The organism is Halorubrum ezzemoulense DSM 17463 (genome assembly GCF_002114285.1).
Classification (GTDB): Archaea; Halobacteriota; Halobacteria; order Halobacteriales; family Haloferacaceae; genus Halorubrum; species Halorubrum ezzemoulense.
This window is the reverse complement of the sequence record NZ_NEDJ01000023.1, coordinates 1-49,063: the sequence shown is the minus strand read 5'-3', so window position 1 is coordinate 49,063 and position 49,063 is coordinate 1. Positions and strand designations below refer to the sequence as shown.

The window sequence follows — 49,063 nt, the reverse complement described above, 5'->3', positions numbered from 1 at the left end:
CTCGAAGGGGCGGTCGCGAGGCGGTGTTCGCGTGGATCAGTCGTTTATAAGTTCGACTCCTGGACGGTCGGGCGGCCGGGGCTTCGGCGGTGTTCGCCGCCGCTCTGCGGGCGCTCATTTATAAGCGAACCACTGGGACCTCGGTGACCTATCCGTCTCCGTGCGTGAAGCCGCGGTCGGGCAGGGGCTCGCCGTCGGCGAGGACGCGCGACCCTCCTTCTTCGGGCTCCTCGACCACCGTCCCGATCCGCGTGAGCCCGGCGGGACACGACTCTTCGACCGCATCAACCTCCGCTTCCGGTACCGCACAGACCAACTCGAAGTCCTCGCCGAAGTGCGCCGCGAGTTCGAACCGCTCCGTCGACCCCTCCGCAACCCCCTCGACCGCGGGGTGAACCGGAACCGCGTCCCGCTCGATCTCGATCCCGACCTCGCTCGCCTCGGCGAGCTGGTGACACGACCGCGCCAGCCCGTCCGAAGAGTCCATCATCGCGGTCGCGTGCGATGCCAGCGCCAGCCCGTCGGCCACGCGCGGCGTGAACCGGAACAGCTCGTTGGCGCGCTCGGTCTCGCCCTCGCCGTCGTTTTTGAAAATCCGCAGCGCCGCTGCGGCCCGGCCCCACTCGCCGGTGACGCAGAGCGCGTCGCCCGGTCGCGCCCCGTCACGCGTGACGGCCCCGGCGTCGGTGATCCCGCCGACCGCGGTGGTCGCGGTCGTGAACTCGACGTGTTCGTCGAGGTCGCCGCCGACGTACTCGGCGTCGACCGCCTCGCAGACGTCGACCGCGCCCGCGACGAACCGGGTCAGCTCGTCGCGGTCGAACGCCTCGTCGGCGTAGACGGCGACCGCGGCCCGGGCGGTCGCGCCCATCGCCGCCACGTCCGACAGCGACGCGCCGACTGCGCGCCAGCCGGCTGTGTACCGCGTTGTGCCGGCCGGGAAGTCGGTCCGCTCGTGGAGCATGTCCGTTGTGATGACCGTTCCGTCGACGACGGCGGCGTCGTCGCCCGCGTGCGGGAGGTCGGCCGCGAGAGCCCGGAGAGCGTCGCGCTCGTTCACTACCCTACGCTCCGCGCGGCGGGGTCAATAAGCGATCGGTCCGGCCCGGCTCGGTCTGGCCCGGTCCGACGCCGTCGATGTCGCTCGGCGGCGTCACCGACAGTGTTGTGGACGCTGTCACCGGCGGCGAGGGGCGCGCAGCCCCGGATGTCTTCGTTTGTATGGGCCGTGTTGTCATGGAACATTTAACCGAATAAAACAACATAACGAATATTATCATTATCAATCATTATGTTTATTGTCTTCCTCCGATTTGCTCCGGTCGCAATGGCAGTATCCGTACGCGGACACGCAGCGACCCGAGGCACCGACCCGATCACCAGACGACCGCCGCAACCCCCCACACGACCCGATGACGACACCTGACGACACGCCCGACGACACGACTCGACGCACCGATCGCACGACCGACCGCACGACCGGCTCGGAGCCCGCGGAGCGCTCCGACCGGACTGCTTCTCCGCAGCCGATCCCCGGCCGCATCCCGCCCACCGAGGAGGCCGGCGCGCCGCTGGTCCCGACGATCACGACGCGCCGGACCACGGGGACGCGCTCGCCCGGGTCGCCGCCGCGGGCCGACACCCGTCGCCCGACCCGTCCGCCGGCCGACGACGAGCGCGACGCGCCCATGGTCCCCGACCTGCGTCCCGCCTCGCGGACGCGGACCGACGGGGGTTCGCGATGACGGCGAACGCGACGCGCCGCTCCCGCGAGCGCTCGGCCCGGTCGACCGGCGAGGACGCGTCCCGCAGCACCGTCCCAATGGCGGGGACCGGCGACGGACCGCGCCCGGACCCGACGACGTTCGCGCCGACCGCTCGCCCCGCCGACAAACGCCGATCAGGCCGGCGCACCGCGCCGAACCACACCGCAGACGACGACACCACGCAGTAACCCGATGAATCCCAACGAACTCGACGACGACGTCTTCACCAGAGATATCGACAACCCGGCCGGCCGCCGGCTCCGCGAGCTGTTCGAGGAGCAGGAGTACACGTTCGCGCCGGGGATCTACCACGCCCTCGACGCCCGCCTCGCGGAGATGGCGGGTCTCGACGCGGCCTACATGAGCGGCTACTCGACCGTCCTCGGCCAGTTCGGCTTCCCCGACCTGGAGATGGTCACCATGTCCGAGATGGTCGAGAACGCGAAGCGCATGGTCGAGGCGACGAACCTCCCCGTCATCGCCGACTGCGACACCGGCTATGGCGGCGTCCACAACGTCCGGCGCGCGGTCCGCGAGTACGAGAAGGCCGGCGTCGCCGCCGTCCACATCGAGGACCAGACCTCGCCGAAGCGCTGTGGCCACATCGCCGGCAAGCAGATCGTCTCCCGCGAGCAGGCCCGCTCGCGCTTCGAGGCCGCCGTCGACGCCAAGCAGAGCGAGGACACCGTCATCATCGCCCGCACCGACGCGTACGGCTCCGCCAACGGCGACTGGGAGGAGCACCTCGAACGCGGCCGGATCTACGCCGACGCTGGCGTCGACCTCGTCTGGCCCGAGATGCCCGACCCGTCCCGCGAGGACACGGTCGAGTACGCCGAGACGATCCACGAGACCCACCCCGACCTCGATCTGGCCTTCAACTACTCCTCCTCGTTCGAGTGGGGCGCCGAGGAGGACCCGCTCACCTTCGAGGAGCTCGGCGACCTGGGCTACCAGTACATCTTCATCACGCTGTACGGTCTCCACTCGGGCGCCCACGCGGCCTACGAGGACTTCGAGAACATCGCGCAGAACGACGAGGAGGCGCAGTTCGACCTCGAAGAGCGGTACATCGGCCACGAGACGGAGAGTCACCCCGAGCTCTCCTTCGTCCCGCGGTATCAGGACATCGAGGCCGAGTTCGACCCCGAGGCCCGCGAGCGGCAGGAGGAGTCGGCGGGGTTCACCGAAGACGAGAGCGACCCGATCACGGCCGAAAACGACGACTGAGCGACCGCGAAAACCGGTGACCGAGCGCTCGGCGGCGACCGACGGCGGAGCGCTCGACGGAACCCGGCCACCGAGCGTCCCGTCGCCGTCAGTTGTCCGGAATCGCTCCCCGTTCTTTCAGCTCCGCGATGTCGCCGTCGCCGTAGCCGTACTCGTCGAGAACTGACTCCGTGTGTTCGCCGAGCGCCGGCGGGTGGCGCCGGACGGTCGTCGGCGTCCGGGAGAAGTGCATGGGCGAGCCGGGGAACGTGACGGTGCCCGCGGTCGGGTGTTCCGCCTCGGCGACCATCCCGCGCGCCTCGATTTGGGGGTCGGCGAACACCTCGCTCACGTCGCGGACGCGGCTCGCGGGCACGTCGTGTTCCTCCAGGACCGCGGTCGCCTCGGCGGTCGTCATGGACGCGAACGTCTCGCTCAGCTCGCGGTCGAGCTCCTCCCGGTGGCGGACGCGGCCCTCGTTGGTCTCGAACCGCTCGTCCGCGAGCAGGTCCGGGCGGTCGATCGCGCGGCACAGCGGCGGCCAGAACGGGTCCGACGAGCAGGCGACGACGACGTACCCGTCGCTCGTCTCGAACGCCTGATACGGGACGATGTTCGGGTGTTTGCTCCCCATCCGTCCCGGCGGCTCGCCGCTGGCGAAGTAGTTCGTCGCCATGTAGCTGGTCCAGGCGGCCTGCCCGTCCAGCAGGCTCACGTCGATCTTCTGGCCGCGGCCGTCGCCGAGTTCGCGCCCGAGGAGGGCCGCGAGGATCGCCTGCGTCGCGTACATCCCCGCGCCGACGTCGGCGAGCGCGACGCCGATCCGGACCGGCGGGCCGCCCTCGACGCCCGTGAACGACATGAACCCGCCCCGCGCCTGCATCATGATGTCGTAGGCGGGCTTGTCGCGGTCGGGGCCCCACTCGCCGTAGCCGGAAATGCCGCAGTAGATCAGCCCGGGGTTCTCGTCGACGAGGTCGCCGTAGTCGAGGCCCCACTCGGCGGTCTTACCGACCCGGAAGTTCTCGACGAGCACGTCGGCCTCGCGGGCGAGGTCCCGCGCGACCGCGCGCCCCGACTCGGTCGTCAGGTCCAACTGGATCGACCGCTTGTTCCGGTTAACGCTGACGTAGTAGGCGCTCTCTTCGCCCTCGCCCTCGCCGAACGCCGGCGGGACCCATGTCCGCGTCTGGTCGCCCTGTCCGGGCCGCTCGATCTTGAGCACTTCGGCGCCGAGGTCGCCGAGCTGCATGGTACAGAACGGGCCGACGAGCACGCGAGAGAGGTCCAGCACGGTGACGCCATCCAGCGGTCCGGTGTCGCCGTCGGGATCGCGCGCCTCACCGACCACGCGCGTTCACCCCCGCGGACCGTCGCCGAATTCGGTTCATGTGTCCCGGGTCAGTCCCGGGGGTACTGAGTGTTGCGGCGGCGTCGCGGACGGAAACCCGGGGCCGGCGAGGAGGCGGCGCCGGCGAACGGTTTCGTCAGGCCGGAAGCGTGTCGATGCCGTCGATCTCGACGTAGCCGTAGCCGCAGTCGGGACAGCGCCACTTCGTCTTCTCGCCGAGGTGAAGCGTCATCGCCGCGGTCCGGTAGAACGAACGAGACCCGCCGCAGTCGGGACAGTCCACGTCCTTTTCGAGCGCCATGTGCGCCGATCGATCCGGGCCGGGGTTGAACCTACGGATTCGGGCTCCGCCGGCCCTGTCACCACACCGGCGCGAGCAGTAGCGCGACCGTCGCCGAGATGAAGACGAGCTTGAGCGCGGTGTTGACGGCGATCACCGTCGTCCCGAACGAAGGCCCCCAGATCCCGTACTGGAACGGGATCGAGCGCCGGAACGTGGAGACGGCGAACGAGAGGATGCTCCCGATGAGCAGCGACGCGACCGCGGTCCGCGTCGTGAAGATCCCGGCCTCCGTCCCGGCGAGCGTCGCCGCGCCCGCGGTCGTGTCGAGCGTGAACACCGCGATGACCGGCACCGCGGCACCCGGCAGGCCCAGCACGCTCGTGATCGGCTCCGCCACGCTCGTCAGGGCCGCCACGTCGTAGGTCGTGACGAGCCAGATGACCAGCGTGTACACGACCGCGAGCCGCGGGACAATCCGCCGGAGGGTCCGCCACGACTTCCCGGCCGCGTCGCGCACGCGCTCCCGGTCGGTACGGTCGTCGTCCTCGGGCCCGGTCGCCTCGACGTCGGCGAGCGCGGCGCGGTCGACGTTCGACTCGGAGAGGAGGAACCCGCCCGCGACGACGCCGGTGACGGTGATCAAAAGCGCGATGCCGGCGCGCGCGCCGACGTAGACGGCGCCGGTGGTGACGCCGAGGATCGGGATCAACACCGGGACGTAGTAGGTAAACACGTGCTGGACGAAGCCGAAGAACGTGTTCATCGTCACCGCGACGAGCGTCGCGCGGTCGTCGAGCAGCCCCGACTCGCGGAACTCCGCGAGCGTCGCGTAGCCCGCGGTCGTCGACGCCGCGGTCGTGAGGATCGCCGTGCCGACCTCGTCCGGGAGGTTCGCCGGTCGGGTGAGCCACCCCGCGAGCCCGGCGACGTACCGGACCAGCCCGAACGCGACGGCGACGTTGGCGGCGAAGACGCCCCCCGCGATGAACGCCGTGATCCGGGCAAGTCGGGGGGCCACCTCCGCGAGCAGCGTCGAGAACTCGGCGGCGACCGATTGCACGAATCAGCGTACGCGAGGGGCGCTCAAATGGCCGTCGGAACGGGCGGGCGTTCCCGGAGGGTCGGAACGCGCGCCGCCGCGCGGGGCTTATGTCCCGCCGCGGAGAACGGCCCTCCGATGGCTCCCGCCGAGGATGACATCTCGATCGATGAAAAGCGCGTGTACGCGGGCAGCGCCGGCCGCACCGACGCCTACGTCGCGACGGGGACGGGGATCGTCCGCGTCTCGCTGTCGGCCGACAAGGTCGGCGCGTTCGACATGGTCGCCCGCGACCCCGCCCGCGATGTCACCGTCCTCGCTCGCGGCGGCGGCCCCGACCTCGCCGTCGCGGCCACGCCCGCCGGGCTCTCGGTCGCCGCGGTCGGCGACGACCCGGCGTTCGAGTCGGTCGACGACGAGCCGGCGGTCGCGGTCGGCGCGGCGAGGGACCGTGACGACGCGCTCCTTGTCGCCCGCGAGGACGGGGCGATCGAGCGCATCAACGTCGGGGAGGGCGACGAGGCGACGGTCTCGTCGACGACGCGGATCGGAACCGTCACGGACCCGCGCGCGGTCGACGGCGGTCTCGTCGCGGGCGGGAAGGCGGTGTACCGGGTCGGTGAGCGCGGCATCACCGACGTCGGCCTCGACGACGCGCGCGACGTGGCCGGCGCCGGGATGCCGCTTGCGGCGACCGGTACGGGGCTCTACTGGCTTGGCAACGGTTGGATGACGGCCCGGGAGGCGGTCGCGGAGGCGGTCGCGTCCGACGGCGACGGGCACGCGATGGCGGTCGTCGGCGGTGACCTGCTCGTTCACTCGGACGGGGCTGGCGAGTGGGGCGAGGAGACGTGGATGCCCGCGGACCTGCCCGTGGACGAGACGCCCGTCGCGCTCGGCTACGGCCCCGGCGTCTCGGTCGCGGTGACGGACGCGGGCACGCTCTGCGTCGACGCCGGCGACGGGTGGCGACACCAGGTGGTCGGCGTTCGCGACGTGGCGGGCGTGGCGCTCGCGGTCGTAGAATAGGCAGAGTACGTCGATGTTGACGGCTCGGTGGGAGCTCCCTCCAAATTCCCCGTCGGATTATAAACGGGATTCAGCAGGTCGGCGGTGAATACTCCCAAAGCCCCAGCCGCGAATCGGGCGCACGCTCGCTGTGGTCCTCAGTCGCTCGCTTCGCTCGCTCTCTGCGGTCCTTACTTCGCCTGCGCCCGATTCGCGGCTGCCCGTTTGAATCCCGCCCCGCACCGCACCTCACGCCTCCCCAGCCTCGTCGGTGGCTCTCCGCTTCGCTCCGACCCACCGACTCCCTCGCGCGGTGCTATCTCGCGGCCGCCGATGGCGGCCGCTCGTCGGCACGCGCCAGCGTCTCGATAGTTTGTAAGTGGGGAATATTTTCGCTCACGGACGTTTCACGCGCTCGGCAGGTCGATCTCGTCCCCGTCGGCGTAGACCGTCGGGTCCCGGATGATCCCGTCGAGGTGGAGCGGCGCATCCGTCTCGCCGCCGATCCCGACGTTGTCGCCGATCGCGATGTGGACGGTCCCGCCCGCCTTCTCGTCTAAGAGGACTGAACCGACGAGTTCCGCAACGCCGCCGTTGGTGCCGATGCCGAGCTCCGCGAGGTTGTACGCCGCGTCGCCGACCTCGTCGGCGGCGGCCTCGACGTCGGCGCGGATCGCGTCGTCGGCGATCTCGGTCACGAACCCGTCCTCCACCTCGAACGCCAGCTCCCGCCCGTCGTCGAGCAGTCCGTGGGGCATCATCGTCCCGTCGACGACGAAGGTCCCGGTCGCGCTCGCGGGCGCGACGAACACCTCGCCGGCGGGGAGGTTCGAGAAGTCGCCCGGGTCGCGGACCATGCCGGTGTCGGCGAGCCACTCGCGGTCGCCGACCTCGAAGGTGATGTCCGTGCCGGCGGGCGCGGTGACGCGGACCTCGCTGGCGTCGCCGATCTGCCCCAGCACGTCGTCGCAGGCGGCCTCGATGGCGGCGTAGTCGGCGTCGAGCCGCGTCGTGAACACGTCCTCGGTGATCCCGGGCAGCGTCGCGCCGCGCGCGCCGGCGTCGCAGGCCGCGCCGCGGGCGCGGGTGTGGCTCAGGCTCTTCGTCGTCGGGGCCAGGAGGGCGTCGGCCTCCGCCATCGCGGCCGCGACCGGTGCCGGCGGCTCCGTCCCGTGCTGTTCGGTCGGGGGGTACCGGAGGAGCGTCGCGTCGTCGGTGACGGCGCTCGCGGCCGCGTACAGCGCCTCGCCGATCGGCTCGCGCTCGTCGTCGGTGACGACCGCGACCGATTCGTCGGGAGCGACGTTCAGACACTGTTCGACCGCGGTCGTCGCGGCGTCGGAGAGGTCGGCTGCCATGCCAGCGTCTCCGTTCGGCCGGGCGTTAGGCCTTGTCATCGCTGAGTTTACTCTATTCCGTAATTGAATTATTTACGTCCGGTGCCGATCGGCGTCGAATTAACCGATCGATTACTCGTGGGGTAGTTAATTTCATTTCACCCACCTCGAAAAGATTATACCGATTCCCGAGCGGGGGGCAGATATGATACGCGTGGGCGTCAACGGCTACGGCACGATCGGGAAACGGGTCGCGGACGCCGTCGCGGCCCAGCCGGACATGACACTCGTCGGCGTGACGAAGGCGTCGCCCGACTACGGCGTCGAGGCCGCGGCGCGGCGCGGCTACGACCTGTACGCGGCGGTCGAGGACCGCGTCGAAGACTTCGCGGCCGCCGGCGTCGACCTGTCCGGGATCCTCGGCGACCTGCTCGACGCCGTCGACGTCGTCGTCGACTGCGCGCCCTCCGGCGTCGGCGAGCGCAACGCGCCCGTCTACGAGGCCCACGACACGCCGGCGATCTTCCAAGGCGGCGAGGACGCCGCCGTCGCCGAGGCCTCCTTCAACGCCCGCGGTCGGTTCGAGGCGGCCCGCGGCGCGGACGCGGTCCGCGTCGTCTCCTGTAACACGACCGCGCTCTCGCGGCTGCTCGCGCCGCTCGACGAGACCTACGGCGTCGAGAAGGCGCGCGTCACGCTCGTGCGCCGCGGCGGCGATCCGAGCGAGACGGACCGCGGCCCGATAAACGACATCGTCCCCGACCCCGCGGCGGTCCCCTCTCATCACGGTCCGGACGTGAACGAGATTCTTCCCGACCTGCCGGTCGACACCGCGGCGCTGAAGGCGCCGGTCACGGGGATGCACACCCACAGCGTCAACGTCACGCTGGAGAGCGACCCCGACTCGGGGGCCGTCCGCGACCTCCTCGCCGACGAGGACCGGATCTTCCTCGTGCCGGAGGCCGCGGGCATCGACGGCGCGGGCGCGCTGAAGGAGTACGCCGCCGACGCGGGGCGGCCCCGCGGCGACCTCTGGGAGAACTGCGTCTGGGAGGAGTCGATCAGCGTCACCGGGCGAGACCTGTACCTCTTCCAGAACGTCCACCAAGAGGCCGACGTGGTCCCGGAGAACGTCGACGCGATCCGCGCGATGACGACCGACGTCGACGCGGCCGAGTCGGTGGCGCGGACGAACGAGACGCTCGGCGTGGGTCTCGAAAGTCGGCTCGGGAACGACGGGCCGGCGCGCGCGGAACTGACGGCCGACGACTGACGCCGTAGTCGCGGTCTTTTCGGTCGCTACCGTCCGGAAGCCGCCGTCACTCGGTCGGTCGCGTGACGAGGAACGTCCGGCCGCCGCGGCGTTCGAGGTGGACCTCGCTCCCGTCGACGCGGTTCACGCGGACTCGGTCCGGGAGGCGGTCGGTTCGACAGTCGGTGATGTCCACGCGCGTGGGCGTCGCGTACCGGGGTCGGTCGGCGGTGACTGCGCTCATACACCTAGTTCGGCCCGGAACGCTCCTATAACCGAGCCATCCGCGGAGTGAAAGTGAAAGTGGACGATCCGCTGCCGCTCGCCGGTGATTCGGACAGTCGGGCTCGCCGCCGGCGGTCCGCTGTCGCCCTACCGCCGGAGGCCGGTCGCCTCGTCGTCCTCGACGAACCGCACCGTGAAGTAGTCGTAGCCGCCGTAGGCAGCATCGAGCGCGCCCATCCACCAGTTCCACCGCTCCACCAGCGAGGAGTCGTCCGGCGCGTCCTCCATGTGTCCGATCACCCCCGTCACGGTCAGGCCGTGGCCGCGGTCCTCGGAGGGCCGTCCGGAGTCGACGAGGTCGCGGGCCGCCCGCGAGACGGCCCGCCGCTCGGCCTCGGTCCCGCCGAACTCGTCTTCGAGCGCGCGTTCCAGACGCTGTCTGTCCATGAACGAGTTTGGGTGCGCAGGTATATGAGTCGCGTGGTAGGGGGTGTCAGGTCCGGTGTCGCGACGGGGTTGCGTCGACTCCGCGGGCGACTCACAACCGCGCCGCGAGCGCGAGGAACAGCAGCGAGAACGGGGCCGTGAGCAGCGCCAGCGCCAGTCCGCCCGCTCCCTCGCCGGCCGCAACGGCCATGAGGAGGCCGACTACGAGCGAGGACGATCCCAGCGTCGCGAGGGTGAGCCGCTCCGGGACGCTCGCCCGGTCCGGCCCGTCGCTCTCCGCCAGCACCGCGCCGAGCGCGGACTCGACCGCGTCCGCCCGGTCGCGGGGGACGAACAGCCACGGCGTCGACCGGAACCACGCGTTCCCCCGGTACGCGAGCAGGAACACCGTCGTCCACGGGAGGTCGATCCGGCGCGTCCTGACGACCGCCCCGAGGTCGTCGCTCCGAGTTCGGTCGCGCGCCGGATACGTCCGCGCGATCGCCCGCTCGGCCGGGTCGAGCCGAACGGCGACCCCCGACGACTCGGCGACCGCCGGCACGAACCAGACGACCCAGAACAGCGGCCAGAGGGCCGGCAGGAAGTCAGTCGGCAGCGCCAGCGCCGCCGCGACGACCGCGCCGGGCCCGGCCAGCGTCCAGCCGGGCCGAAGCGTCTCTGCGGCCTCGCGCAGTCGAGCGCCGGACGGCTCCCCGACCGAACTCTCGCGGTACACGGCGTACAGCACCGGCACGGTACCGAGCAGAAGCGCGAGCAAGAGCGCGACCCCGACGGCGATCGCCTCGGCCCCGACGCTCGGGACCGCGAGGTCGCCGGACGTGATACCCGCGATCCCCCCGGCGGCGATGGTGCCGAAGACGACGAGGACCGCGCCGGCGATTCCGACTGACACCCCGATCGCGAGCGAGCGCAGTCGCTCGTGGCGGACCGGCCCCCACTCGATCGGGTCGGGTTCGGCGACCGTCTCGGAGACGCTCCGGTCGCCGTGGGGGTCGGCCCGGACCTCCGCGGACTCCGTGCGGTCCATCGCCTCCTCGGAGGTGGAGGGCGTCCCGCGCTCGGAGGGCATACGAGCGCAGTTACCGCCGCGGTAATAAAAAGCGTGAGGCCGGCTTCCGGGTCGACTGACCGGCTACTGCTCCGACGCGGCGGCGTCCGCGTTCGGCTCGGCCGCGTCCGTCGCCGCCCCGGAGGGCTCCGCGGGCTCGACGTTGCCGAGCCGGAGCGCGTTCCCGGTGACGCCGAGGCCCATACCCATGTCGCCGACGACGACGGCCATCGCGACGCTCACGTAGCCGAGGGGAGCGCCCGCGGCGAGTAGCGCCTTCACGGCGAGGGAGGCCCCGATATTGGTTCGGATCGTCGAGCTCGCGCGCGAGGCGAGGTCGACGACGTACGGGAGCCTGGTCAGGTCGTCGGCCATCAGCGCCACGTCCGCGGTCTCGATGGCGGTGTCGGTGCCGGCGGCGCCCATCGCGACCCCCACGTCCGCCGCCGCGAGCGCCGGGGCGTCGTTGATCCCGTCCCCGACCATCGCGACGCCGCCGTCGGTCTCGGCGGCGAGCTCACGCACCGCCGCGACCTTCTCGTCGGGGAGCAGATCCGCGCGCACCTCGTCGATGCCGACGCGGTCGCCGGTTGCCCGCGCGGTCCGCTCGTTGTCGCCGGTGAGCATCGCGACCCGGTCGACGCCGAGTTCGTGGAGGCGGTCGACGACCCACGCCGCCTCCGGACGGACTGTGTCCGCGACCGCCACGACGCCCTCCAGTTCCGCCTCGGTCCCGACGAGGACGACCGTCTTCCCCTCGGCCTGAAGCCGCGGAATCGTCTCGCTCGCTAGGTCGAGGTACTGCCCGTGGTCGCAGGGCTCGGGCTCCGCGGCGGCGCTCGCCTCGCTCCCGCGCGCTCCGTCTCCGCCAGCGTCGTCGGCGTCGTCGCGCTCCCGAACCACCCCTCCGTCAGGGCGGACGTGGGCGTGGCTCAGGTCGAAACCGAGGTCCTCGAACAGCGAGGGCTTGCCGGCGTAGTGGGTCTCGCCGTCGATATCAGCGCGGACGCCTTCGCCCGTGAGCGTCTCGAAGTCGGTGACCTCGGTCTCGTCGCTGGACCCGGTACCGGCGGCCTCGGAACCGGCGGCGTCAGTGCCCCGCACCACTATCGCCTCCGCCACCGGGTGTTCGCTCCGTCGCTCGATGGCGGTCGCGCACGCGAGCACGTCGTCGGCCTCGCGGTCGCCGAGGGGGACCACGTCGGTCACCGACAGCTCGCCGCGCGTGAGCGTCCCGGTCTTGTCGAGCGCGACGACGTCGACGTCGCCGGCCGCCTCTAGGTGTTCGCCGCCCTTGATCAGGACGCCGTTCCGGGCGGCCGCGGTCACGCCGGAAACGACGCTGACGGGCGTCGAGATGACGAACGCGCAGGGGCACGCGACGACGAGCAGGGTGAGTCCGCGGACGAACCACGTCTCCGCGCCGCCGCCGACGAGGACGGGGCCGAGCGCGGCGGTCGCGACCGCGCCGACCACGACGATCGGGGTGTAGACGCCTGCGAAGCGGTCGACGAACCGCTCGGCGCGCGTCTCCTCGCCGTTGGCGGCCTCGACGAGGTCGACGACCCTCGCGATGGTCGACTCCTCGGCGGGCGCGGTGGCCTCAACCTCGAGGTAGCCGGCCTCGTTGATCGAGCCGGCGTACACCTCGTCGCCGGGCTCCTTCTCCGCCGGGACCGACTCGCCGGTGATCGGCGACTCGTCGACCGCGCCGGAGCCCTCGCGGACCACCCCGTCGAGCGGGACGCGCTCGCCGGGTCGCACCGCGAGCCGCTCGCCCGTCGCGACGGCCTCGGCGGGGACCGTCTCCTCCTCGCCGTCCCGGATCACGACCGCCTCGTCGGGGGACAGCTCCATCAGCTCGCGGAGGGAGGTGCGCGCCCGGTCGATCGAGTAGCGTTCGAGCAGCTCGGCGACCGAGAACAGCACCGCGAGCGTCGCCGCCTCGAACGGGAGGTCGACGAGCAGCGCGGCGACGACCCCGACGCTCATCAGCAGGTCGATGTCGAGGCTCACCCCCCGCAGCGAGTAGAACCCGCTCCGGAGGATCGGCGGCCCGGCGATCGCGACCGCCAGCAGGTACGCGACCGAGGCGCCCGTGACGGCCCACGGCCCGAGGAAGCCGACGCCGCCGATCGTCGCGAACGTCGGGTCGAGCCCGGGGAGCAGCCACTCGAGGGCGAGCCCGACCGCGAGGAAGGCCCCGCCGACCGCGGTGGCGATCGCGCGCGGGCTCGTGAACAGGCCGTCGGCGACGCCGTCGGACTCCGCATCCGCGACCGCGTACCCCGCGCCCTCGACGGCGGCCGTCAGCGCCTCCACGTCCGTCGCCTCCGGATCGTACGTGAGGACGACGACGCCCGTCGTGGGCCGAGTGTCGACCGAGCGGACGCCCTCCCGATCGAGCGCGCCCTCGACTTTCCCCGCGCACGACGAGCAGTCCATGTCCGGCACCGCGAGCCGGAGCTGCGCTCCCGTCGGCGCGCTCCCGTCCGACTCGTCGGGATCGGCTGTCGGGTTCGATTCGATCATTAGCTGAACGTCGCTCCCGGAGCGTTATTAATCTAGCTACCACATAGAGGCATTATTTTATAAGAGATTAATAAAAATAGATTCGAAGTAAACAAATTCGACGAGGAAGTATTTACCTCCGAGCCGGCTACCCGCGGGTATGACAGACTGGCGCGCCGTCGGCTACGGCTTCGTCGTGATGCTGATCGCCGGGCTGCTGGCCACGCTCGTCCCCGTCGTGGGCCACGTCGGCGCGGGACTCATCGGTGGGTTCGTCGCCGGCTACGTCGCCGCCGGCGGGCTGCTCTCCGGCTTCTGGCACGGCCTGCTCGCGGGCTCGGTGAGTGGCGTGGCCGTCACGCTCCTGCTCGCCGCGTTCGGCGGCCTCGTCGGACTGGCCGGTGGCCCACTCGGAAGCCTGCTCGGTGGCGCGGGGGTCCTCGTCGTCGGACTGTTCCTGACGCTGCTGTTCGCGGTCGACTCGGCGCTTGCGGGTGCTATCGGCGGCGTCCTCGGATAGCGGGATCGGCTCGAAGCGGTCCGTCGCTGCGGGGCTCCGGTATCTTATTACAATAGAACCGCCGACGCGACGGGACCGGCCGCCCCGCGACCGGAATTCACGCGCTCTCGACGGCGTCGAGGACCGCCTCGTAGTCCGGCTCGTTGGTTGGGTCGTCGGCGACCCAGTCGAAGACGACCTCGCCGTCGTCGTCGATCACGAACACGGCGCGGTTCGCGATGCCGTGGAGGCCGAGTTCGGCGATGTCGATCTCGAGGTCGTACACGCGGATCGCGTCGCCGGCCATGTCGCTCACGAGGTCGAACTCGATCCCGTGCTCCTCGCGGAACGCGCCCTGCGAGAACGGCGAGTCGGCGCTGATCCCGAAGAGGGTCGCGCCGGCCTCCGCGAAGGCGTCGGCGCGCTCTTGGAAGGCGATCATCTCGTTCGTACACGGCGGCGTGAACGCGCCGGGGAAGAACGCGAGCACGACCGGCCCGTCGCCGATCTCCTCGTCGAGGTCGAACGGCTCGTGATCGCTCGTGCCGACCGTCGCGGTGAACGCGGGTGCGTCGTCGCCTGTGGATACCATCGACTCTCGATACGGCTGATTCACGCAAAAGCCTTGTCGCGACCTCGTTCGGTGCCGGTATTGGCCCGCTACCGTCTCGGGCCGAACCCGCACCGAGTCACTCGCGGTCGAGGTACTCCTGTTGGATGTCGACGATCTCGCCGGAGTTCTCGCAGTCGGCGTACCGGCGGAGCGGCTCCGCGTTGAGTTCGAGGAACGTCTCGCCCCACGTGAACTTCGACAGGGCGCGCTCGGCGCGGTCGCGCTCGCCGAGAATCACCAGCGCCGCGGCGAACGCCTCGACAGTGGTGAGCCGCATCGGACGGCCGAAGTTCACGGGGTTGGCGGCGACGAGGTAGGGCAGCGCGCGGTGCTCGCCGGGGAGCGAGAACATCTTCTCGCCCGCCGACTCCCATGAGCAGTCGAGCGCGACGAGCGCGGTCTCGGTGGCCCGCTCGGCGTCGACGGGCGAGAGCGCGCGCTCGGCGTGGGGGTTGAGGACGACCCCGTACGGCGTGGCTCGGTCCGAGCGGTGGAGCTCGGCGAGGTCGAAGCGCGCGAGCTTCCGGGCCGTACACTTGTCGGGGTCGTCGTCGCCCTCGTACCGGACGTGGAGGTCCACACTCGGCGTTCGACGGAGTCGCGTATAAGCCGTACGGACGCCGTCGGCAGAAAAAATGCGGGTGGTCGACGCCCGCGCGCCGTCACGGGGCGCGGGTCTGCGTCACGATCGGTTCGCCGTCGTCGGCCTCTTCGGGGACGCGCGTCCGCGTCCCGATCGGAGCCGATTCGCCTTCGGTTGTCAGTTCCTTCATCGCGTTTTACAGTATTTACTCGGTGTGTAAAAAATTTTGGCTGAAATACCTATTATCCGCCCTTTGTCCTTATATAAACATGGTTTTTCGATATTTATACCAACGAATGTTTTAGCAAATGCTATTTTTGTGCCTGATTTAACGCGCCAGTTATTCGCCAGTCCGCCGCGAATCGGACTCCGCCGCTTCGTCCCGATACCGTCAAACCGGCCCGGTACCGGCGGGGTTTTTCCTCGTCGCCGCGCAGGTGATCGTATGGAGCTGTTCGCGGTTCCGGACCTCCCGGAGATCCGGGAGGGAGACGACCTCGCGGCCATGATCGGCGAGCGCGTCGACCTCCGCGAGGACGACGTGGTCGTCGTCGCCAGCACGGTCGTCTCGAAGGCCGAGGGACGCGTCTTCGACCTCGACGACTTCCCGGCCGGCCCCCGGGCCCGCGAGGTCGCCGACCGGCTCGCCGAGATAGCGGACGAGGAGAAGGATCCGCGCTTCGCGCAGGCGGTCATCGAGGAGTCGACGGAGCTGGTCATGGAGGCGCCGTTCCTCCTCACCGCGACGCGCTTCGGGCACGTCGGCGTCAACGCCGGCATCGACCGCTCGAACGTCCCGGACGGCGACCTGCTGCTGCTCCCGGAGCGCCCCACCGAGAGCGCGGAGCGCATCCGCGACGGACTCGCGGCCGACCGCGTCGTCGTCAGCGACACCTCCGGTCGTCCCTTCCGGCACGGCCAGCGCGGGGTCGCGATCGGCTGGGCCGGGCTACCCGCCAGCCGCGACTGGCGCGGCGAACGCGACCGCGACGGCCGCGAGATGGGCGTCACCGTCCAGAACGTGATCGACGAGCTCGCCGCCGCCGCCAACCTCGTCGCCGGCGAGGGCGCGGGCGGCACCCCGGTCGTCGTCGTCCGGGACTGGGAGTTCGGCGACCACGACGGCTCGGACAATCACTTCCGCGAGGTCGAGGGCGACTTCGTCCGGCAGGCCCTGCGGGAGTGGACCTTTCAGGAGTAACCATGCTCGGAATCGAACTCACCCCAGAACACGAGCTGTCTCGCCTCGTCGACCTCGGCGTCCGCGCCGAGGAGGCCGGCTACGACGCCGTCTACTCGACGTGTCACTACAACAACCGCGACCCGTGGGCGTTCCTCTCGCGGCTCGCGGCCGCCACCGACTCGGTCCGGCTCGGTCCGGGGGTCGCCAACCCCTACGAGACCCACCCGGTGACGCTCGCGTCGAAGGTCGCGACCCTCGACGAGGCCTCCGAGGGGCGCGCCGTCTTCGGGCTCGGCCCGGGCGACCCCTCGACGCTCGCCAACCTCGGCCTCGAAGACGAGCGCGGGCTCCGCTCGGTGCTGGAGGCGTTCAAGACCGCACAGCGGCTCTGGGCCGGAGAGCGCGTCGACCACGAGGGCACCTTCGACGCCGCGGACGCCGGGCTCAACTACGAGCCGCCGCAGGGCGCGGACATCCCGGTCCACGTCGGCGGCGAGGGGCCGCACATGTGTCGGATGGCCGCGAAGCACGCCGACGGCCTCCTGTACAACGGCTCGCATCCGAAAGACCTCGCGTGGGCCCGCGAGCAGGTCGACGACGGCCTCGACGACAGGCCCGATAGCCGGGGCGAGTTCGACCTGATCGCCTACGCCGCGGTGTCGGTCGCCGAGGACGAGGCCGCCGCCCGCGAGGCCGCCCGGCCGCCGGTCGCGTTCATTGCCGCGGGCGCGGCCCCGCCCGTCCTGAAGCGCCACGGGATCGACCCCGACGCCGCGAGCGAGATCGGTGACCGCGTCTCGGCCGGCGAGTTCTCCGCCGCCTTCGAGCGCGTGACCCCCGAGATGGTCGACGCCTTCTGTATGGCGGGCACCCCCGAGACCGTCCGCGAGCGCGCCGCCGCCGTCGCCGAGCACGCCGACGGCCTCGTCGTCGGCTCGCCGCTCGGCCCGGACCTCGAGGCCGCCGTCGACCTCGCGGCCGAGGCGGTCGACGGGCTGTTCTGAGGTCCGTCGACTGGGTTCCCGAGGCGCGTCGACGGGGGCTGTTCCGGGCCGCGTCGACGAGGGCTGTTCCGGGCCGCGTCGGCGGCGCCCGCACTGCTTTCACGCACGCTGGCGGCGGATTCTCGCCCGCTGACAATCGAGAATCGCTGCTGATAACGCCGGCGGGAGGTTCATAACCCGTTCTCGTCGAGGGCGAAGTATGTCCACGACACGACAGCGCCGCCCGGGTGTCCGCGGGCGGTACGAGGCCCTCCTGTGGCGGACGATGGACGCGCTCGGCGTCACCGAATCGATAGAGCGCAAGGTCGTCACGGCGGTCGGCATCCAGTTTCTCGTCACGGTCGGCATCTTTCTCACTCAGTTTTTGATCTCGGGGACCGCCGCGTACGTCGTCTCGGGGGCGCTGTTCCTCGGCGCGGTCGTCGCCATCTACAACACGCTGCTCATCGTTCGACAGGACTTCGTCGGCCCGATACGCGCGCTGGAGCGTCAGGCGGAGGCGATCGCCGCGGGGAATATCGACGACGCGCGTGAGCCCGACGCGACCGGGTCGTCGGGCGGCGACGCCGCGGGCGCCCTCGACCCGACCCAACCCGACGAGATCGGGAGCCTCGTCGGCGCCTTCGGCGAGGTCCACGGGTACCTCACGACCGTCTCCGCGCAGGCGGAGGCCCTCGCCGATCAAGAGTTCGACGACCCCGCGCTCGACGAGGAGGTCCCGGGCGCCTTCGGGGCGTCGCTCGACGAGATGGCCGAGAACCTCGCGGCCTACACCACCGAGCTGGAGGCGCTCGTCGACGCCTTCGGCGATGCCGCCGAGCGCGCGCAGGACGGCGACCTGACGGCGACCATCGACGGGGACGCGCTGGCGACCGACGAGGGCCGGTACGTCGAGATCGTCGACAACTACAACCGGCTCGTCGCGACGCTCGGCGAGACGGTCGGCGAGGTCGGCGGGTTCACCGCCGACGTGGCCGGGGCCGCGGACGAGGTGCGCGCGAGCATGGACGAGGTCGACGACGCGAGCGGCGAGGTCGCGCGCTCGGTCCAGGAGATCTCCGACGGCGCGGCCGAGCAGACGGACGAGCTGGAGGCGATCGCGAGCGAGATGAACACGCTGTCGGCGACCGTCGAGGAGATTGCGGCGAGCGCCGACGACGCGGCCGAGACCGCGCGCGACGCCGCCGAACGCGGTCGCTCCGGCCGCGAGGAGGCGGCCGAGGCGATCGCGGAGCTTGAGACGCTGGAGACGCGGATCGGCGAGACGGCGGCCGCGGTCACGGACCTCGCGGACCGGGTCGGCGAGATCGACGAGATCGCGGCCGTGATAGACGAAATCGCGGAGGAGACCAACCTGCTCGCGCTGAACGCCTCCATCGAGGCGGCGCGCGCCGACGGCTCCGGCGACGGGTTCGCGGTCGTCGCCGACGAGGTGAAGTCGCTCGCCGAGGAGACGCGCGAGTCGGCGGGGGAGATCTCCGGGCGGATCGAGGAGGTCCAGACCGCGTCGGCGGAGACCGCCGCCGACGCCGAGGCGATGGAGGCCCAGGTAGCCGAGGGGGTCGAGACGATCGAGGCGACGCTGCGGGAGTTCGAGGGCGTCGGCGAGGATGTGACGAGCGTCGACGAGACGGTCCAAGAGATCAGCGACGCGACCGACGACCAGGCGCGCACCACGCAGGAGGTCGTCGACATGGTCGACGGCGTCGCCTCCGTGAGCCGACAGACCGCGACCGAGGCGGAGACCGTCGCGGCCGCGGCCGAGGAGCAGACCGCGACCGTCTCCGAGGTGACCGGCCGGGTCCACACGCTCTCGGACCGGTCCGACGACCTGTTGGCGCGGCTGAACGAGTTCGAGGTTCCCGACGGGGGCGACGGTGCCGAAACCGTCGACGGTCCGGGGGCCGGCGCCGAGGTGCGGTCGGCGACGGGCGCCGACGACGACTGAGGACGCGGTCGGCGATCGGTGCTGACGACGACTGAGGACGGTCTGGGCGCGACGAGGTCGGCGACCGGCGCCGCCGACTACTCCGAGCGCCCGCGTCCGCCGAGCGAGGGCAGGTTCACGCCAATCTCACCGAGCAGCGCGCCGACGGCGGCGTAGCCCAGCGCGCCGACGGAAGCGATAATCAGGACCTGTCCGACGAGGACGAGCAGCGCCGACAGCGGGTCGCCGGCGCCGAGGATGAGGTCGTTCAGGAAGATGTCGACGAACCGCCCGACGTCGCCGACCAGCCGGGAGACGAAGTCGATGAGCGCCATCATGAGTCACGCTTGTACCGGGGGGCACTTGGGTGTTGAGTTCGCGGCGGGACCTCGATCGCTCCGGAACTACGCTTCCGAACACGGCTCCAACGGGTCGTCGTCGCGCGCGTACCGCAGCGCCCAGGCGATCAGGACGCCCTGAAACGGCAGGCGGACCAGCGCCGCGAGCCGCGCCGGAGCGACGAGTCGGTCCGGGAGGAGGTCGTCGAGGGTGTCGCGCCGGGCGAGGTGGACGTTCGCCGGAAACACGGCGAGGAGGAGGGCGACGATCCCCCACGCGGACGGGCGCCGCGTCCGCGGTATCGCGACGCCGACCCCGAGGAGTATCTCGGCGATCCCGGAGAGGTACACCAGCCCGACGGGCCGGGAGAACGACGGCGGGATCGCCTCCGCGAACCGATCCGGGATCAGGAAGTGGGCGACCCCGGCGGTAACGTACGCCGCGCCCATGAGGGGCGCGAGCGAGCGTTCGGCGGCGTCCGACTCGACGGGATCGGGCCGTCGGCGCGCGGGCTGTGCGTCTGCGGCGTGGGACCGGTCGGCGTCGGCCATCGGTCCGACGCACGCACCGGACGCGTATCAGTCCTCCCCGACGGCCGCGGCGGGCCGTATCGGTGCGCGCGGTGCGGCCGAGGGTTCCGGGAACCGAACCCCTTACGAGCGGGCGAGCCCAACGGTGTGGTAATGAACACGTTGTTCTGGGTGCTGACGGGGGTCCTCGCGTACTCCGCGGTCGCGAGGTGGCTGCGGAACGAGGGGATCCTCCCGGACGCGGTCAGGATCTCCGGACCGGTGTTGACGCTCCGGACCCTCCGCGGGCGCGCCTTCCTCGGCCGACTGGCGGCGCCGAAGCGGTTCTGGCGCGCGGTCGCCAACCTCGGCCTCGGCGGGGCCTTGGTGGCGATGGTGGCGTCGTTCGCGCTCATCCTCTCGTCGGCGATGTCGGCGTTCACGAACGCACAGCCCGCCGCGATCCAGCAGCCGCAGAACTTCCTCATCATCCCCGGCGTCAACGACTTCCTTCCCCTGTCGGTCGCGCCGGAGATCGTCGCCGGGCTCGGGGCTGCGATGGTGATCCACGAGGGGGCACACGGGCTCCTCTGCCGGGTCGAGGGCATCGACATCGACTCGATGGGACTCGTCTTCTTCGCGCTGCTCCCGGTGGGCGCGTTCGTCGAACCGGACGAGGAGGCGACGCAGGAGGCGTCTCGCGGCGCGCGCGCACGGATGTTCGCTGCCGGCGTCACCGCGAACACCGTCCTCACGATCGTCGTCTTCGCGCTCCTCTTCGGCCCCGTGGTCGGCGCCATCTCGCCCGCGGCGGGCTACGCGGTCGGCGAGGTCAACCCCGGCTCCCCGGCGGCCGCGGCCGACATCTCGCAGGGCGACCGGGTCGTCGAGGTCGCCGGAACGCCGATCGAGACGAGCGCCGAGTTCGAGTCGGCGATCGCCGACGCCGGCGACTCGGTTGCGCTCACGGTCGACGACGGCGACGCGCGGGAGACGGTGCGGGTCGACCGCGAGCTACAGGTGGTCGGGTCCGCCGGCGGCAACCCCCTCGGTGTGAGGATCGAGGGCGCACCGGTGACGATCGCGGCGGTGAACGGCGAGCCGGTCGCGACCGAGTCGGACCTCTTCGCCGCGGTCGGCGACGACGAGCGCGCCGCGCTGACGGTGACCGGCAACGCGACCGTCGTCGACCAGGTCCGCGACGCGCCCGGCGCCGAGGACGCCTCGGGCGTCGAAACGGCCGACGGCGAGGCCGCCGTCACCGTCCCGGACGTGCCGATCGGCGCGTACGTCGTCGGGGTTCAGGAGGACGGGCCGATCCACGACGCGGGCGCCGCCCTCGGCGAGCCGCTGACGATCGTCTCGGTCGACGGCGAGCGCGTCGTCGACAACGGGGCGCTCTCCGCGGTCCTCGGCGAGCGCGAGCCGGGGGAGACCGTCCCCGTCACCGTCTACGACGCTGACGGCGAACGCGACACGTACGAGGTCGAACTCGACGCCCACCCGAACCGCGACGGCGGCTTCGTCGGCGTCAGCGTCTTCCCCGGGACGAGCGGGCTCGCGCTCGACGACGTGGGCGTCACCGAGTACCCCGCCGGCGCGTACCTCGAACTGCTCGGCGGCGACGGGGGCGAGGGGACCGCCGGCGGCGTCCCGCTCGGCGGGGTCACCGACTCGCCGCTCGGCTTGGTGTTCGTCGCGCTCATCCTGCCGCTCGGCAGCCTGTTCGGGCTCCCGTTCAACTTCGCGGGGTTCACCGGCGACCTGACCAACTTTTTCGTTGTCGAGGGGCCGCTCGCGGTGCTCGGCGGCGGGACGTTCCTGCTCGCGAACCTCCTGTTCTGGTCGGGGTGGATCAACATCCAGCTGGCGCTGTTCAACTGCCTGCCGGCGTTCCCGCTCGACGGCGGCCGCATCCTCCGGATGGTCGCCGAGGCGGTGATCAGCCGGGTCCCGATCAGCGACCGGCACGCCGCGGTGCGGACGATCACGGTCTCGTCCGGCCTCGTCATGCTGACCGGACTGATCGCGATGATCTTCGGCAACCAGATCCTCACGGCGCTCGGGCTGATCTGAGGCCCGGCGCCACGTCTCGGCCGGTGGCGGAGCTGTTCGGCTGCGGCCGGCCGCGCGGCTCGGAAAGGCTCAACTCCCGGCCCGCCGAAAGCAGCGTATGCGCGCCCCGCTCGCGGCCGCCGCGCTCGTCGCGCTCGGCGTCCTCCTGATGGCGAACCCGCTGTTCCTCCCGGTCTCGGTCGGCGAGGCCGACCCGGCCTACACCCACACCGTTCGGTCGGTGACCGCCGGGTCGTCGGTGGGTCTCGACGCTCCGACCGACGAAGGTCTCGACGACTCGAACGCCGTCGTCGCGTACGCCGACCTTGACCCCGCCGCCCGCGCGGCGTTCGACCGCGCCCGCGACGCCCCCGAGGGCGCGTTCGGCGTCGAGAGCCCCGACGAGCGCGTCGACTCGCTGTCGTACCCGACCGACCCGACGCTCGGCGACGGACTGCTGATCGTCGAGCTCGACGGCGAGCGGTACGAGTTCTGGACCCGGACCGTCGAGCGCGAGCCGGGCGCCGTCGTCGCCCAGCGGGTCGTCCTCCAGCCGGTGGCGTTCCTCGGCGGCTTCCTCGCGGTTGTCGCCGGGGCCGCGGTCGGGCTACGGGAGCGGCTCGGCGAGGGGTGACGGGTCGGTGTCACGGCCACGACGGCGACGTACGAACCCAGAGCGCGACCCGTCGACCACAGAGGGCGACCTCACTTCCCGACCGTCGGCGTCGGTTGGCCGACGGGCTTCGGCGCGCTGCCGGCCTCGATCGCCCGACGGGTCGACTCACCGATCTCGACGAGGTGACACAGGGGGTTCCCGGGGTAGACGACCGGGTTCTCCAGCAGGCCGATCAGGAGCCCGGTGAACGGGGCCTCCACCGCGACCGCGTCCTCCTTGAACGGGTTGGTGATCGTCGCGATGCGCTCGCCCTCGCGGACGAGCGAGCCGCTCTCGAAGTGGGTGTCGACGATGCCGCCGGAGTCGGCGCGCAGCCACGTCTTCTCGCCCGCCCCGGCGACAACGGTGCGCCAGCCGGGCCAGCGAACCGTGTCGGTCTCCAGGAGTCCGTACTCCGCGAAGACGGATTTGACGCCGTCGAGCGCGTCGTCGATGAGCGGGCGCTGGAACCGGTGGGCCTCCCCCATCTCGATCGTGATCGTGGGGATGTCGGCGTCGGTCGCCTCGCCGCGGAGCGTGCCGCTCGGCCCGTCGCTGTCGATGATCACCTTCGAGCCGAACGCCATCGCGAGCCGGTACACCGACTCGTCGGTCATGTCTGCGCGGACGTGGAGCATGTTCGTCCGGCCGCGGGTGGAGGTGTGGAAGTCGAGCCCGAAGTCGCACGGCGCGATGAAGTTCTCGTAGATCCGGTGGGCCATCCGCTTCGAGCTGGTCGACCCGGGCTTCCCGGGGAACGACCGGTTCAGGTCGCGGTCGTAGACGGGGAGGTACCGCTGCTGGGCGAGGAAGCCGGGCACGTTGAGGACGGGGAGACAGACGAGCGTGCCCGAAAGCGCCGAGAGGTCCCACTCGTGGGCGACCTCGCGGACGACCTCGATTCCGTTGAGTTCGTCGCCGTGGGCGGCCGCGGTCAGGAAGGCGGTCGGCCCATCGCGCTCCCCGTTGACGATCGTGACCGGGATACGGACGGGGTCGCCGGGGTACGTCTCGCTGATGCCGTAGCGGATGTTCTGCGTTTCGCCGGGCGGCACCGCCCCGCCGTTGTACGTGAACGCCCGGTCCTCGCTCATGGCAGACCGGAGCGCGGCGTCGGGTATATATATGGCGACCCGGAGACTCCGGATCTCGTCCGGCCGAAACGATCGGGGCGTCTTTTATGTCGGCCCGCGCAGTGAGAGGTATGAGTTCGGACTCGGTTCGGGTGGGAGTGTTGTCGCTGCACAACAGCAAGGAGACGAAGGCGATCTGTAACGCCGTCGAGGACCTCGGCCACGAGCCGGTGTGGCTCCGCGAGGAGAACGCCGCGGTGAGCGTCGAGGACGGCGAGGTGGCGGTCGAGCCCGCGGTCGACGTGATCGCGAACCGCCTGCTCTTATCGAACACCGACCAGCCCGCGGAGCTGCTCGGGCTGGCGGCGACGTTCGAGCGCATCCGGCCGATGCTGAACGAGCCGAACGCGGTGCTGGCGTCGATCCACAAGTTCGCGACGGCGGCGACGCTCGCCGACTGGAACATCCGCGTGCCCGACGCGCTGCTCGCGTTGTCGAACGACCGCCTCAACGAGGGCCGCGAGCGGTTCGGCGACGTGGGCGTGTATAAGACCGCGATCGGCACCCACGGCGGCGGGACGTGGAAGGTCGACCTGACCGAGCGCGTGAACCCGAAGGTCGGCAACCGGCAGGCGTTCCTCCAGCGGCTCATCGACCGCGACGACGAGAAGCACCGCGACCTGCGGGTGTACGTCGTCGGCGACGAGATCGTCGGGTCGATGTACCGCTACGCGCCCGAGGGCGACTGGCGCACCAACGTCGCGCTGGGCGGCGCGGTGGAGGACGCCACCGACGACATGCCGCAGGAGGCCGCCGACACCGCCCTCTACGCGGCCGAGGTGATGGGGCTCGACTACGCCGGGGTCGACCTCGTCGAGGGGTACGACGGCTGGTACGTCCTCGAAGTGAACCCCACGGCCGGGTTCAAGGGGCTGTTCGAGGCGACCGGCACCAGCCCGGCCCCGCACATCGCGAAGCTGGCGATCGAGACGGTCGGCGGCGAGGTCGAGGACGAGGCGGTCGAGCGCGTCGCCGCGACCCTCGACGACTCGCGGCCGTCCTGCGCGCCCGCGCCGAAGCCGACCCCCTCCGAGCAGCCCGACATCGGCTACATCGAGGAGGTCGTCGTCACGGGCACCTCCGGCTCGACGCAGGCGCTCGCGAAGTCGGACACGGGCGCGACCCGGACGAGCATCGACACCCAGTTGGCCGCCGAGATCGGTGCGGGTCCGATCAAGAGCATGACCCGGGTCAAGTCGGGCAGCGTGAAGGGCGGGAAGGCCCGGCCGGTCGTCGACCTCGTCATCGGTATCGGCGGCAACCAGCACACCGTCACCGCGAGCGTCGAGGACCGCGAGCACATGGAGTACCCGCTGCTGCTCGGCCGCGACATCCTCACTGACTACCGAGTCGACGTGCGGCGGCGCGCCGACAGAGACGAGGCCGAGCGCGACGAGGCGGGCGAAATCCTCGAAGAGGAGGAGTAGACCCGTCCGGCGCCGCCGAAATCTGGCTCACGCGCGTCTGACAAAAGTATAAGACCGAGGCTGTCGAGGACACGACACATGGTGAAGAGCACGGTCCGGTTTCCCGAGTCGGTGGTCGAGGAGATCGAATCGCTCGTCGACGAGGGGCAGTTCGAGAGCAAGTCGGAGTTCTACCGCTTCTCGGCCGACTACGTGCTCTCCCGGACCCTCGACGAGTACGACCCGGAGACGATCGACTACGAGGCGATCGAGTCCGAGGTGATCCCGGACGCGGACCGGACGCTGGGCGCGGACGAGGAGACCGACGGCCCCCCGTTCTTCGAGTCCGTCGCGTTCGTGCGGAAGCTCGCGCTCCGGGAGAAGTTCAGCGACGCCGAGGACTTCATCGACCACCAGTACGTCCCCGGTGATCGGCACGCGGTCCTCTTAGAGGAGATCCTCCGGCTGTACCGCGAGGACGCGGCGAGCGGTGACCGAGCCCCGGCCGGCGACCCCGAGCCCGAACCGGAGCAGTCGACCCGGACCCGATAGCTCGGCCCGTCGTTCCTCCACGAGAGCGCGGTCAGGACTCGTACTCGGCCCAGATGTATCGCGTCCCGTAGCTCCGGTACGGGCGCCACGCCTCGGCGATCTCGCGCATCTCCGCGCGCGACAGCGATTCCCCACCGTTGTACACCAGCTCGATCCCTTTCCGAACCGCCAGGTCGCCGAGCGGGAGCACGTCCTCGCGCCCGAGCGCGAAGACGAGGTACATCCTCGCGGTCCACTCGCCGACGCCCGTGATCTCGGTGAGCCGGTCGACGACCGCCTCGTCGCTTACGCCCGCCAGCTCCTCGCGCGTGAGGTCGCGCTCGTCGTCGCGGAACGCAGCGGCGGCGTTGCGCAGGTAGTCGACCTTCGTGCCGCTGAGCCCGGCCTCGCGCAGGGCCGCCTCGTCGGCCGCGAGGACGCGCTCCGGGGTCGGGTCGCCGCCCACGACTTCCACGAACCGCTCGTGGATGGCCGCCGCAGAGGCGGTCGAGAGCTGCTGGTTCACGATCGAGGTACAGAGCCGCGCGAACTCGTCGTCCGCGGGCGCGACGTCGAGGGGCCCGTGTCGGTCGACGAGCGTCGCCATCGTCGGGTCCTCGCGGAGGACCTCGATCACCGGGTCGTCTACGTCCGCGGCCGGACCGCCACTCTTCGCCGCTGGCCCGTCAGCGTCCGCGGCCGGGTCGATCGTTCCGTCGACGCCGTCGTCCATACCGAAGCGAGGGACCGCACGGAGGAGTACGTTCGGTTCCGGACCGGTCCGCGCGGCCTCTCACACCCCGCGTCGAGCGCTCGTGCTCGTCTCAGTCCCTCGCACCCCGCGTCGACCGTTCGTGCTCGTCTCAGTCTCTCGAACCTCGCGTCGAGCCGCCGCCAACCCACCCGAATAAACTTACAGTTTGTTTTACGTTTGGAAGATGAAAACGTTCAACCATGACGGTTCCGACTCTCAGGTATGCAGCTCGAAGACGTCCAGCGCGTGACGGTGCTCGGCGCCGGGAACATGGGCCACGGTATCGCTGAAGTGGCCGCCCTCGCCGGCTACGACGTGTCGCTCCGCGACATCAACGATGAGCTCGTCCAGAACGGGTACGACCAGATCGAGTGGTCGCTCGGCAAGCTCGCGGAGAAGGACCGAATCGGCGACGACGAGGCGGACGCCGCGCTCGACCGCGTCGACGCGTTCGTCGACCTCGAGGACGCGCTCGACGGCGCCGACGTCGTCGTCGAGGTCGTCCCCGAGAAGATGGCCATCAAGAAGGACGTGTACGACGACGTGGTCAAGTACGCGCCCGACGAGGCCGTCTTCGTCACCAACACCTCCAGCCGCTCTATCACCGAGCTGTCGGAGGTGACGGACCGCCCCGAGCGCTTCTGCGGGATGCACTTCTTCAACCCGCCGGTGCGGATGGACTTGGTCGAGGTCATCTCCGGGGAGCACTCGAGCGAGGAGACGCTCGACCTGATCGAGGGGCTCGCCGAGTCGATGGGGAAGACGCCCGTCCGGGTCCGGAAGGACAGCCCCGGGTTCATCGTCAACCGCATCCTCGTCCCCCTGATGAACGAGGCGGCGTGGATCGTCGAGTCCGGCGACGCGACGATGGAGGCGGTCGACTCCACGACGAAGTTCGACATGGGCCTCCCGATGGGGTCGTTCGAGCTCGCCGACCAGGTCGGCATCGACGTGGGCTACCACGTGCTGGAGTACATGCACGAGGTCCTCGGCGACGCCTACCGCCCCTGCCCGCTGCTCGGCGAGAAGGTCGAGGCGGAGGACCTCGGCAAGAAGACCGGCAAGGGATTCTACGACTACGAGGACGGCGACGGCGCGCAGATCCCGAGCGACGCGCTCGACGACGACGTGCGCCGCCGCCTGCTCGCGGTGATGGCCAACGAGACGGCCGGCCTGATCGGCAACGACGTGGCCGACGCCGACGACATCGACGAGGCGGTCAAGCTCGGCGCGGGCTTCCCCGACGGCCCGGCAAAGCTCGCTGACGAAGAGGGGCTCGACGCGCTGGTCGAGACGCTCGACGCCCTCGCGGAGGAGACCGGCGAGGAGCGCTATGAGGCGACCGACTACCTGCGCGAGGCGGCCGAGTCGGGCGGCTTCCGCGGCGACGGAGCCGACGGCGACGCGGAGAGCGGCCCGGCGTTCGACGTGCTGAACGTCGACGTCGACGCCGACGCGCGGGTCGGGCACGTCGAGATCGACCGCCCGCACCGGATGAACACGATCAGCGGCGACGTGCTCGACGAGCTCGCCGACGCGATCGACCTGCTCGACGGCGACGACGACGTGCGGGCGATCCTCCTCTCCGGCGCGGGCGACCGCGCCTTCTCCGCCGGCGCGGACGTCCAAAGTATGGCCGCGGGCGGCGCGGACCCGATCCACGCCGTCGAGCTCTCTCGGCAGGGTCAACAGACGTTCGGCAAGCTCGAGGAGTCGGACAAGCCCGTCATCGCCGCCATCGACGGCTACTGCCTCGGCGGCGGGATGGAGCTCGCGACCGCGGCAGACATGCGGATCGCCTCCGAGCGCTCCGAGCTCGGCCAGCCCGAACTCGACCTCGGCCTGCTCCCGGGTTGGGGCGGCACGCAGCGGCTCGCGCGCGTCGTCGGCGAGGGGCGCGCGAAGGAGATCATCCTCACCGCCGACCGCTACGACGCCGAGACGATGGCCGACTACGGCTTCGTCAACGAGGTCGTGCCGGGCGACGAGCTCGACGACCGGGCGCGGGAGCTGGCAGCGCAGCTCGCGGGCGGCCCGCCGATCGCGCAGAAGTACACGAAGCGCGCGATCCACGCCGGACGCACCGACAACGAGGCCGGCCTCGAAGTCGAGGCGATGGGCTTCGGCCACGTCATGAACACCGACGACCTCATCGAGGGCGTCACGGCGTTCATGGGCGACGGCGAACCCGAGTTCGAAGGGAAGTAACGAGGGCTCGGCTGCGCACTCGGTGAGCCGCGCGGCGAAGAACGTCCAGCGCGCGTCGGCGCCGTCGGCGAGCGAGTCGTCGACGGTCGATTCCCGCTCGATTACGAAGCCGGCGTTCCGGAGCTGCCGCCGAGTCGCCTCCGCGCCCGCGATGTGCCACTGCATCTCGACGCCGGTGTCGAGCCAGTCCGGGTTCTCGCCGTTCCACGGCTCCGGTCCCTCGGAACAGAGGAGCCGTCCGCCGTCGCCGAGGACGCGGGCGAACTCGTCGACGACGGCCTGGTGACGCCCCTCCGGAACGTGGATTAGCGAGTGGTACGCCGTCACCGCGTCGAAGGCGCCGTCGCGGAACGGGAGCGCGACGAGGTCACCCTGCGCGAGCGGCGCTCCGGGGACGTTCTCGGCGGCCAGCGCCAGTTGGGTGCGCGAGATGTCCGCTCCGACGGCGGTCCCGGAGTCTTTCAGCGCTCGGAGCACGGGCGTGCCCTGCCCGCAGCCGGCGTCGAGGACCCGCGCGTCCGGCGGCAGCGACCCACGGAAGCGGTCGAGGACCGCTCGTCCGCGGCCGTCCTCGACGCGGTCGGCCGCGTACGCCGTCGCGAGTTCGTCGTACCCCCGGCGGACGACGTTCCTGTCGACCATGTGCGGGGACATTCGCGACGGGCTGTTGAACGCTTCGGTCGGCGCGGTCTCGTGGCCCCCCGGAGTATTCGGTGCCGTCCGGTGCCCGTCCGGGACCGATCACAGCGGCGTGTCGGCCGCCGCGGCCACCTGTCTACTGACGCTGCCGACGAGGTACGCGACCGCGGCGACGAAGAGGACGACACCGACCACACTCGACACGCCGGGGAGCGCGGCCTCGACGAACGCGGGGAGCGTCGTCGCCCCGGACACCGGGAGGAGGAGGACCGCGACGCCCCGGCGGACGGACCGTTTCGCGGATGGCTCTGCCATGGCGTCGGCCGACGGAACGCGGAGAATAAAGTGGTTATCGGTCGGCGGCCGGCGCGCTTAGACGTACCCTTCCTCGACGAGCAGCTCGCCGTTGAGCAGCGAGGCGCCCGCCGCGCCGCGGATCGTGTTGTGCGCGAGGCAGTTGTACTTCGCGCCGGCGTCGGTGGTCTGGACGCCGCCGGCGACGATGCCCATCCCGTCGGCGTACGTGCGGTCGAGGCGGGGCTGCGGACGCTCGCGCTCGTCGTCGCCGAACACCTTGATGAGCTGTTCGGGCGAGCTTGGGAGGTCGCCGACGCCCTCGAACGAGCGCATCGCCTCGCGGAGGTCCGCCGGCGCGGGGTCCTCGGCGAACTCGGCGAAGACGTTCTCCAGGTGGCCGTCGAGCGTGGGGATCCGGTTACACGAGGCGGCCACGTCGGCGTCGTGGAGGGAGACCTCGGCGCCGTCGAACTCGCCGAGCAGCTTGCGCGACTCCGTCTCCATCTTGTCCTCCTCGCCGCCGATGTGGGGGATGGCGTTGTCGAGGATCTCCATCGAAGTGACGCCGGAGTAGCCGGCGCCGGAGACCGCCTGAAGCGTCGAGACCCGGACGCTTTCGAGGCCGAACTCGTCGATCGCCGCGAGCGTCGGCACCATCGTGATCGTCGAGCAGTTCGGGTTCTTCACGAGGGCGCCGTCCCAGCCCCGCTCGTCGCGCTGGACCTCGATGAGCCCGAGGTGGTCGGGGTTGATCTCGGGGATCGTGAGCGGGACGTCCGCCGCCATGCGGTCGTTCGAGGAGTTCGAGGAGACGATGTATCCGGCATCGAGGAACTCGGGCTCGACCTCGGCCGCGACGCCCGACGGGAGCGAGGAAAAGAGGAGGTCGACGTCGTCGTCCGCGACCCCTGCGGGGCTCGTCTCGGCGACCTCCATCTCGGCGACGCCCTCCGGAATCGGGGTGTCGACGCGCCACTTGGCCGCCTCGCGATAGGTCTTGCCCGCGCTCTCCGCGCTCGCGGTGACCGCGGCGAGCTCGAAGGTCGGGTGGTCGTCGAGCAACTGGATGAACCGCTGGCCGACCGCGCCGGTGGCACCGAGGATGCCGACTCGTACTGACATTGCGCGTGGGTCCGTGACAGGGACGTAAGTGCGTTCGGATAGCCGTCGATACCGCCGAACGCGGCCGGCGATTCGGTCTGACGGTCGGTCCGACTACGATGCGTCGGCGACCGCGGCGCGTTCCCAACGAACCGTCGCCGACTGCCGCGGTCCGGGAGATATTCGCCGATCCGGCAGGAACGTTCCGTTCTGGGCGTCAGGTGCGTTCGAAGCACGCCCAAGTTCGACGGGTTCTCGCTCGTCCCGACCCTGTCCGCCGCCACGCTGGCGAGCGTCACCCACGAGACGGCCCGCTCGCTCTCCTTCGGCATCCGGCCGGAAGTCGTGAGCCTCTCACCCGACCGTTTAACCGCGTGCGACGGATATCCGAACGTGCGCGCCCCTAGTCCCCGCCCGAGTACTCCCCGATGGGAGCGATGACAGCGCGGAGAACCCAGGCGCGTGACACCGGTCGCGAACGCGACCCGCCCGTCGCCGCGCAGGCGACCGCCCGCCACGAGGGTTTCCCGGTCGACGCGGCACGCCGCCGGAGATGAGACCGGTCGTTAGTGTCGCGGGCGACATTCCGACGCTCGACAGCGGCGCCGCAACGCACAACCCCTCGCGCGCCGAAGGCCCGACATGTCGAACACCCGCGGCGCCGGCCCCGCCGTCACTCTCGTCCGCAACGCCACGGCGCTCGCGACCGTGGACGGGACGACGTTCCTCGTCGATCCGCTGTTCGCGTCCGAAGGCACGCTTCCGCCGACCGACAACACCCCGAACGACCGGCGCAACCCGCTCGTCCCGCTTCCCGACGTCGACCTGTCGCACGACGCGGTGATCGTCACCCACCGCCACCCGGATCACTTCGACGACGCGGCCGCGGAGCGACTCGACGCCGACGTGCCGCTGTTCTGTCAGCCCGCGGAGGCGGACGCGTTCGTCGAGGACGGCTTCACCGACGTGCGACCGGTCGAGGAGACGCTGGCGGAGTTCGACCCCGACGCCGTCGTGCTCAACGGCGGCGCGGCGCAGTTCAACCACGGCGAACCGATCACGATGGGCGTCGAGGACGTCGCGGCCGTGCGCGAGGCTACCGACGCCCCGGTCGCCGTGGTCCACATGGAGGCGATCAACCACTGCCTGCTCTCGCGCGAGGAACTCCGGGCGGAGACGGCGGACGTGCTGATCCCGGAAGACGGCGAGCGGATCGAGTTCTGACCGGCGCCTCGATCACCGCTTCAATTCGCTACGGAGCCTCGCAGCTCGCGATACTGCTCGCCGCGAGAAGGTCCGGGTGCGAGAATCGAACCCGGGCGAGACGCGCTCCGCTCGTCTCGCATGATTCAATCTCGCCTTCCGGACTTTTCGCTCCTCACTCTGTTCGTCGGAAAAGGTCCGGGTGCGAGAATCGAACCCGCGTCTCAGCCTCCACAAGGCTGACTAATGGACCTCACCAAATATGATACTCTACTTCGACTCGAATCCACACAAAACGCTCAAAGATACCAAATTCAAGGAACTAAGGCAAAATCAAAACCGAAGAGAAGCGAATCAAATATGGTGTGTGTTTCGGTCACTGTCGGGCAGCTTCGAGCGTTTCCTCATCAAAATCGAATATGAGTTTGGCTTTGGGCCCTGCCCGCCAGATACCAGATTGTGGACTGTCGCGCACAAGCCACCCATAGCCCTCCATTTCTCGTGCGACTCTTTTGACTGTAAATATCTCCGAATCTTCAAACCCGAGTTCACTAAGTTTGAACTTCCCTTCGGATGCTATAGTTGTCATTATAGTATCCCAAGCCTCGTCTCTTAGCGTCACTACCGACCACCTCGTGAATCTGGGTAATGTCTGTTGAACATGGTCTGCCTTTGGGGTTGGTCCGTTTTATTGGTTGTTGGACGGTTCAGCGGTTGGAGTAGTAGTTGTCAGATGCTTGGTGAGCGTTAGCGACGTATCGTTGTGCAGTCTCAACGCGGTTGATGCGTAGCATTTGCATGAGAGTAGTAATGTCTTCACCCTTATTTATGATATCTGTGCCCACACCTCTACGAATCATGTACCAGCCGTTTTCGCGGCTCTCAACGTCAATCCCTGCCTCTTTCTGTAATTGAATCATCAGATATCGGAGGGAACCTGCCCCATAAGGATTCTTTCGCCGCGTCAGCCAGACTGCGTCCGAACCTTCGTACTCGGGCAGTTGTTCTCGCTCATCTTTCCATTTATTGATGACGCGTGCAGATGTGGGGCTGATTTTACACTCTCTGTGTTTTTTCCCTGCCTTAGAGTCTTCTTCTTTGGGAATTCGAAGATAGGCATCATCTTCTCTTTTTGTATCAAGCCATTTCATTCGAGATGCATAGATTTCGCAGGGTCGGAGCCCAAGGTCCGTGCTCAAGTGAACGAGACTGGGAATTTTCCAGCTATTTGCATCCCAATCATCTCCGCTTAATGCGTATTTAGGTTTCTCTAAGCGTTGTGCGAGACGCGCAGCCCATTCATCGACTTCATCTTCACTGAGCTCGCTTCGGTCGGGAACAGTATACAGTCTTAGAGAGGCATACTTGATGGCCTTGAGCTCGTAGTCGCGACAATAATCGCGGAAGCCGGGGTCTCCTTCTTCCGTTTCTATCTGCTCATAGACTTCATCAGAATTCGGAATTTCCCAGTCAATCTCCTGCTGCTTGAGGACAAGAGAGGCGCTGTTGGCGGTCCGTCTACTGGTGCCGAGTAGATTGTCCTCTCGTTTGAGATAGTACCAGTATTGGTTGAGCTGCTCGGGGGTAAATTCAATCGTAAATTCTTCTCCAGTTCTTTCTGCGATGAATTCGTCAAGGTCGAAGTCATTGCTTTTGTTTTTATTGCGGATTTCCTCTCCAATGTAGAGCCATTCACAGAACCGCTCAACACGGTTGATGATGTCCCGCATCGAATTGTAGGCGTATCCAATCTGCTGGTCCGGTTTCTTGCCGCGGTCGTAGGCCCAGCGACAAAACTCAATTCTCCAGTCTTCAAACAGCTCAAGTTCTAGCTCGTTGAGCCTCCTCTGTAGACTTTCTCGAACCTCGGGGACGTTTATCTCGTCAAGAGAATATTCTGGTAGCCGCTTATTGTTATTTGGTTGTTCAACGCTTGCCATTCTATTTTACCTCACCACATCTAAGATACCACAGCATATATGGTTTACTTTCTAACCGCAAATAGCCCATTATGCCAAATTCAAGCATTATAAGGTCTCTATACGCTTTTTTGGACCACACCATTTTTGATGTAGTCTTACCATACAGTGAGCTGTTGGGCCGTTGATTACCATTGCTGAATCACTATATATGGAGTAGAGAAAGCATTCAATTGGATGGCCGAAGTAAATCCGGAATCTGGGTCTTAAATTGAGCAAGTGCTGTAGAGCATCGTAGTGTGTTGGGCTATGGGTACCACCAGTAATGACAGAAAATTTTATTCGTAGAACAAAGGGACGCGCTTGATAAAATGAGTGATATACACATACAACAGAAAACCTATTCACCCTCCTTTTGAAAAACCACTCAATGAGCTTAGATTTTCCGAAGTGGATAGCCCAGTACAGACAGGTGAACCCTAAGGAATCAATAGAGTATAGAGATAGTTCGGGGGCATGGAAAGAAGACAAATATCACAGATTCTACTCTATATCGTCGGAATTCCAACAGCGGGGATACATCTACCGAGATGAGCTCAGAAAGATTGGTAAGTGGAAATCAGGAGGCAGGATAGACCACCTATTGAAGCAAAACAAACCCAACCACGTCGAACGACGAACCACGGTGGCATTTCGCGCTAATAATGACGCAGACAAGGTGGAAGCCCTTACAGAACTCAAGGGAGTTCGTGTCCCCGTTGCTTCCGCAATTCTAACTATGTATGACCCCGCGAAGTACGCAGTCATAGACTACCGGGCTTTTCGAGCTCTTGGAGCCGCTAAGCCACGATTGTTAGACCCCCAGTATTATCGCGACTACGCGGAGTTCATAGAACACTTTCAGGACTACAACTCATCTCCGGAAGCATACCGATTCTACATGGAGGAAGTTCGGCAGATAGCTCAGCAAAAAGGGATACTGCCACGGGAAGTAGATATGGCGCTTTGGGCGTTTGACGAACATACATCTTAGCTGGTCACGCCACCGCGATACTTTTGCCAGTTCGTGGCTTTAGATACACAGACAGTTGGAACAGAGTCCAACCAAGAGATATACCCTCTTTTATTCTCACATTGAGCGGGGTATCTCCATAGGAGATAGTCGAAAATCGCATTTCATACTGTTTTCTGCTGTGTCTTCATGCTGTGTAAACAGCATTTGAACAATACTGTACACTATATTCTACACAATATCTTTGCAATCTGTTAGAGAAGAGTCTCGTATGAAGTCGAATAAAACAGATACGCCACAAAATCCTGAAAACCTCCAAGCATCAGATTACGACGACGCTAGCCTCAAGATTCTAAAATGTCTTAATCGGCGTCCAAAGTCTCAAGCAAATTCCGTGGTCATCCGTCGCGAGACCGGATTGCCGAAACATCAAGTTGAACAGAGAATCAGAGCAAATGGTATTCTCGTGCGCGCAAAGCTCGTTGAGTTAGTCGGGTATGATTCTGAGACGAACCACGCTCATCCCCCTAAACTGATGGCTCTTACACAGTATGGACGGGACGCTATCCATCACGGTTTCTTTGATGACGATATAGACGAGACCGGTCAGGTCATTCTTGATGAAGAGCAGTTCATCGAATTCAAGCAATCTCTCAGTGGACTCGAAGCACGGCTTGACACTCTTTCTGAACTGATTGAACAACTCAGAGAGACATCACAGCAGCGAGACCGTGCCATACAGAACGACATTAACTTCGTCTACTACGAGGTCGCCATGCTTCGTGAAATTGTCAGTGGACTCGGCGCTTCGAAGAAAGAAATGTGGAGAAAGACGGAGAACTGTCGTGAGAGAGTAAACAACGGAACAAACCTGAAGAGAGAATTTTACTCGGACTTGGCTGGACAAAACCACTCGTAATTTTGTTGATTAGAGCCGCGGCTACCTGCCAAATCCACGTCGACGGTGTGTGTTTTGACCGACCATTCGATTTACCCAGATGATGAGCGCAAACGTTGGAATACCGACAACGAACAAGAGTGTAGCGACCGCGATAGAGTTGAGAATGGCGGCTACAAGCAAATCGAATACGAAGTAAGCGATGACACCCGGAACTCCTGCGATAATATAGGACCCTACAACCGAAGCGACAGTCAATCCGATACTGAATAATCCTAATACACCGACAAACATCATCGCGTAGCTTGCTGGGTCGACAAACGCATGTTCAGTAGCAGGTGCGTCGTTCAACGCTCCCGCCATCTCAATGAATATCGTCTGGAAGACCGGTATCAGAATAACAGCAATAATTTTGCCTTCAAACGCATCCTCTGCAATCGTTGCGCTCGAAGCAGCGGGGCCACGTGTCATCCTTTTCTCCCTGAGAGGGCTTCCCTCGTTTCGGTTGTTGTGGTAATCTCTTCTCGAATCTTGTCCTCGCCCTTCCACTTGATGTACCGATACCAGACTCCATTTGCGTCGGGCGTCGTCTGATTCAGTTGGCGACGGTCCTCACTGAGTCGGTCGAACTTCGCCATAACTTCCTCGTCGTTCAAATCTTCCGAGACCACTGTGATTGCGAGGAAATCGCGGTACTCGTCGAAGAGTGCGTGATAGCGACGAGCTGACCGGCGGAACTCTTCTGCCCTGTCTTCCAGATTCGTACCTCGCCGATATCCAGTAATACCGGCGATGAGCAGCGCAGGAATCGCGATATATCGATTCGGCATCACACCCCAGAAATTCGTTGCGAGTATCAACGAAGCAGCAGCAAACATAACGGCATCTAATATGCGCGAAAGCGCACGGTAGAAGTTGGCCGCTGCAAAGTGCTGTTTGTACGTGTAACAGATTGAGTCGGCCTTGTTCTCCGCCCTATGGCGGATTTTATCTCGAATTCCGTCCATTAGTCGATGTCCTCCCCGAGAGCATCGCCATACTTCTCGTTCGCCTCTTCATTGTCACCGTTCTGTCGATGGGCTCTTGCGTCTCGCATCTGTCTCCGAGCAGCTTTGGCCTTCCTGATAGCCTCTTTTCGATTCGAGCGGTCCATGTTCGAGTCCAATCGGTCACCGTTTACGGGGTCCCGAGTCCCCCGCGAAATCCGGCGAGGGAGTTCTTCAACAAACCCTTCGACTAATTCCTCAGTCGACGCGTCCTTGTTGGGATGGTTGTGTACATGGTCATAGGCCATCACTTCCATGTGGTACGAACTAACCGGAACATTCCGATTCTCACGGAGCTTCTTCGCCACTCTGGCTACTTTCTGGAGTTTGCCGCCACGGGCGTTGTCGACTGCTTCGAAGCGTTGCTTGTAGCCTCGCGGGTTCGTGCGCACCCAAGACCTACCTTCGCTGTACGTGTCCGGGATTTTGTAGCCACCAGTTCCGTCCTTGAAGGCCGGAGCAACATCCACGGTGAAGTCGCTGAATTGGACACTCACGACGTTTCGGTCGATTTTGACCTTCGAATTGGGATATCGTTTCTCCAGTGCTCGTTTTACTGCCCGGAGGCAGTTGCTCGACCCATTTTCTCCACGTTCCCACTTGCCGTGTTTTTCACGGCTTAGAACGAACATCACGTCCGTATCGGAGTCCTCCGAAAGTGGGCCCACCATCGTCCCTCGGGTAAACGACCCGAACTGATGGCTCTCGACGACCTCCATCTCCTCTTCTAGAATCTGCTCTAGTCGCTCTCGACGCTCGTTAATCGTCTTGCCTTGGCGGTTCGTGGGTCCAGTTTCATCCGCATAGTCATCCAATGAGGTTTGACCTGTATTCTGTTGCTCAGATTCATCTTCATCCTGATTTCCGGGATATCCGGGTGGGGCGATATCAGTTCCCATCAGGCCCACCCCCGTGAGTTCGTGAACGTATAGAGTGGTGCCTGTCCTACCGCAAGAGCGGATTCAACCTGTTGACTCCAAGCATCGTACTGACGTACGGCTTTCTCGACAGACACGTTCCGAGGGTTGAATTTTCGCAGCCACCGTTGACCAGCCGCACCAGTCACGCATGGTGGAAAGTCCGATACCAAGTTCTCCGATTGGAAGCCGATTAGCATCATGTTCTCTGGTTCAAATTCACGTGCAATGCGATGGATGCACTCAAGCAGGGCCTTGTATCGAAATCCGTAGCTGAAGTATTGGACGCAGTAGTAGGCCACTCTCGTCAGACCAAGCTCTGCGAACGCTTCGTAGCAAAGACGACGCTCGTACTCGGTTTCGCCCTTGACCAAGGGGACCACTTCAATACCAGCACTCTGGAACTCTGGAACAAACTCCATCAAGTCAGCCACATAGGTCTGGACGGTCTCGATTCGTTGAGAACGCGCGTCACGATTGTAGACCGGGCGGTCGCAGGGAACTATGGCATCTGCTCCGACTCTCTTAGCGAACGCTAGCTCACGGGCAGGAAACCACTCCTCCAATGTCTCGTCTGGTATTGTCGAGGTGAGTATGAGCTCGGCATCGATATCCACGAGATTGACGCCATTTTCATCGAGCCGACGTGCATGGGGATAGTCAAGCATCACGGCCCCAATCGATTTCGCTCTCGACGAGAGGTCGAGATGTTCCCGCTTCGCTTCTATCCGAGGGATTACGCCCGTCAGATAGCCACGATTCATCGAACAACACCGCTCTTCTCGTGTCCCTGCATATATCGCGTTACACCGTCACAAAGGAGCGGGCGGGGTATATAACGTGAGTAAAACAACACAAATCGTTGTTATACAAAAACACTGAGCGGTGTTTTGATATACAACCATAATAGTGGTTGTTAGTATGCCGGATAGTTACGACCTTGATAACTCTCTCCAGACAATAATGGAGTGGGGTCAGTACGAGGCGGCAGCATACCGAGTCCTCGTCCGGTTCGGACCTCTGGAGGCTTCAGACGTTGCTGTCCGAGCCGAGATTCCACAGGGCCGTGTTTATGACACTCTGAACAAGCTACATAGCGAAGACGCAGTGGTCAAGCAGGGCGTTCAACCGACCAACTGGGATGCACAGAATCCTCGGAAGCTCATCGAGCCTAACAAACGAAAGTTCGAAGGAATGGCCGTGGAGGCGATTGAGGCGTTGGAGCCCGCGTACGACCTTAATCTGGAGTCCCAATCACATCCTGCATGGGTGACGACTGGTATTGCAGATACCTCAACGAAAGCACGTGAACTCTTCGAGGAGGCTGAAGACAGAATCTGGATTCTTGAACGCACATTCTGGCTCTCTGGGCAGGATAGGGAACTACTCCAAGCGAAGGCAGAAGATGACGTAGATGTCCGAATCATCGGATGGGGAGGTCGACCCGAACTCCAAGGTGTGGCTAAAGAGGTTCCTGCCGCGGATTTTAGAGAGACTGACGAGGTCGAAACGTCATTCTACGTGAGTGACGAAGGCACGGTCTTGATTAATCTCAATCAAGGGGATATGGGAATGCTCTTCTACGATACTGGCACGGCAAAGATTTTCACAAAGCACTTCGAAGAGGTATATAAGAACGCTAGTGAGGTGACTCCCAATGCATAGAAAAATGCTCCCAATGGCACTTCTTGATGCCTGTGAAGGAGACGAAATTGAGGGACGAACACGCCTCCAGAAACTGGTTTTCCTTATGGAACAGGAGCTAGAAGAGGACCCAGAAGCGTCTCTTGACAGCTCCGATTATAATTTCATTCCATACGACTATGGACCATTTTCGAAGAAGCTATATGATGATTTAGATTCACTTGAAGACTCCCAATTAATCGAGGTAGAAGAAGAAGATATGGAAGATGGTAAAGTGAAATATAACTATCGGCTTACCGACCAAGGCCGAAAGTGGGTCAAAGACCAGCAAGCTGATTCAAGTGCTGAGTCCGCACGGTCTCTAGCGAAGACCCTTGCTGAGAAATATGATGAGATGGTGTTATCAGACCTAATCGACGAAGTCTACGCTGAGTACCCAGAATATGCGAAGAACAGCGTTTGGTAACCAAGGACTTCTCTAATAGGTGCTCAGATTGACCGGCAATCGCTAATCCTCATCACTTCTAAAGCGACGGTCAAGCCACTCAAGCAGAGACCATCGCCATTTTGACACCGTGTTATCCATCACATCCGCATCCTCAAGTGACGGCTCGGTCATACTCTTTCAGACACACTGTGAGGACTTAGTTTTCAGGTCAGTATGATTCCTCTCTATGGCCTAGGCCAACAGGGATGTACCGCTCACTAAATTCCTCGTAGCTCACTCTAGGTACCACATCCTTCTCCATGAGTTCCTCAAATCGCCGGAGGTCCCCCTCAGAGTTGGACGCTTCCAATGCCTCAGCTATTTCTTTAGCTATCTCACCCCCTATACCGTTTATGAAGGAGTACAAGTCTTTGTGCGCCGTTATTTTAACGAACGCTGTAAGGACTGTTCCACAGTTATATTAGATTTCACGTAGCAACACAACTACTCAAAAACATTAGTTCTGAGTTAGCTACCCAAAAGCAGGCACGGTTATATACGGATACACCTTACTCAAAGTATGTCTGTAACTGCCGTCTATCTCCGTGTATCTACAAGTACACAGTCTACCGACCGACAACAAACTGAAATCGAAGACTTCCTTGGTGGTGACGTATTCGCAGAGGCCGAGGTCTACGTCGACATCGCAAGTGGAGCTGATGATTCACGCCCGGATTTCCAACGTCTGACAGAGGATATCGAGTCAGATGAGATTGACCACGTGGTAACCTACGAGATGTCCCGTATCTCGCGGCGACTTAACACGACCGCTGATTTTATCGACCTCTGCGTGGAGAATGAGGTTGCGCTTACGACTACGAGCGACGGGTTCCCCAATCTGAGTGGTGATGGGAACGTGGGCGATGCCCTTATTGGCAAGTTGTTTGGTTGGCTAATGGAGTTTGAACTCCAGATGATTCGTGGGCGGGTTCAGTCTGGTGTTAATCGAGCGATTGAGTCTGGGAAATGGGTTGGTCGTCCCCCGTATGGATTCACGACTGACAGTGACGGATATCTCGTCATTGACATGGAGAACTTTCTCGCGATGCAGATAGCTATAGAAACAGTTCTACTTAAACCAACGCAATCTGTGAATAGCATTGCTCGCACATACGGAGTCCCCCAGTCAAGTCTCGACCGCATTCACAAGGACGAGGAACGTCGCGAGCTCTACCTATCAGGTGACACCGACGACGAACGCCTTTCCACAGCCCTTGGTGAAGAGACCACCCCTCAAAGTGAACTGAGCGACCTCAAAGAGCGTCTCGCAGACCTCGAAGCCAAAGTCAGTGTTGAGGAGTGACCTCTGGAGACCCTGATATACTCTTCAGTATCCTGTGACGGGAATATTGTCGAGATTCTCTCCAAAATCCACTTGAGTTCACAATTCGTGTTGAGGAAACGTATTTACTCGGATGTAGAGTCGGTCGTTGGTATGCGACTCGCGTCACAGTAACCAGCGGCTCTCTGGCGTGAGAAGCAGCAAGACATGAAGAAGAACGCAACAGACCAACATAGAGGTATCGCCGTCTCGAATGAGGACACAGTAACCTATCCAGCACCAATCCTCCACGGGTTGAAACTACAGGGTCAACTCAACGATGACAACCGGCTGTACGAACACAGCAAACGAGTTTTGAGTACAAACAACACGCACCAAGGCAAAGACGCAGACAAAGATTGCCCTCACCGTATGGCTCGAAAATCATTCAGTTGGACTAATGGACAGGTCGTTGAGGTTGGTCTGTTTTCATCATCGTCACAGTATGGAACTGTGAACGAGGGCGAGTACATTCCAGTACCCAAGCTACATATCAACTGTTACGCTGATGCTGAAGAGGATATAAAGGCAGATGTTCCTGCTAAATTGAGTATTGTCCTTGAGAAGCGTGTCTCGGGGCTTCAATATGAGGATGAGAATGAGTTTACGTGGCCCGGAGGCTGGGACGGTGAGACCCACGTTGAAGGAACATTTATTCAGATTCAGTCATCCTACGGCAAAGATGTCTGGACACTTTGGTGCCGTGCGTTCGAACTTCTTAGTTCTTTCATCGACTCTGAGTGGCTCTCAAATGTGTTCTCACAAACTGTTTTTGAGACGCTACGAGTAGGTACAATTGAAACCCACCATCGTCACGACCGAGAGACCCTGATGGCGGTCAACGAAATGATTGGTCAGGCGGGAAGCCTACTCGTTCACGATGGCGAAGATTGTTCTGAAGTAGTATTATACGAACGCGGCCACAGCTTGCTCCATCGGGTCCAAAGCAGTGATTTTCAATTACTGGGTTTCCGGAGTGAGATTGACTTCACTTATCGAGGCCAAACGTTCACTACTGACCTGAATGACTGCGCAGTAAAGACCTACGAACATAAGGCGGCGAAAGTTGTCAGTCCAGAGAACCCATTAGCACATCCAAAGACGGAGTCAATTTTGTTAGGATGGTTTCCCGCACCTGCTTTGGAGTCACTCGTACAAATTTCAACGACCATCCTACACGCTTTCCTGAAGTGGAGTGGTATCGAGTGTCAGGATTTTATCGGGGATGATTACTACTCTCCAGAAGAGCGCCCGCCAGTCACAACACGGGTGCCGACTGAGTATATGAGAGGATTACGGACCTATTACGAGTCCGAGAAACTCCGACATACCCTCATCGGCGAATTGTACCACAAACGGACGAAATCAAAGTTCGATATCATTGCCTCACTGCTCTTTTCGAGCAGTCACTCCAAGCACGGCTCAAGTGGTGTAACCTATCAGGCTCTCGCTCAAAAAACAGGTCTCGCACAAGAGACTCTTCGCAAGCACGTGCGGGAGTTAGAGAATCTGGGTGTTGTGAAGAGGATGCGTAGTGGCCGCACCTTCATCGCTATCTCTCGGGCGTCACGCGATATGCTTCGGAAGCTCGTTGTCCCGTCAGCCCGGAATATCGGTGATGTTCTCTCAAAGGTGAAAGAGCGGGCTTCAATTCGACGCACAGACCGCGACGATGCCGGGAAAAATGAAGCTCAAAACTCAGTTAGAGAAGAGATTGAGCCTAACCAGCTACATGAGGCTCAGGAGAACTGGCAGTGTCTCACGCAGACGGAGTACGAGCCCGAGGAAATCATGAAGCAGATTAGGACTGGGCGGTTATCGCCTGACGACATCTTCATTCGGAAATAGCCGTCGTCACTCCGTGGTCGCCCCCGTTGAGCGTTAGCTCTCTCATTCTCGCTGTTCAATACCAATTACCACGGGATAATAGACGATATCCTGTTATTTCCAATCGAGATTTCACTCATACGAGGTCTGGATGACCTGTGACTCGACATTAATCTGGACCGAACGGATATAACTAAGTATGAATCTCTTGTCCCTGTGATTAGAATACTCGCCGACGTGGGTCGGTTTTACCCCAATAAGAGCCCATGGGTGGGCCGCTTCTGGTGGGGTAGGGCTTAGGCTATTGCGCCTAACGTGTAGAGACCGATATCAGATTTTACTGCGGAAGATTAGGATTCACCCTACTAGTTCTACTCTTGAATGTTCCCCTCTGATTCAGCTTAGAGGGAATACAACAGAATACTACAAACTGGAATTTGATATTCCAAGCAAAGTTCTAAATAGTGTATCCGCTTCCTCAGTTACATGACCGAACACGAGGCGCTCATAGAGGTTCAGCGGGCACTTGAGGAGAAGTACGGGGCGTCGCGTGTTATCCGTGAGCCAGCATTGGGGGAGAGTGGAATATCCCTCCGACCTGACCTTCTCGTATTCAAGGACGAGGAGAGGACAATTCCGTTCCTCGCTATTGAGTATAGCAGTCTCAGTACCCCGCACAGAAGAACCGAGGATATCGAGCAAGTTCGGAGATACGTCGAGAAAACCGGGGCACCGTTCGGTGCGATTGTCTCCGAGGACCTCCTCTATATCTTCCGGATAGACCAGAACGACGAACTAATCGAAGTTCCCGTTTCCGAGTATCCAGACATCGGCGACGAACCAAGCGCGGGTCCACAGCCCATCGGGTCGCACGAGATATTCGAGTTCCTCGTTGCGCGGATACGTGACCAGCTTCGAGTTAGAGGGCATCAGCAGGTATCGAAAGAGTTTGCTCAGCAGCTGTACAGAAAGTATGAGGCCGATAGAGAATCGTTTACCGTCGACATCAAGGGCTCGTTTGAAAAGGACATCGTGAGTCTCGACGAGTCTATCCAACAACGCCACGAGTCTTACGCGCCGGACGAGGCACCAATCGACTCACACGTACTCAGAACCGTCTTTTCGGTCTTCTCGAACTACGACCTCGCGTCCACATCACTCGACATCCGACGGAAAATCGTCGACGAGACGTTCATGGGAGACTTCTTCGACCGTGAGGGTGAGAAGTTCACTACCCCCCCTGAGGTTGCCAAGCGTCTGGTTGAACTGCTCGATATCGCTGACGGTGACTCTGTCCTTGACCCCGCATCGGGCTGGGGTTACACGTTAAGAGCGGCCAACGAGTATACAGATGAGGTCGTCGGTGTAGAGCTGAATCGCGGTGTAAACAACACTGCTCTCTTCTTCAACGACCTGCTGGGGAAGTCCGGCACCTACGTTACAGCCGATTTCTTGGAGATGGCCCTTCGGGAGGATAGCCAAGCTCTGAATAAGTCTACCACTCTAAGCACATTCGCGGGCGACGGGGAGGACAGCACCCGACCGCATCTCGCGGCGGAATTCGACCGTATCGTACTTGACCCACCCTTTGGGGGACGCCCCGAACTCGGGGGAGGTCCCTCTGAGGAAGTTCTTGAGTATATTGATGAAGGGAAGAGAGTGCAGTTACACGAGGCATTCCTTTCCTTGGCCTTAGACCGATTGGCCGATGGTGGTCGGTTAGTTGCAATAGTTCCAACTATCAGTCTAGTGGCTGTCCGTAGCGCGTGGCTTCGAAAGAAGGTCGTCCAAGATTACAATCTTCGTGGGATTATTGAGCTCAGTGATGCCAAGCTCTTCCCGTACCTCGACTCCAGATTCAGCCTCTCTGTTATAGTGGTTGACAACCATGGGGAACCGACAAACGAGTTCACGGGCGTCGTCTGTGATGAGGGTAGTGAGGATGAGCTGAGTCAAGCAGTAGCGCAGGTCAAGAACAACGAAGGGCAGAGGATACCAGTGAAGGGTGGTTCAGAATCCCTCCTGCCGAGCGAACTTCTGGGAATGGAAGAGGCTCAGCGGGCACTCCACGACCGATTCGACAACGTCGCCCCCTTGGAAGAAGTCGCAACTCAAATCGAAGGAGGTGCGCGTCGTTCCGGCGAGGAGGTGGAACCGTATGAAGACCCGAGCTCCGACATCTCTTATCTCAAATTGAGTGCGGACCTGTACGAATGGACGACTCGCATCAACGATGACACTCCCGTCGCAGATTCAACAGATGTTCTAATTGGGTTAAAGGGGACACCGGGGAAGGTATACCACCCCGGCGAGAAGGTCGTTGCCTCATCAAACTGGGCAATCATACGATTCGATTCAGAGGCTGAGGCGGCGGTCTACGCTGCTTACCTCGCATCACAGATGGGGCAACAGCAGATAGAGTCCATGGGCCGCGGGGCTACTATCCAGTACATCCCTCTGCGAAGAGTCGGTGATGTTATCGTTCCGTTGTACTCCGATAGCGAACTCAAGGACCTTGTAGAGGAGGTTCAGAAAAGGCGGGACGAGTACCACGACGAACAGAGAGACTACACTGCCGTCGATTTTGAGGGGGTGTTCTAAACGATGAGTGGGGGTGAGCACTCCGGGACAACCGACCTGCTGGAGGGGACCGTACTGGAGGAGCAGCTGGACCAGTGCGACGCAATTATGGCGGACATCATGGAGGAGAGGCTTGACCCGACCGACGAGGAGAACATCTACACGAGGGTTGACTTCCAGTACGGGCGAACGAAGGACAAGACGCTTGAAGTTCTATCAGACCGGTTTGAGGCGGAAGGGCTCAACACGGCACTGAAGACGCTGATTTCCGGCATCATTGAATGTCAGGGGTTCCATTCCAAGCTCGAACGCAACGGGCAGAGAGACGACAGTCTGGAAACGGTGACGCGCTGGTTCAAGCTCTATGCTGCAGTCGTGCTTGAGAAGCAGCCCGACATTCCGTTCGAGTTCGTTCTTACCCAATTCAAGAAGTACCGTGATGTCGTCATCGTCCATCCAGACGGTATCCCGACGGCTACCGATAAGCCCGAAGCCTCGTTGCTCGGGTTCCTCACTCTGTCGTGGACCGCAATGGAGGAGATTCTCCGCCTCTGGCAGGAGATACTGGGGAAGTCACAGATTGAGCTAATGAGCCGCGAGAGCGCTCTGGATGGCAATAGCCCGAAGTATGGATTTATTCACAACCTGTTCGATACCAAGGGGTTCGTAACCACTTATCCCGAGGCGCAGGCAGGCGACGACACCTACTTTGACCTCGACTCTGCCAAATACTTCCCTGATGAGGGAGATATCGTTGAGTTGGAGGACAAAGAGAGTACGGGCTACCACAATGCCCGAACAGCTACCTCGCTCAGGAAGTACAATCCTTGAACGTCCACATCATCCCTCATGGCCGCGCCACATCGCACGTGAAGCGCGGGCTCCGCGCCTACCCGGGCGCGGACAAGGTCTATCTCCTCACCAGCGACGCGTTCGAGTCCGAGGGGATAGAGCTGGAAGCGGACCTCCAAGAGTTTGGCTACGATGTCGAAAGCCGTCTGATAGACGCATTCGACCTCCGGGATGTCGTGGACCCCATCGTGAGTATCGCCAAAGAGCACCCGGGAGACGACCTCTTCATCAATATCACGGGCGGAACAAACCTCGTCGCAGGAGGCGCGACATCGTCGGCGTTCTTCATCGGCGCGACGCCCTACTACGTCCTTGAACCACAGGACGGAACTGAAGATATCGACGAGCTCGTCATGGAACTTCCCGCACCCACGCAGCCACTCACGTTCGAGGTGGAAGGACTTCAGCGAGACCTCCTTGTCACGCTCGGTGACTGGGCTGACGAGGGGAGAACGGGCGTGATAATGCGTGAGATTGGGGAAGCGCTCGGAGAGTCGGCCCAGAAGGTCAGTTACCACGTGGACCAACTTGAGGACCGTGGACTCGTTGAACGACGACCGTCTGGGCGAACCAAACACGTGTACCTCACTGACGTGGGGAAGCTGTATCTCCAATGGACAGGAGAGGAGTGATTTCCAATGGCACCAGAAAGAGATAAACGGCCGATGGAACATGAGGGTAGTATGGCTTCTAAAGACGAGAGCCTCCTCCAGTATACCGAGGGCGGGGAGACTCTCGAACTCGACACGCTGGAATCTCACCTCTGGGAGGCGGCCGATATTCTGCGTGGGAGTATCGACGCGGCAGACTACAAGAACTACATATTCGGGTTGCTCTTCCTGAAGCGCATCAACGACCGGTTCGAGGAGGAGACGAGCGAAATCGCCGAGGAGCTTACCGGCGACGACGAGGAACCCGATGAAGACCTTCTCGAACAGATTCGAGGCGACCGCGACCTACACGAAGAGTTCTGGGTACCCGAGCGCGCTCGCTGGGGCCACATCGCCGCACAGAGCAGTGACATCGGTGCGACGCTGAACAAGGCCCTCGAAGCGGTCGAAGACGAGAACGACGCCATCGCCGACCGCGTCCTCACCTCCGTCGACTTCAACGACAAGGACCGACTCGCAGATTCGACGCTAGAAGAACTCGTCACGCACTTTTCGAAGCACCGCTACCGGAACGCAGACCTCGAAGACCCCGACATCTTCGGGCGGGCGTACGAGTACCTCATCCGGCAGTTCGCCGACGACGCCGGAAAGAAGGGCGGAGAGTTCTACACGCCACGCGAAGTCGTCCAGCTTCTCGTCGAGTGCGTGGACCCCGGGCCCGGTGACCGCGTGTACGACCCTGCCTGTGGGTCCGGTGGGATGCTCGTCTACTCCGCGCAGCACGTCGAGGACGAAGGTGGCGACCGAGACGATATCTCCCTCTACGGGCAGGAGAAGAATCTGAACACGTGGGCCATCGGTCAGATGAACGTTCTCCTACACGAGCTACAGGACGCGAATATCGCAAAGGGGGACACCATCACAGAGCCGAAATTTATCACCGAACATGGTGAGTTGGAAGTCTTCGACCGAGTAGTCGCAAACCCCCCGTGGAATCAGAAAAAATGGAATGCAGAATGGGTGGGAGATAATGAACCCTATAACCGCTTCACATACGGGCTGCCTCCGAAAAATCGGGGTGACTGGACGTGGGTCCAACTTATGCTTGCCTCTCTTTCAGAGACGGGCAAAGCCGGCATCGTTATGGATAACGGCTTGCTCTTCCGGTCTCGTTCCGAGAAGAAAATCAGGAGGCCGATTATTGAAGATGACTTGATTGAATCGGTTATAGCACTCCCTGAGAATCTCTTTTACAATACTTCGTCGCCGGGATGTATTGTCATTCTCAACAAGGACAAGCCCGAGGAAAGAGAGGGTAAAATTCAATTCATATACGCAGAGGATGAAGAACTCAGAGAGTCCGGAGTACGCGTCTTTGAAGAGTTGTCGAGCCAGAACCGGCTAACTTCCGAAGGTGTCGGTTACATCGCTGAGACCTACCTCACAGGACGGGAGGAGGACCATCACAGCCGTCTCGTTGATATCCAAGAAATCGAGGAAAACGACTGGAATCTGAGTGTACCACGCTACGTGGACACGACAGCACCTGAGGAGTCCATCGACGTGAGCCAGAAATTGGATGAGCTTGATAAGCTGAAAACGGAGCGACAGCGGACGGATGAGCAATTGAATGAGTACATGGAGGAGTTAGATTACCGATGAGTGAAGCAGTCGGGCAATCAGAAATTCCGGAGGGCTACGAAGAGGTTCAGTACATCACAAAGCCGGTTAGTTGAGACGTCTGCTTGCTGAAGGTGTGTCTAATACCAAGCAAGCAGACGGTGAAATCCACGAGGACCAGCTTCTTAACTTCCTCGTCAACTCTCTTGACGAG

Annotated in this window: 49 protein-coding genes and 1 pseudogene; 25 read left to right on the top strand and 25 right to left on the bottom strand. The window is 64.1% G+C overall.

Annotation, left to right across the window (positions count from 1 at the left end):
- Positions 1 to 148: 148 nt before the first annotated feature.
- Positions 149 to 1,060, bottom strand: coding sequence for a thiamine-phosphate kinase (gene thiL, locus B9H04_RS08400; protein ID WP_085682606.1), 912 nt, complete (start codon positions 1,058 to 1,060; stop codon positions 149 to 151).
- Between the two features lie 352 nt (positions 1,061 to 1,412).
- Between thiL and B9H04_RS08395 the strand changes: the two genes are divergently transcribed.
- Genes B9H04_RS08395 through aceA form a run of 3 tightly spaced genes read left to right on the top strand, consistent with a single transcriptional unit; the run spans position 1,413 to position 2,996 of the window.
- The gene (locus B9H04_RS08395) at positions 1,413 to 1,745 is read left to right on the top strand and encodes a hypothetical protein (RefSeq protein WP_049931564.1); all 333 of its coding nucleotides are present in this window, start codon (positions 1,413 to 1,415) and stop codon (positions 1,743 to 1,745) included.
- Positions 1,742 to 1,954 carry a hypothetical protein gene (locus B9H04_RS08390; RefSeq protein ID WP_049931563.1) on the top strand — a complete coding sequence of 71 codons (213 nt, stop codon included), beginning with the start codon at positions 1,742 to 1,744 and terminating at the stop codon, positions 1,952 to 1,954. The genes B9H04_RS08395 and B9H04_RS08390 overlap by 4 nt, the downstream gene beginning before the upstream one ends.
- A 4-nt stretch (positions 1,955 to 1,958) precedes the next feature.
- Complete coding sequence (aceA, locus tag B9H04_RS08385; RefSeq protein WP_085682605.1) at positions 1,959 to 2,996, top strand: isocitrate lyase; 1,038 nt, start codon at positions 1,959 to 1,961, stop codon at positions 2,994 to 2,996.
- An 88-nt stretch (positions 2,997 to 3,084) separates the two neighbouring features.
- Here the strand turns inward: aceA and B9H04_RS08380 are convergent, their stop codons facing one another.
- The 3 genes from B9H04_RS08380 to B9H04_RS08375 all read right to left on the bottom strand — a co-directional run bounded on the left by B9H04_RS08380 (position 3,085) and on the right by B9H04_RS08375 (position 5,669).
- Positions 3,085 to 4,326, bottom strand: coding sequence for a CaiB/BaiF CoA transferase family protein (locus B9H04_RS08380; protein ID WP_085682604.1), 1,242 nt, complete (start codon positions 4,324 to 4,326; stop codon positions 3,085 to 3,087).
- Positions 4,327 to 4,462: 136 nt separating this feature from the next.
- Positions 4,463 to 4,627 (bottom strand): DUF7838 family putative zinc beta-ribbon protein, encoded by a 165-nt coding sequence (locus B9H04_RS18640; protein WP_167373072.1) that lies wholly within the window; start codon positions 4,625 to 4,627, stop codon positions 4,463 to 4,465.
- A 58-nt stretch (positions 4,628 to 4,685) separates the two neighbouring features.
- Positions 4,686 to 5,669: a nucleoside recognition protein gene (locus B9H04_RS08375; RefSeq protein WP_085682603.1), complete on the bottom strand. Its 984-nt coding sequence runs from the start codon at positions 5,667 to 5,669 to the stop codon at positions 4,686 to 4,688.
- A gap of 117 nt (positions 5,670 to 5,786) precedes the next feature.
- Here B9H04_RS08375 and B9H04_RS08370 point away from each other — a divergent pair, with 117 nt between their 5' ends.
- Positions 5,787 to 6,677, top strand: a complete 891-nt coding sequence (locus tag B9H04_RS08370; protein WP_049931559.1) for an HVO_0234 family beta-propeller protein — start codon at positions 5,787 to 5,789, stop codon at positions 6,675 to 6,677.
- Between the two features lie 386 nt (positions 6,678 to 7,063).
- On the opposite strand, the gene B9H04_RS08365 is transcribed toward B9H04_RS08370, so the two are convergent.
- Positions 7,064 to 8,014 (bottom strand): aminopeptidase, encoded by a 951-nt coding sequence (locus B9H04_RS08365; protein WP_085682602.1) that lies wholly within the window; start codon positions 8,012 to 8,014, stop codon positions 7,064 to 7,066.
- 184 nt (positions 8,015 to 8,198) lie between these two features.
- Between B9H04_RS08365 and B9H04_RS08360 the strand changes: the two genes are divergently transcribed.
- Positions 8,199 to 9,266, top strand: coding sequence for a type II glyceraldehyde-3-phosphate dehydrogenase (locus tag B9H04_RS08360; RefSeq protein ID WP_049931557.1), 1,068 nt, complete (start codon positions 8,199 to 8,201; stop codon positions 9,264 to 9,266).
- 46 nt (positions 9,267 to 9,312) lie between these two features.
- On the opposite strand, the gene B9H04_RS18635 is transcribed toward B9H04_RS08360, so the two are convergent.
- The 4 genes from B9H04_RS18635 to B9H04_RS08345 form a co-directional block, all read right to left on the bottom strand.
- Positions 9,313 to 9,489 (bottom strand): hypothetical protein, encoded by a 177-nt coding sequence (locus tag B9H04_RS18635; protein ID WP_167373071.1) that lies wholly within the window; start codon positions 9,487 to 9,489, stop codon positions 9,313 to 9,315.
- Positions 9,490 to 9,617: 128 nt separating this feature from the next.
- On the bottom strand, positions 9,618 to 9,917 hold the full coding sequence (locus tag B9H04_RS08355) for a hypothetical protein (RefSeq protein WP_049931556.1): 300 nt from the start codon (positions 9,915 to 9,917) through the stop codon (positions 9,618 to 9,620).
- Positions 9,918 to 10,008: 91 nt separating this feature from the next.
- Positions 10,009 to 10,986 carry a hypothetical protein gene (locus tag B9H04_RS08350; protein WP_085682601.1) on the bottom strand — a complete coding sequence of 326 codons (978 nt, stop codon included), beginning with the start codon at positions 10,984 to 10,986 and terminating at the stop codon, positions 10,009 to 10,011.
- Between the two features lie 63 nt (positions 10,987 to 11,049).
- Positions 11,050 to 13,497: a heavy metal translocating P-type ATPase gene (locus B9H04_RS08345; RefSeq protein ID WP_085682600.1), complete on the bottom strand. Its 2,448-nt coding sequence runs from the start codon at positions 13,495 to 13,497 to the stop codon at positions 11,050 to 11,052.
- Between the two features lie 139 nt (positions 13,498 to 13,636).
- On the opposite strand from B9H04_RS08345, the gene B9H04_RS08340 reads away from it, so the two are divergent.
- Positions 13,637 to 13,996: a DUF5518 domain-containing protein gene (locus B9H04_RS08340; protein ID WP_049931553.1), complete on the top strand. Its 360-nt coding sequence runs from the start codon at positions 13,637 to 13,639 to the stop codon at positions 13,994 to 13,996.
- Positions 13,997 to 14,093: 97 nt separating this feature from the next.
- On the opposite strand, the gene B9H04_RS08335 is transcribed toward B9H04_RS08340, so the two are convergent.
- Positions 14,094 to 14,567 carry a redoxin domain-containing protein gene (locus B9H04_RS08335; protein ID WP_049931552.1) on the bottom strand — a complete coding sequence of 158 codons (474 nt, stop codon included), beginning with the start codon at positions 14,565 to 14,567 and terminating at the stop codon, positions 14,094 to 14,096.
- A 97-nt stretch (positions 14,568 to 14,664) separates the two neighbouring features.
- Positions 14,665 to 15,168 (bottom strand): DUF367 family protein, encoded by a 504-nt coding sequence (locus tag B9H04_RS08330; RefSeq protein WP_049931551.1) that lies wholly within the window; start codon positions 15,166 to 15,168, stop codon positions 14,665 to 14,667.
- 448 nt (positions 15,169 to 15,616) lie between these two features.
- On the opposite strand from B9H04_RS08330, the gene B9H04_RS08325 reads away from it, so the two are divergent.
- From B9H04_RS08325 to B9H04_RS08315, 3 genes are all read left to right on the top strand, one after another.
- The gene (locus B9H04_RS08325; RefSeq protein WP_049931550.1) at positions 15,617 to 16,372 is read left to right on the top strand and encodes a coenzyme F420-0:L-glutamate ligase; all 756 of its coding nucleotides are present in this window, start codon (positions 15,617 to 15,619) and stop codon (positions 16,370 to 16,372) included.
- Positions 16,373 to 16,374: 2 nt separating this feature from the next.
- Complete coding sequence (locus tag B9H04_RS08320; RefSeq protein ID WP_049931549.1) at positions 16,375 to 17,358, top strand: 5,10-methylenetetrahydromethanopterin reductase; 984 nt, start codon at positions 16,375 to 16,377, stop codon at positions 17,356 to 17,358.
- 265 nt (positions 17,359 to 17,623) lie between these two features.
- Positions 17,624 to 19,306 (top strand): methyl-accepting chemotaxis protein, encoded by a 1,683-nt coding sequence (locus B9H04_RS08315; RefSeq protein WP_085682607.1) that lies wholly within the window; start codon positions 17,624 to 17,626, stop codon positions 19,304 to 19,306.
- Positions 19,307 to 19,383: 77 nt separating this feature from the next.
- On the opposite strand, the gene B9H04_RS08310 is transcribed toward B9H04_RS08315, so the two are convergent.
- Together B9H04_RS08310 and B9H04_RS08305 are read right to left on the bottom strand one after the other, a co-directional pair.
- Positions 19,384 to 19,623 (bottom strand): hypothetical protein, encoded by a 240-nt coding sequence (locus B9H04_RS08310; RefSeq protein WP_049931548.1) that lies wholly within the window; start codon positions 19,621 to 19,623, stop codon positions 19,384 to 19,386.
- A gap of 66 nt (positions 19,624 to 19,689) precedes the next feature.
- On the bottom strand, positions 19,690 to 20,175 hold the full coding sequence (locus tag B9H04_RS08305; RefSeq protein ID WP_049931547.1) for a DoxX family protein: 486 nt from the start codon (positions 20,173 to 20,175) through the stop codon (positions 19,690 to 19,692).
- Between the two features lie 132 nt (positions 20,176 to 20,307).
- Here B9H04_RS08305 and B9H04_RS08300 point away from each other — a divergent pair, with 132 nt between their 5' ends.
- Both B9H04_RS08300 and B9H04_RS08295 read left to right on the top strand, forming a co-directional pair.
- Positions 20,308 to 22,209, top strand: coding sequence for a site-2 protease family protein (locus tag B9H04_RS08300; protein ID WP_085682599.1), 1,902 nt, complete (start codon positions 20,308 to 20,310; stop codon positions 22,207 to 22,209).
- 97 nt (positions 22,210 to 22,306) lie between these two features.
- Complete coding sequence (locus B9H04_RS08295; protein WP_049931545.1) at positions 22,307 to 22,822, top strand: hypothetical protein; 516 nt, start codon at positions 22,307 to 22,309, stop codon at positions 22,820 to 22,822.
- A gap of 71 nt (positions 22,823 to 22,893) precedes the next feature.
- Here B9H04_RS08295 and B9H04_RS08290 read toward each other — a convergent pair whose 3' ends face one another.
- Positions 22,894 to 23,937 carry a succinylglutamate desuccinylase/aspartoacylase family protein gene (locus B9H04_RS08290; protein ID WP_085682598.1) on the bottom strand — a complete coding sequence of 348 codons (1,044 nt, stop codon included), beginning with the start codon at positions 23,935 to 23,937 and terminating at the stop codon, positions 22,894 to 22,896.
- Positions 23,938 to 24,047: 110 nt separating this feature from the next.
- Between B9H04_RS08290 and B9H04_RS08285 the strand changes: the two genes are divergently transcribed.
- Together B9H04_RS08285 and B9H04_RS08280 are read left to right on the top strand one after the other, a co-directional pair.
- Positions 24,048 to 25,403: a putative ATP-dependent zinc protease gene (locus B9H04_RS08285; RefSeq protein WP_176450716.1), complete on the top strand. Its 1,356-nt coding sequence runs from the start codon at positions 24,048 to 24,050 to the stop codon at positions 25,401 to 25,403.
- Positions 25,404 to 25,481: 78 nt separating this feature from the next.
- The gene (locus B9H04_RS08280) at positions 25,482 to 25,934 is read left to right on the top strand and encodes a ribbon-helix-helix domain-containing protein (RefSeq protein ID WP_049931543.1); all 453 of its coding nucleotides are present in this window, start codon (positions 25,482 to 25,484) and stop codon (positions 25,932 to 25,934) included.
- Positions 25,935 to 25,965: 31 nt separating this feature from the next.
- Here the strand turns inward: B9H04_RS08280 and B9H04_RS08275 are convergent, their stop codons facing one another.
- Positions 25,966 to 26,520, bottom strand: a complete 555-nt coding sequence (locus B9H04_RS08275; RefSeq protein WP_049931703.1) for a DNA-3-methyladenine glycosylase family protein — start codon at positions 26,518 to 26,520, stop codon at positions 25,966 to 25,968.
- A gap of 369 nt (positions 26,521 to 26,889) precedes the next feature.
- On the opposite strand from B9H04_RS08275, the gene B9H04_RS08270 reads away from it, so the two are divergent.
- Positions 26,890 to 28,875 (top strand): 3-hydroxyacyl-CoA dehydrogenase/enoyl-CoA hydratase family protein, encoded by a 1,986-nt coding sequence (locus B9H04_RS08270; protein WP_085682597.1) that lies wholly within the window; start codon positions 26,890 to 26,892, stop codon positions 28,873 to 28,875.
- An 18-nt stretch (positions 28,876 to 28,893) separates the two neighbouring features.
- Here the strand turns inward: B9H04_RS08270 and B9H04_RS08265 are convergent.
- From B9H04_RS08265 to asd, 3 genes and pseudogenes are all read right to left on the bottom strand, one after another.
- Positions 28,894 to 29,517, bottom strand: a pseudogene (locus tag B9H04_RS08265) (class I SAM-dependent methyltransferase); the annotation flags it as partial.
- Positions 29,518 to 29,616: 99 nt separating this feature from the next.
- Complete coding sequence (locus B9H04_RS08260) at positions 29,617 to 29,829, bottom strand: hypothetical protein (protein ID WP_049931540.1); 213 nt, start codon at positions 29,827 to 29,829, stop codon at positions 29,617 to 29,619.
- Positions 29,830 to 29,886: 57 nt separating this feature from the next.
- The gene (asd, locus tag B9H04_RS08255; RefSeq protein WP_049931539.1) at positions 29,887 to 30,933 is read right to left on the bottom strand and encodes an aspartate-semialdehyde dehydrogenase; all 1,047 of its coding nucleotides are present in this window, start codon (positions 30,931 to 30,933) and stop codon (positions 29,887 to 29,889) included.
- Between the two features lie 621 nt (positions 30,934 to 31,554).
- On the opposite strand from asd, the gene B9H04_RS08250 reads away from it, so the two are divergent.
- Positions 31,555 to 32,136, top strand: a complete 582-nt coding sequence (locus B9H04_RS08250; RefSeq protein ID WP_049931538.1) for an MBL fold metallo-hydrolase — start codon at positions 31,555 to 31,557, stop codon at positions 32,134 to 32,136.
- Positions 32,137 to 32,491: 355 nt separating this feature from the next.
- On the opposite strand, the gene B9H04_RS18075 is transcribed toward B9H04_RS08250, so the two are convergent.
- Positions 32,492 to 32,737, bottom strand: a complete 246-nt coding sequence (locus B9H04_RS18075; protein WP_139835071.1) for a hypothetical protein — start codon at positions 32,735 to 32,737, stop codon at positions 32,492 to 32,494.
- Positions 32,738 to 32,822: 85 nt separating this feature from the next.
- Entirely contained in the window at positions 32,823 to 34,055 is a 1,233-nt protein-coding gene (locus tag B9H04_RS08245; RefSeq protein ID WP_080508583.1) for a tyrosine-type recombinase/integrase, read from the bottom strand.
- A 409-nt stretch (positions 34,056 to 34,464) separates the two neighbouring features.
- Between B9H04_RS08245 and B9H04_RS18070 the strand changes: the two genes are divergently transcribed.
- On the top strand, positions 34,465 to 35,067 hold the full coding sequence (locus tag B9H04_RS18070; protein ID WP_139835070.1) for a hypothetical protein: 603 nt from the start codon (positions 34,465 to 34,467) through the stop codon (positions 35,065 to 35,067).
- 250 nt (positions 35,068 to 35,317) lie between these two features.
- Entirely contained in the window at positions 35,318 to 35,965 is a 648-nt protein-coding gene (locus tag B9H04_RS18065; protein ID WP_139835069.1) for a hypothetical protein, read from the top strand.
- 21 nt (positions 35,966 to 35,986) lie between these two features.
- Here B9H04_RS18065 and B9H04_RS18060 read toward each other — a convergent pair whose 3' ends face one another.
- From B9H04_RS18060 to B9H04_RS08225, 4 genes are read right to left on the bottom strand one after another with little or no spacing between them, the layout of a single operon-like run.
- Positions 35,987 to 36,415, bottom strand: coding sequence for a hypothetical protein (locus B9H04_RS18060; RefSeq protein ID WP_139835068.1), 429 nt, complete (start codon positions 36,413 to 36,415; stop codon positions 35,987 to 35,989).
- Positions 36,412 to 36,951 (bottom strand): SLATT domain-containing protein, encoded by a 540-nt coding sequence (locus B9H04_RS08235; protein WP_049931535.1) that lies wholly within the window; start codon positions 36,949 to 36,951, stop codon positions 36,412 to 36,414. Before B9H04_RS08235 ends, B9H04_RS18060 begins: the two co-directional genes overlap by 4 nt.
- A complete protein-coding gene (locus tag B9H04_RS08230; protein WP_139835067.1) occupies positions 36,951 to 37,889 on the bottom strand; it encodes a CBASS oligonucleotide cyclase in 939 nt (312 codons plus the stop codon). The genes B9H04_RS08235 and B9H04_RS08230 overlap by 1 nt, the downstream gene beginning before the upstream one ends.
- A complete protein-coding gene (locus tag B9H04_RS08225; protein ID WP_049931533.1) occupies positions 37,889 to 38,671 on the bottom strand; it encodes an apurinic/apyrimidinic endonuclease family protein in 783 nt (260 codons plus the stop codon). The genes B9H04_RS08230 and B9H04_RS08225 overlap by 1 nt, the downstream gene beginning before the upstream one ends.
- A gap of 157 nt (positions 38,672 to 38,828) precedes the next feature.
- On the opposite strand from B9H04_RS08225, the gene B9H04_RS08220 reads away from it, so the two are divergent.
- Entirely contained in the window at positions 38,829 to 39,572 is a 744-nt protein-coding gene (locus B9H04_RS08220; RefSeq protein ID WP_049931532.1) for a TrmB family transcriptional regulator, read from the top strand.
- Positions 39,565 to 40,017, top strand: coding sequence for a helix-turn-helix transcriptional regulator (locus B9H04_RS08215; protein ID WP_049931531.1), 453 nt, complete (start codon positions 39,565 to 39,567; stop codon positions 40,015 to 40,017). The genes B9H04_RS08220 and B9H04_RS08215 overlap by 8 nt, the downstream gene beginning before the upstream one ends.
- A gap of 190 nt (positions 40,018 to 40,207) precedes the next feature.
- Here B9H04_RS08215 and B9H04_RS18055 read toward each other — a convergent pair whose 3' ends face one another.
- Positions 40,208 to 40,405 (bottom strand): hypothetical protein, encoded by a 198-nt coding sequence (locus tag B9H04_RS18055; protein WP_139835066.1) that lies wholly within the window; start codon positions 40,403 to 40,405, stop codon positions 40,208 to 40,210.
- 153 nt (positions 40,406 to 40,558) lie between these two features.
- Between B9H04_RS18055 and B9H04_RS08210 the strand changes: the two genes are divergently transcribed.
- The 6 genes from B9H04_RS08210 (at position 40,559) to B9H04_RS08185 (ending at position 48,891) form a co-directional block, all read left to right on the top strand.
- On the top strand, positions 40,559 to 41,341 hold the full coding sequence (locus B9H04_RS08210) for a recombinase family protein (protein ID WP_049931530.1): 783 nt from the start codon (positions 40,559 to 40,561) through the stop codon (positions 41,339 to 41,341).
- Between the two features lie 186 nt (positions 41,342 to 41,527).
- Positions 41,528 to 43,207, top strand: coding sequence for a winged helix-turn-helix transcriptional regulator (locus tag B9H04_RS18050; protein ID WP_139835065.1), 1,680 nt, complete (start codon positions 41,528 to 41,530; stop codon positions 43,205 to 43,207).
- Between the two features lie 465 nt (positions 43,208 to 43,672).
- Positions 43,673 to 45,787: an N-6 DNA methylase gene (locus B9H04_RS08200; RefSeq protein ID WP_049931528.1), complete on the top strand. Its 2,115-nt coding sequence runs from the start codon at positions 43,673 to 43,675 to the stop codon at positions 45,785 to 45,787.
- Positions 45,788 to 45,790: 3 nt separating this feature from the next.
- Positions 45,791 to 46,597 (top strand): hypothetical protein, encoded by an 807-nt coding sequence (locus B9H04_RS08195; RefSeq protein ID WP_049931527.1) that lies wholly within the window; start codon positions 45,791 to 45,793, stop codon positions 46,595 to 46,597.
- Entirely contained in the window at positions 46,594 to 47,250 is a 657-nt protein-coding gene (locus B9H04_RS08190; RefSeq protein WP_049931526.1) for an HFX_2341 family transcriptional regulator domain-containing protein, read from the top strand. The genes B9H04_RS08195 and B9H04_RS08190 overlap by 4 nt, the downstream gene beginning before the upstream one ends.
- A gap of 51 nt (positions 47,251 to 47,301) precedes the next feature.
- Positions 47,302 to 48,891, top strand: a complete 1,590-nt coding sequence (locus tag B9H04_RS08185; RefSeq protein ID WP_085682596.1) for a type I restriction-modification system subunit M — start codon at positions 47,302 to 47,304, stop codon at positions 48,889 to 48,891.
- Positions 48,892 to 49,063: the final 172 nt, after the last annotated feature.

Coding starts and splice junctions, on each gene's coding strand:
- B9H04_RS08340 (WP_049931553.1), top strand. CDS start 13,637: ATGACAGACTGGCGCGCCGTCGGCTACGGCTTCGTCGTGATGCTGATC.
- B9H04_RS08345 (WP_085682600.1), bottom strand. CDS start 13,497: ATGATCGAATCGAACCCGACAGCCGATCCCGACGAGTCGGACGGGAGC.
- B9H04_RS08315 (WP_085682607.1), top strand. CDS start 17,624: ATGGACGCGCTCGGCGTCACCGAATCGATAGAGCGCAAGGTCGTCACG.
- B9H04_RS08350 (WP_085682601.1), bottom strand. CDS start 10,986: ATGCCCTCCGAGCGCGGGACGCCCTCCACCTCCGAGGAGGCGATGGAC.
- B9H04_RS08220 (WP_049931532.1), top strand. CDS start 38,829: ATGCCGGATAGTTACGACCTTGATAACTCTCTCCAGACAATAATGGAG.
- B9H04_RS08285 (WP_176450716.1), top strand. CDS start 24,048: ATGAGTTCGGACTCGGTTCGGGTGGGAGTGTTGTCGCTGCACAACAGC.
- B9H04_RS18050 (WP_139835065.1), top strand. CDS start 41,528: ATGAAGAAGAACGCAACAGACCAACATAGAGGTATCGCCGTCTCGAAT.
- B9H04_RS08390 (WP_049931563.1), top strand. CDS start 1,742: ATGACGGCGAACGCGACGCGCCGCTCCCGCGAGCGCTCGGCCCGGTCG.
- B9H04_RS08300 (WP_085682599.1), top strand. CDS start 20,308: ATGAACACGTTGTTCTGGGTGCTGACGGGGGTCCTCGCGTACTCCGCG.
- B9H04_RS18070 (WP_139835070.1), top strand. CDS start 34,465: ATGAGCTTAGATTTTCCGAAGTGGATAGCCCAGTACAGACAGGTGAAC.
- B9H04_RS08335 (WP_049931552.1), bottom strand. CDS start 14,567: ATGGTATCCACAGGCGACGACGCACCCGCGTTCACCGCGACGGTCGGC.
- B9H04_RS08370 (WP_049931559.1), top strand. CDS start 5,787: ATGGCTCCCGCCGAGGATGACATCTCGATCGATGAAAAGCGCGTGTAC.
- B9H04_RS08275 (WP_049931703.1), bottom strand. CDS start 26,520: ATGGCGACGCTCGTCGACCGACACGGGCCCCTCGACGTCGCGCCCGCG.
- B9H04_RS08325 (WP_049931550.1), top strand. CDS start 15,617: ATGGAGCTGTTCGCGGTTCCGGACCTCCCGGAGATCCGGGAGGGAGAC.
- B9H04_RS08310 (WP_049931548.1), bottom strand. CDS start 19,623: ATGATGGCGCTCATCGACTTCGTCTCCCGGCTGGTCGGCGACGTCGGG.
- B9H04_RS08210 (WP_049931530.1), top strand. CDS start 40,559: ATGTCTGTAACTGCCGTCTATCTCCGTGTATCTACAAGTACACAGTCT.
- aceA (WP_085682605.1), top strand. CDS start 1,959: ATGAATCCCAACGAACTCGACGACGACGTCTTCACCAGAGATATCGAC.
- B9H04_RS08360 (WP_049931557.1), top strand. CDS start 8,199: ATGATACGCGTGGGCGTCAACGGCTACGGCACGATCGGGAAACGGGTC.
- B9H04_RS08195 (WP_049931527.1), top strand. CDS start 45,791: ATGAGTGGGGGTGAGCACTCCGGGACAACCGACCTGCTGGAGGGGACC.
- B9H04_RS18060 (WP_139835068.1), bottom strand. CDS start 36,415: ATGACACGTGGCCCCGCTGCTTCGAGCGCAACGATTGCAGAGGATGCG.
- B9H04_RS08235 (WP_049931535.1), bottom strand. CDS start 36,951: ATGGACGGAATTCGAGATAAAATCCGCCATAGGGCGGAGAACAAGGCC.
- B9H04_RS18065 (WP_139835069.1), top strand. CDS start 35,318: ATGAAGTCGAATAAAACAGATACGCCACAAAATCCTGAAAACCTCCAA.
- B9H04_RS08250 (WP_049931538.1), top strand. CDS start 31,555: ATGTCGAACACCCGCGGCGCCGGCCCCGCCGTCACTCTCGTCCGCAAC.
- asd (WP_049931539.1), bottom strand. CDS start 30,933: ATGTCAGTACGAGTCGGCATCCTCGGTGCCACCGGCGCGGTCGGCCAG.
- B9H04_RS08395 (WP_049931564.1), top strand. CDS start 1,413: ATGACGACACCTGACGACACGCCCGACGACACGACTCGACGCACCGAT.
- B9H04_RS08355 (WP_049931556.1), bottom strand. CDS start 9,917: ATGGACAGACAGCGTCTGGAACGCGCGCTCGAAGACGAGTTCGGCGGG.
- B9H04_RS08225 (WP_049931533.1), bottom strand. CDS start 38,671: ATGAATCGTGGCTATCTGACGGGCGTAATCCCTCGGATAGAAGCGAAG.
- B9H04_RS08365 (WP_085682602.1), bottom strand. CDS start 8,014: ATGGCAGCCGACCTCTCCGACGCCGCGACGACCGCGGTCGAACAGTGT.
- B9H04_RS18640 (WP_167373072.1), bottom strand. CDS start 4,627: ATGGCGCTCGAAAAGGACGTGGACTGTCCCGACTGCGGCGGGTCTCGT.
- B9H04_RS18635 (WP_167373071.1), bottom strand. CDS start 9,489: ATGAGCGCAGTCACCGCCGACCGACCCCGGTACGCGACGCCCACGCGC.
- B9H04_RS08185 (WP_085682596.1), top strand. CDS start 47,302: ATGGCTTCTAAAGACGAGAGCCTCCTCCAGTATACCGAGGGCGGGGAG.
- B9H04_RS08215 (WP_049931531.1), top strand. CDS start 39,565: ATGCATAGAAAAATGCTCCCAATGGCACTTCTTGATGCCTGTGAAGGA.
- B9H04_RS08230 (WP_139835067.1), bottom strand. CDS start 37,889: ATGGGAACTGATATCGCCCCACCCGGATATCCCGGAAATCAGGATGAA.
- B9H04_RS08245 (WP_080508583.1), bottom strand. CDS start 34,055: ATGGCAAGCGTTGAACAACCAAATAACAATAAGCGGCTACCAGAATAT.
- B9H04_RS08305 (WP_049931547.1), bottom strand. CDS start 20,175: ATGGCCGACGCCGACCGGTCCCACGCCGCAGACGCACAGCCCGCGCGC.
- B9H04_RS08260 (WP_049931540.1), bottom strand. CDS start 29,829: ATGGCAGAGCCATCCGCGAAACGGTCCGTCCGCCGGGGCGTCGCGGTC.
- B9H04_RS08320 (WP_049931549.1), top strand. CDS start 16,375: ATGCTCGGAATCGAACTCACCCCAGAACACGAGCTGTCTCGCCTCGTC.
- B9H04_RS08200 (WP_049931528.1), top strand. CDS start 43,673: ATGACCGAACACGAGGCGCTCATAGAGGTTCAGCGGGCACTTGAGGAG.
- B9H04_RS08280 (WP_049931543.1), top strand. CDS start 25,482: ATGGTGAAGAGCACGGTCCGGTTTCCCGAGTCGGTGGTCGAGGAGATC.
- B9H04_RS08290 (WP_085682598.1), bottom strand. CDS start 23,937: ATGAGCGAGGACCGGGCGTTCACGTACAACGGCGGGGCGGTGCCGCCC.
- B9H04_RS08270 (WP_085682597.1), top strand. CDS start 26,890: ATGCAGCTCGAAGACGTCCAGCGCGTGACGGTGCTCGGCGCCGGGAAC.
- B9H04_RS08295 (WP_049931545.1), top strand. CDS start 22,307: ATGCGCGCCCCGCTCGCGGCCGCCGCGCTCGTCGCGCTCGGCGTCCTC.